This is a genomic window from Reichenbachiella sp., from assembly GCF_039944555.1.
GTDB lineage: Bacteria > Bacteroidota > Bacteroidia > Cytophagales > Cyclobacteriaceae > Reichenbachiella.
In genome coordinates this window covers 230,687-288,357 of sequence record NZ_JBDUYN010000016.1, presented here as the reverse complement: position 1 = coordinate 288,357, position 57,671 = coordinate 230,687, and the positions used below count along the sequence as shown (strand labels likewise).

49 protein-coding genes and 1 tRNA gene (2 of these 50 running past the window's edge) are annotated in these 57,671 nt (G+C 40.7%); 23 read left to right on the top strand and 27 right to left on the bottom strand.

All coding sequences use genetic code 11. The annotated features are described in order from the left end of the window. A protein-coding gene (locus ABJD64_RS23615) for a hypothetical protein (RefSeq protein ID WP_348181324.1) crosses the window boundary here: on the bottom strand, nt 1-1,351 show its 5' portion. Its footprint begins 233 nt before the window's first position; only the first 1,351 of its 1,584 coding nucleotides appear in the window; its start codon is at nt 1,349-1,351; its stop codon lies beyond the left edge, outside the window. Between the two features lie 4 nt (nt 1,352-1,355). Continuing rightward, nucleotides 1,356-2,585, bottom strand: coding sequence for a 3-phosphoshikimate 1-carboxyvinyltransferase (locus ABJD64_RS23610; RefSeq protein ID WP_348181323.1), 1,230 nt, complete (start codon nt 2,583-2,585; stop codon nt 1,356-1,358). A 271-nt stretch (nt 2,586-2,856) separates the two neighbouring features. Here ABJD64_RS23610 and ABJD64_RS23605 point away from each other — a divergent pair, with 271 nt between their 5' ends. Then, a complete protein-coding gene (locus tag ABJD64_RS23605; RefSeq protein WP_348181322.1) occupies nt 2,857-3,033 on the top strand; it encodes a hypothetical protein in 177 nt (58 codons plus the stop codon). Between the two features lie 11 nt (nt 3,034-3,044). Here ABJD64_RS23605 and aroB read toward each other — a convergent pair whose 3' ends face one another. Beyond that, nucleotides 3,045-4,097, bottom strand: a complete 1,053-nt coding sequence (gene aroB / locus ABJD64_RS23600; protein ID WP_348181321.1) for a 3-dehydroquinate synthase — start codon at nt 4,095-4,097, stop codon at nt 3,045-3,047. Between the two features lie 110 nt (nt 4,098-4,207). On the opposite strand from aroB, the gene ABJD64_RS23595 reads away from it, so the two are divergent. After that, nucleotides 4,208-6,145: a YgiQ family radical SAM protein gene (locus ABJD64_RS23595; RefSeq protein ID WP_348181320.1), complete on the top strand. Its 1,938-nt coding sequence runs from the start codon at nt 4,208-4,210 to the stop codon at nt 6,143-6,145. A 92-nt stretch (nt 6,146-6,237) separates the two neighbouring features. Further along, nucleotides 6,238-9,267, top strand: a complete 3,030-nt coding sequence (locus ABJD64_RS23590) for a CHAT domain-containing tetratricopeptide repeat protein (RefSeq protein ID WP_348181319.1) — start codon at nt 6,238-6,240, stop codon at nt 9,265-9,267. Nucleotides 9,268-9,310: 43 nt separating this feature from the next. On the opposite strand, the gene ABJD64_RS23585 is transcribed toward ABJD64_RS23590, so the two are convergent. Beyond that, nucleotides 9,311-10,435, bottom strand: a complete 1,125-nt coding sequence (locus ABJD64_RS23585) for a hypothetical protein (RefSeq protein ID WP_348195323.1) — start codon at nt 10,433-10,435, stop codon at nt 9,311-9,313. Nucleotides 10,436-10,688: 253 nt separating this feature from the next. Between ABJD64_RS23585 and ABJD64_RS23580 the strand changes: the two genes are divergently transcribed. Then, nucleotides 10,689-11,207, top strand: a complete 519-nt coding sequence (locus ABJD64_RS23580) for a sigma-70 family RNA polymerase sigma factor (RefSeq protein WP_348181317.1) — start codon at nt 10,689-10,691, stop codon at nt 11,205-11,207. Then, on the top strand, nt 11,207-11,944 hold the full coding sequence (locus tag ABJD64_RS23575; RefSeq protein WP_348181316.1) for a hypothetical protein: 738 nt from the start codon (nt 11,207-11,209) through the stop codon (nt 11,942-11,944). The genes ABJD64_RS23580 and ABJD64_RS23575 overlap by 1 nt, the downstream gene beginning before the upstream one ends. A 29-nt stretch (nt 11,945-11,973) precedes the next feature. Here ABJD64_RS23575 and metG read toward each other — a convergent pair whose 3' ends face one another. Further along, complete coding sequence (gene metG, locus ABJD64_RS23570; protein WP_348181315.1) at nt 11,974-14,079, bottom strand: methionine--tRNA ligase; 2,106 nt, start codon at nt 14,077-14,079, stop codon at nt 11,974-11,976. An 87-nt stretch (nt 14,080-14,166) separates the two neighbouring features. Between metG and ABJD64_RS23565 the strand changes: the two genes are divergently transcribed. Continuing rightward, nucleotides 14,167-14,709, top strand: a complete 543-nt coding sequence (locus tag ABJD64_RS23565; protein WP_348181314.1) for a hypothetical protein — start codon at nt 14,167-14,169, stop codon at nt 14,707-14,709. Here the strand turns inward: ABJD64_RS23565 and ABJD64_RS23560 are convergent. From ABJD64_RS23560 to ABJD64_RS23535, 6 genes are all read right to left on the bottom strand, one after another. Continuing rightward, a complete protein-coding gene (locus tag ABJD64_RS23560) occupies nt 14,706-16,436 on the bottom strand; it encodes a transglutaminase domain-containing protein (protein WP_348181313.1) in 1,731 nt (576 codons plus the stop codon). The genes ABJD64_RS23565 and ABJD64_RS23560 overlap by 4 nt on opposite strands. Nucleotides 16,437-16,523: 87 nt before the next feature. Then, complete coding sequence (rseP, locus tag ABJD64_RS23555; protein ID WP_348181312.1) at nt 16,524-17,843, bottom strand: RIP metalloprotease RseP; 1,320 nt, start codon at nt 17,841-17,843, stop codon at nt 16,524-16,526. After that, nucleotides 17,843-19,003, bottom strand: a complete 1,161-nt coding sequence (locus ABJD64_RS23550; RefSeq protein WP_348181478.1) for a 1-deoxy-D-xylulose-5-phosphate reductoisomerase — start codon at nt 19,001-19,003, stop codon at nt 17,843-17,845. The genes rseP and ABJD64_RS23550 overlap by 1 nt, the downstream gene beginning before the upstream one ends. Before the next feature lie 71 nt (nt 19,004-19,074). Next, nucleotides 19,075-20,571 (bottom strand): GH3 auxin-responsive promoter family protein, encoded by a 1,497-nt coding sequence (locus ABJD64_RS23545; protein ID WP_348181311.1) that lies wholly within the window; start codon nt 20,569-20,571, stop codon nt 19,075-19,077. 2 nt (nt 20,572-20,573) lie between these two features. Continuing rightward, nucleotides 20,574-21,161 (bottom strand): DUF6624 domain-containing protein, encoded by a 588-nt coding sequence (locus ABJD64_RS23540; RefSeq protein WP_348181310.1) that lies wholly within the window; start codon nt 21,159-21,161, stop codon nt 20,574-20,576. Beyond that, nucleotides 21,158-22,210: a M42 family metallopeptidase gene (locus tag ABJD64_RS23535; protein ID WP_348181309.1), complete on the bottom strand. Its 1,053-nt coding sequence runs from the start codon at nt 22,208-22,210 to the stop codon at nt 21,158-21,160. The genes ABJD64_RS23540 and ABJD64_RS23535 overlap by 4 nt, the downstream gene beginning before the upstream one ends. A 537-nt stretch (nt 22,211-22,747) precedes the next feature. Here ABJD64_RS23535 and ABJD64_RS23530 point away from each other — a divergent pair. Then, the gene (locus tag ABJD64_RS23530) at nt 22,748-26,989 is read left to right on the top strand and encodes a YDG domain-containing protein (RefSeq protein ID WP_348181308.1); all 4,242 of its coding nucleotides are present in this window, start codon (nt 22,748-22,750) and stop codon (nt 26,987-26,989) included. Between the two features lie 359 nt (nt 26,990-27,348). Here the strand turns inward: ABJD64_RS23530 and ABJD64_RS23525 are convergent. The 4 genes from ABJD64_RS23525 to ABJD64_RS23510 form a co-directional block, all read right to left on the bottom strand. Next, nucleotides 27,349-27,432, bottom strand: a tRNA-Leu gene (locus ABJD64_RS23525). A gap of 103 nt (nt 27,433-27,535) precedes the next feature. Beyond that, a complete protein-coding gene (gene egtD / locus ABJD64_RS23520) occupies nt 27,536-28,510 on the bottom strand; it encodes an L-histidine N(alpha)-methyltransferase (RefSeq protein ID WP_348181307.1) in 975 nt (324 codons plus the stop codon). Continuing rightward, on the bottom strand, nt 28,503-29,759 hold the full coding sequence (gene egtB, locus ABJD64_RS23515; RefSeq protein ID WP_348181477.1) for an ergothioneine biosynthesis protein EgtB: 1,257 nt from the start codon (nt 29,757-29,759) through the stop codon (nt 28,503-28,505). Before egtB ends, egtD begins: the two co-directional genes overlap by 8 nt. Before the next feature lie 111 nt (nt 29,760-29,870). Continuing rightward, nucleotides 29,871-30,875: a cytochrome c peroxidase gene (locus ABJD64_RS23510; RefSeq protein WP_348181306.1), complete on the bottom strand. Its 1,005-nt coding sequence runs from the start codon at nt 30,873-30,875 to the stop codon at nt 29,871-29,873. A gap of 66 nt (nt 30,876-30,941) precedes the next feature. Between ABJD64_RS23510 and ABJD64_RS23505 the strand changes: the two genes are divergently transcribed. Both ABJD64_RS23505 and ABJD64_RS23500 read left to right on the top strand, forming a co-directional pair. Next, entirely contained in the window at nt 30,942-32,048 is a 1,107-nt protein-coding gene (locus ABJD64_RS23505) for a cytochrome c peroxidase (protein WP_348181305.1), read from the top strand. Next, nucleotides 32,014-32,748, top strand: coding sequence for an MbnP family protein (locus ABJD64_RS23500; RefSeq protein WP_348181304.1), 735 nt, complete (start codon nt 32,014-32,016; stop codon nt 32,746-32,748). Before ABJD64_RS23505 ends, ABJD64_RS23500 begins: the two co-directional genes overlap by 35 nt. A gap of 180 nt (nt 32,749-32,928) precedes the next feature. Here ABJD64_RS23500 and ABJD64_RS23495 read toward each other — a convergent pair whose 3' ends face one another. The 3 genes from ABJD64_RS23495 to ABJD64_RS23485 form a co-directional block, all read right to left on the bottom strand. Next, a complete protein-coding gene (locus tag ABJD64_RS23495) occupies nt 32,929-33,531 on the bottom strand; it encodes a superoxide dismutase (RefSeq protein ID WP_348181303.1) in 603 nt (200 codons plus the stop codon). A 130-nt stretch (nt 33,532-33,661) separates the two neighbouring features. Further along, nucleotides 33,662-34,120, bottom strand: a complete 459-nt coding sequence (locus ABJD64_RS23490; RefSeq protein ID WP_348181302.1) for a nucleoside deaminase — start codon at nt 34,118-34,120, stop codon at nt 33,662-33,664. Then, nucleotides 34,117-34,671 (bottom strand): hypothetical protein, encoded by a 555-nt coding sequence (locus tag ABJD64_RS23485; RefSeq protein WP_348181301.1) that lies wholly within the window; start codon nt 34,669-34,671, stop codon nt 34,117-34,119. The genes ABJD64_RS23490 and ABJD64_RS23485 overlap by 4 nt, the downstream gene beginning before the upstream one ends. A gap of 114 nt (nt 34,672-34,785) precedes the next feature. Here ABJD64_RS23485 and aspS point away from each other — a divergent pair, with 114 nt between their 5' ends. From aspS to ABJD64_RS23460, 5 genes are all read left to right on the top strand, one after another. Next, a complete protein-coding gene (aspS, locus tag ABJD64_RS23480; protein ID WP_348181300.1) occupies nt 34,786-36,540 on the top strand; it encodes an aspartate--tRNA ligase in 1,755 nt (584 codons plus the stop codon). A 4-nt stretch (nt 36,541-36,544) separates the two neighbouring features. Beyond that, nucleotides 36,545-37,639 carry a BamA/TamA family outer membrane protein gene (locus ABJD64_RS23475; RefSeq protein ID WP_348181299.1) on the top strand — a complete coding sequence of 365 codons (1,095 nt, stop codon included), beginning with the start codon at nt 36,545-36,547 and terminating at the stop codon, nt 37,637-37,639. A gap of 74 nt (nt 37,640-37,713) precedes the next feature. Further along, on the top strand, nt 37,714-38,073 hold the full coding sequence (locus ABJD64_RS23470) for a response regulator (RefSeq protein WP_348181298.1): 360 nt from the start codon (nt 37,714-37,716) through the stop codon (nt 38,071-38,073). A gap of 9 nt (nt 38,074-38,082) precedes the next feature. Beyond that, nucleotides 38,083-38,475 carry a DUF2721 domain-containing protein gene (locus ABJD64_RS23465; RefSeq protein WP_348181297.1) on the top strand — a complete coding sequence of 131 codons (393 nt, stop codon included), beginning with the start codon at nt 38,083-38,085 and terminating at the stop codon, nt 38,473-38,475. Nucleotides 38,476-38,797: 322 nt separating this feature from the next. Further along, on the top strand, nt 38,798-38,989 hold the full coding sequence (locus ABJD64_RS23460; RefSeq protein ID WP_348181296.1) for a cold-shock protein: 192 nt from the start codon (nt 38,798-38,800) through the stop codon (nt 38,987-38,989). A gap of 459 nt (nt 38,990-39,448) precedes the next feature. Here ABJD64_RS23460 and ABJD64_RS23455 read toward each other — a convergent pair whose 3' ends face one another. Next, complete coding sequence (locus ABJD64_RS23455; protein ID WP_348181295.1) at nt 39,449-39,910, bottom strand: hypothetical protein; 462 nt, start codon at nt 39,908-39,910, stop codon at nt 39,449-39,451. Nucleotides 39,911-40,366: 456 nt separating this feature from the next. On the opposite strand from ABJD64_RS23455, the gene ABJD64_RS23450 reads away from it, so the two are divergent. Both ABJD64_RS23450 and ABJD64_RS23445 read left to right on the top strand, forming a co-directional pair. Beyond that, nucleotides 40,367-41,044: a hypothetical protein gene (locus ABJD64_RS23450; protein ID WP_348181294.1), complete on the top strand. Its 678-nt coding sequence runs from the start codon at nt 40,367-40,369 to the stop codon at nt 41,042-41,044. Nucleotides 41,045-41,180: 136 nt separating this feature from the next. Then, a complete protein-coding gene (locus ABJD64_RS23445; RefSeq protein ID WP_348181293.1) occupies nt 41,181-41,567 on the top strand; it encodes a hotdog domain-containing protein in 387 nt (128 codons plus the stop codon). Nucleotides 41,568-41,662: 95 nt separating this feature from the next. Here ABJD64_RS23445 and ABJD64_RS23440 read toward each other — a convergent pair whose 3' ends face one another. Together ABJD64_RS23440 and ABJD64_RS23435 are read right to left on the bottom strand one after the other, a co-directional pair. Then, nucleotides 41,663-42,238, bottom strand: coding sequence for a PhnA domain-containing protein (locus ABJD64_RS23440; protein ID WP_348181292.1), 576 nt, complete (start codon nt 42,236-42,238; stop codon nt 41,663-41,665). Between the two features lie 35 nt (nt 42,239-42,273). After that, nucleotides 42,274-43,341, bottom strand: a complete 1,068-nt coding sequence (locus ABJD64_RS23435) for a VOC family protein (protein WP_348181291.1) — start codon at nt 43,339-43,341, stop codon at nt 42,274-42,276. Nucleotides 43,342-43,522: 181 nt separating this feature from the next. Here ABJD64_RS23435 and ABJD64_RS23430 point away from each other — a divergent pair, with 181 nt between their 5' ends. Together ABJD64_RS23430 and ABJD64_RS23425 are read left to right on the top strand one after the other, a co-directional pair. Beyond that, nucleotides 43,523-43,978, top strand: coding sequence for a hypothetical protein (locus ABJD64_RS23430; protein ID WP_348181290.1), 456 nt, complete (start codon nt 43,523-43,525; stop codon nt 43,976-43,978). Between the two features lie 14 nt (nt 43,979-43,992). After that, the gene (locus tag ABJD64_RS23425; RefSeq protein ID WP_348181289.1) at nt 43,993-44,592 is read left to right on the top strand and encodes a hypothetical protein; all 600 of its coding nucleotides are present in this window, start codon (nt 43,993-43,995) and stop codon (nt 44,590-44,592) included. Between the two features lie 38 nt (nt 44,593-44,630). Here the strand turns inward: ABJD64_RS23425 and ABJD64_RS23420 are convergent, their stop codons facing one another. Both ABJD64_RS23420 and ABJD64_RS23415 read right to left on the bottom strand, forming a co-directional pair. Beyond that, nucleotides 44,631-45,917 carry a hypothetical protein gene (locus ABJD64_RS23420; protein WP_348181288.1) on the bottom strand — a complete coding sequence of 429 codons (1,287 nt, stop codon included), beginning with the start codon at nt 45,915-45,917 and terminating at the stop codon, nt 44,631-44,633. 12 nt (nt 45,918-45,929) lie between these two features. Beyond that, on the bottom strand, nt 45,930-46,466 hold the full coding sequence (locus ABJD64_RS23415) for a YceI family protein (RefSeq protein WP_348181287.1): 537 nt from the start codon (nt 46,464-46,466) through the stop codon (nt 45,930-45,932). 259 nt (nt 46,467-46,725) lie between these two features. On the opposite strand from ABJD64_RS23415, the gene ABJD64_RS23410 reads away from it, so the two are divergent. Next, a complete protein-coding gene (locus ABJD64_RS23410; RefSeq protein ID WP_348181286.1) occupies nt 46,726-48,633 on the top strand; it encodes a peptidase M61 in 1,908 nt (635 codons plus the stop codon). A gap of 31 nt (nt 48,634-48,664) precedes the next feature. Here ABJD64_RS23410 and ABJD64_RS23405 read toward each other — a convergent pair whose 3' ends face one another. Together ABJD64_RS23405 and ABJD64_RS23400 are read right to left on the bottom strand one after the other, a co-directional pair. Next, nucleotides 48,665-50,236 carry an OmpA family protein gene (locus ABJD64_RS23405; RefSeq protein WP_348181285.1) on the bottom strand — a complete coding sequence of 524 codons (1,572 nt, stop codon included), beginning with the start codon at nt 50,234-50,236 and terminating at the stop codon, nt 48,665-48,667. 243 nt (nt 50,237-50,479) lie between these two features. Next, the gene (locus tag ABJD64_RS23400) at nt 50,480-51,820 is read right to left on the bottom strand and encodes a serine hydrolase (protein WP_348181284.1); all 1,341 of its coding nucleotides are present in this window, start codon (nt 51,818-51,820) and stop codon (nt 50,480-50,482) included. A gap of 170 nt (nt 51,821-51,990) precedes the next feature. On the opposite strand from ABJD64_RS23400, the gene rpsT reads away from it, so the two are divergent. The 4 genes from rpsT to ABJD64_RS23380 all read left to right on the top strand — a co-directional run bounded on the left by rpsT (nt 51,991) and on the right by ABJD64_RS23380 (nt 54,614). Beyond that, nucleotides 51,991-52,242 carry a 30S ribosomal protein S20 gene (gene rpsT / locus ABJD64_RS23395; protein ID WP_348181283.1) on the top strand — a complete coding sequence of 84 codons (252 nt, stop codon included), beginning with the start codon at nt 51,991-51,993 and terminating at the stop codon, nt 52,240-52,242. Between the two features lie 97 nt (nt 52,243-52,339). After that, nucleotides 52,340-53,035, top strand: coding sequence for a DNA repair protein RadC (radC, locus tag ABJD64_RS23390; RefSeq protein ID WP_348181282.1), 696 nt, complete (start codon nt 52,340-52,342; stop codon nt 53,033-53,035). Further along, nucleotides 53,035-53,631 carry a DUF1684 domain-containing protein gene (locus ABJD64_RS23385; RefSeq protein ID WP_348181281.1) on the top strand — a complete coding sequence of 199 codons (597 nt, stop codon included), beginning with the start codon at nt 53,035-53,037 and terminating at the stop codon, nt 53,629-53,631. Before radC ends, ABJD64_RS23385 begins: the two co-directional genes overlap by 1 nt. Before the next feature lie 62 nt (nt 53,632-53,693). After that, on the top strand, nt 53,694-54,614 hold the full coding sequence (locus ABJD64_RS23380) for an AraC family transcriptional regulator (RefSeq protein WP_348181280.1): 921 nt from the start codon (nt 53,694-53,696) through the stop codon (nt 54,612-54,614). A gap of 80 nt (nt 54,615-54,694) precedes the next feature. On the opposite strand, the gene hutI is transcribed toward ABJD64_RS23380, so the two are convergent. Together hutI and ABJD64_RS23370 are read right to left on the bottom strand one after the other, a co-directional pair. After that, nucleotides 54,695-55,918: an imidazolonepropionase gene (gene hutI, locus ABJD64_RS23375; RefSeq protein ID WP_348181279.1), complete on the bottom strand. Its 1,224-nt coding sequence runs from the start codon at nt 55,916-55,918 to the stop codon at nt 54,695-54,697. A gap of 16 nt (nt 55,919-55,934) precedes the next feature. Then, nucleotides 55,935-57,671: the 3' portion of a hypothetical protein gene (locus ABJD64_RS23370; protein ID WP_348181278.1), read on the bottom strand. 954 nt of this gene lie beyond the right edge of the window; only the last 1,737 of its 2,691 coding nucleotides appear in the window; the start codon falls outside the window, past its right edge; its stop codon occupies nt 55,935-55,937.

The window sequence follows — 57,671 nt, the reverse complement described above, 5'->3', positions numbered from 1 at the left end:
TTTTTTTATCTGTTTCTTCGCTAATTCCCTGAAGGATCTCAATTTCAATTAACTTACCTTCGCCATCTACAAGAAGCCTTACATAAGCAGTACCTTGCTCTTCGGCCAAAATCATTTCGTCGTCATATCTTAATATGGATTTAAAATGATTCCACATACTTTCGCTCATTTTGATGTACTTCAAGTTCCTTTTGGTCATTTGAGTATATGTTAATGCTTCTGATTTGTGGTAGACCTTACTTTCAATAAGTAAACCCCTTTTATAGTGGCGAGTAATTTGTCTTGACCTGACACTGTCGTAAAATGATTCTTGTGCCTTAGCCATATTTAAATTTGCAACCTCTTTACCCGTCGGGTCAAACACTTTTTCATAAACCAGGCCATCATATGGAGAATTTTTTTGGATATAATGTAATTGTCCGTTTGAATAGAAGTTTTCACTTCTTGCAGATTCATTATCCTCGTAGCTTGCTATTTTTCTTATGTTTCCATTTGGGTGATACCACTCAAATTGGCCATGTCTAATTCGAGGCTTTAGTGATTTATATTGGCCGGTTGCTAGCTTTTGTCCATTTGTGTCAAAGTAGCTTAGGGTAAAATTAAGGTCTTTCACATCTGTAATCATGGCAAAATAGGAAGCTTCTGCACGACTGCATTCTTGGTATTGTTGGTTTAGATAGATACTGTCTTTATTCTGAAAGATTTGATAATTTTTAAGTGCATCGAGCAACTGATCGATATTATGCTGTCCTATTTTTGTCTGGTCAATGTATTCTGTTATGAATTCATTATGACCAAATAAGCTGAGCAGACGATTTCTAAAATTTTTTGAATGATGTAAAGGAACGCTATAGAACTTATTCTGGTATTTTAAAAAACGATCAACAGAGGTCTTTTTATCATGTTTATAAATTACGATGGAGTCGTTGTAAGATTCGACCAAAACGAACTTTGGGTATTTTATGTGTGGATAACTGAAATTGACCGTCTGTAAGTTTTGCATGACCACAAAAGAATCAAGTCCTACCTTGTAGGCTTTCACTGCTGAGGCCTTCACTTTGACAGGCTCATCACTAGTTGTTTTTTTGAATTCAAATTCTTTGGAACCTAAGAGTTTTTTGATGTAGCCTTCAGTTTTTTCCCCGTCCTTATCAATGAAATATCCAAGAATGAAATTTTGCATGCCATTGGCTGTGATATTGATAGCATTCCCCTTTGCAGGATCAAACGCAATCATATTGTCTATAGGCTCAAAGGTATTAGTCAGAAAATAGCCAACTTCTAAATTTTGCTGTGCTGAAACGCGCGAGATATAAAAGAATAGTAAGAGGACACAAACAATTTTCTTCATCTACCTACCTTATTAGTTGGACTCCAGCCATCTCCAAATGATCCCAGTATTCAGGGTACGATTTTACCACCACCTCAGGTTCGTTGATGACGCAATCAAATTTCATGCAAAGCGGTGCCAGCGCCATGGCCATGCGATGATCATCGTAGGTATCGAAAGTGATTGTTTCAGAAACCTCCAAACTTTTAGGTGAAGTCAAAATCCACCTTCCGTTCTCATGCTCTTCCAGCGTGGCGCCAATTTTTGACAGTTCGGAGGCCATAGCTGCTGTTCGGTCAGATTCTTTGATACGTAGACTTTCCAATCCGGTCATGTCCAAATTTACACCCAAAGCGGCAGCACAAGCCATCACCGTTTGTGCAAGATCTGGACAGGATTTGAAATTGATGGTCAATTCTTTTTTTATGTCCGTTCTGCTGAGTGTAACCGTTTCTCCGGAAAAGGTCGATTTCACACCCAGACCCTCCATAATAGAAGCAATGGCATGGTCGCCTTGATTGGATTCTGATCTCAAGCCTTTCAGCGTAATTTGCGCTTTACCAGCAAGTGCATATAAACTGTACCAATAACTAGCGCCCGACCAGTCGGATTCAATGGTATAGCTATTTGATGAATATTCCTGAGGTTCTATTTTTATTTGATTGCCTTCAAATTGACCTTCAGCACCAAAATGCGCCATCAAATTCAAAGTCATTTCGATATATGGTCGACTATAGATTTCTCCTTCCAAAGTAATAGTCAGCCCGTCTGGAAGAGTAGGAGCTATCATCAAAAGCGCAGAAATGTATTGACTGCTGATATTGCCCGGTATAGTAAGTTGGTTGACCTTTTGTTGACTAAATGCTTTGAATAACAGTGGCGGGAACCCTTCTTCATTTTCATAGGAGATATTGGCTCCTAGGTTGTTAAGTGCATCTACCAATAGCTTGATCGGTCTTTTGCACATTCTTGGTGTTCCGGTAATCCTGCGCTCAGTTTTTCTTATCGCAAGAAAGGCGGTCATAAAGCGCATGACTGTACCTGCGTCTAGAACATCGAGCGTATATTCTTTTGAAGAAAGCAGTGCTTTCATGGTCACCGTATCTCTTGCCGTAGACAGATTTTTGAGCGATGATTGACCTCCGCCCAACTGATTCAAGAGCAATACTCTATTGCTCTCACTTTTTGAAGAAGTCAGAGGCACATCGAGGGATAATGTTGTTGCGGGTTTACTTAATTGTATGGATCCACTCATGCTCTCTTATTGAAATTTTAAAGGTGCAATATTAAAGTCTAGGCAGGAAAATGAAGTCATTCGACAGGATTTTAATTTGCAGATGTCATTACTTGCAATAGACTTAATTGATAAGGGTCGGACGTTCCCCTAAACCAACACCGAATAAAAACCCGACTCGTTTTCAATTTGGTATATCTATTACTTAACATTTTCGTTTAAACAATTCAGGCTTGGGCTTGAGGGACAAAACAATAAAAGTTGTTTTATACATAGGTCAGAGAATAATATAATGAAGCGTACAAACAAAAGAAGAAGAGGAATTTTGAGCAAACTGGTTGCAGGGGCAACTGCAGGGGCTACCGTTGGGTTGGCTACCTATTTGTACTTCAAAAGCGAGAAAGTAACTACCAAGAAAGTAGATGACGTAATCGTGTCTGAAGATGCAAAGGCAGACTTATTTGTCTAGTAACCTGTTGATCAGTTTGTTTCCAAACACTTGTTGAGGTAAAACATTGCGTCCAACATGTCAGGTGCCGATATAGGCACATTTACCTGGCATGCGCCAATGGTTTTGAGCAAACTAAACTGAACAGAACCTCCTTCGTTCTTTTTATCCTGAAGTGTCAATCCAATGATTTCGTCAAAAAGTGATTTATCGACAGCCACTGGCTCATAGATTTCTATCAAGTAGGACACAATTTCTTCCAATTCATCTGTACTCAATCCGGTAAACTTTTGTGAAAGATAGGCCTCACAGATCATGCCTGCGGCTATGGCCTCGCCATGCAAGAGTCGCTGCTCTCCTTTGTCAAGAAAATGAGATTCTATCGCATGTCCCAGCGTGTGGCCAAAATTTAGAATTTTTCTTAATCCGGATTCAAATGGATCTTCCGATACTACTTCTTTTTTAATTTCAATGGACCTGGTAACTAAGTTTGTCCAATCAGCGGTTTTCAGATCTACTAATTTCACCTTTTCCCAATAGGATTTGTCGTAGATCAAGCCGTGCTTAATGACTTCCGCAAATCCGGAGCGCACTTCCCTTTCTGGTAAAGTGCCATAGAAAGATGTATCAATCAGCACATTCTGGGGCTCAGCAAACAACCCGATATGGTTTTTGAATCCATGAAAGTCAACACCCAATTTCCCGCCAACGCTCGCATCCACTTGTGAAAGCAAGGTAGTCGGAATATTAAGGAAGTCCATCCCGCGCTTATAGGTACTAGCTACAAAACCACCCATATCTCCAATCACTCCACCGCCTAAGTTGATCACAAGTCCCTTACGGTCAAATCCCGCCTCAGTCAAGGCCATCCAAAGCTTTTCACATGTGCCTAGGTGTTTGTTTTCTTCGCCGCTATCTGTTCGAAACAGAAAGTGTTCTGGTAAGGCATCAAGGATTTTTGGTAGGCAATGCTCTTCTGAATTTTCATCGCAGATGACAGCGATTTTGCTATATTTTTTCCCGCTGAGAAAATTACGGATACTTTGGGTAATGTCATTCGTGATTTCTGTACGGTGATTTTCCATGATTATGCTTTATCAGCGGCAAATGTAATCTTGTCCATTTTAATTTCCTTTCAATTGGTGATCAAAAGCTGAAAATGCCCGATTCACTTCTTTTTATCTAGCTTTGCAAGATGGCAGTGGAGCATGAATTGAAGGATTGGCTTCCAATTACAAAAAAAGAATTGGAGGCACATGGTTGGGAGGAACTGGATGTAGTTATTATATCCGGAGATGCTTATGTAGATCATCCGGCCTTTGGAGGGGCGGTCATCGGGAGAATTATACATTCTGCCGGGTATAAGGTGGGTATCATTCCACAACCGAATTGGCAAGATGACTTGCGTGATTTTAAGAAATTTGGAAAGCCCAGGTTGTTTTTTGGCGTCACCTCTGGTTGTATGGACTCTATGGTGAATCACTACACTGCCAATAAAAGAAAGCGATCAAACGACGCCTACACGCCAGGAGGTGCTGCGGGGTTTCGACCGGACTATGCGACCATTACCTATACCAAAATTCTAAAGGAACTCTATCCTGATGTCCCTGTTGTGGTAGGAGGAGTGGAGGCCAGTCTAAGGAGAGTAACTCATTATGACTATTGGTCGGACAAGCTGATGCCTTCTATTTTGGTAGACAGTGGTGCGGACCTGTTGGTATATGGCATGGGCGAGCAGCCGCTTCGTGAAATTATGAACTTGCTTGGCAAGGGCGTGCCATTTCATCAACTGACTAGCATTCCTCAGACGAGCTATAAAACACCTCGAAGTGAAGAGGTCCCAAAGAATAAAAACTGGAAAGACATTACGCTCAGTGCTCATGAAAAGTGCTTAAGGGATAGCAAATCCTATGCTGCCAACTTTAAGCATGTGGAGCAGGAATCCAATAAGCTCCGTGCGGACAGAATTATTCAAGCGGCCGGAGATTACCAGGTGGTAATCAACCCACCCTACTACACCATGACGGAGCAAGAAATTGATCAATCTTTTGACCTGCCATACACCCGATTGCCGCATCCGAAGTACAATAAGCGTGGCCCAATACCGGCTTACGAAATGATTAAGTTTTCGATCAATATGCATCGCGGATGTTTTGGCGGTTGCAGTTTTTGTACCATATCGGCACATCAGGGTAAATTCATAGCCAGTCGGAGTCAAGAATCAATCATGAAGGAGGTAGACGAAGTGGTGAATATGCCTGATTTCAAAGGATACATTTCGGACCTTGGTGGTCCTTCGGCCAATATGTACGGACTGAAGGGGAAAGTCCAGGAGATTTGTGACAGATGTGTGAGCCCATCCTGTATTCATCCTGTGATTTGCAGCAACCTGGATACAGATCATAGTTCAATGACCGAAATCTACCGAAAGGTGGACAAGCACCCTAAAGTAAAAAAAGCATTCGTAGGTAGTGGCATTCGCTATGACTTGCTGACCAAGAGTTACAATAAGGAGGCGAATGACAGTATCGATGAATATATGGAGCAGTTGATTACCCGCCATGTCTCAGGAAGGTTGAAGGTAGCACCTGAGCATACGGCAGATGATACACTCAAAATCATGCGAAAGCCCTCGTTCAAACACTTTCATGAGTTTAAAAAGAAATACGACAAGATCAACGAAAAGCATCAACTGAATCAGCAGTTGATTCCATACTTTATTTCGAGCCATCCTGGCTGCAAGGAGGAGGATATGGCTAATCTTGCGGCGGAAACCAAAGACATGGGATTTAAGCTGGAGCAGGTTCAGGATTTTACACCGACTCCAATGACCGTAGCTACTGTGATTTACTATTCGGGTTATCATCCTTACACGATGCAACGTTTGTTCACCCCCAAATCTGAAAAGGAAAAGCGCAACCAGCATATGTTCTTCTTTTGGCATAAAAGTGAATACCGTCAAAGAATCAAGGATAAATTGAAAAGCAAAGGTCGCGAGGACTTGATCGAGCGTTTGTTGAACAGCAGACCGCCTCAAAAGAAATTTGCTCAGAAAGATACTAGTAAGACCACCGTTTTTGATAAGAAAAGACCATTCTCAGGAAAAAGAAAGGGTAAAAGCAGGAAAAGGTAGACTGCTTTTTTCGAACTCTTGCAGGGTTCCAAATTTTATTTGATTTTGAGGAAATTATGTATGTTGCGGTACTGAAGCAACGCAACCAACCCATGATTTACCTAAAAAGAAGCCTTATTACGGGGATACTTTGTCTTTTCGTTTTAATTTCAGTCCAATCACAGAATACACCTACTCTCAATGAGGCCCAAAGAATAAAGCACCAGGCTGAAGTTCTGTATAACAATTCCAAATTGGATAGTGCCATTTTAAAATGGCAAGCTGCCGCTGAGTTGTTTCTCAGCTCAAAAAAATACAGTCAATATGTTCATTGTATTAATGAAGTAGGATCGACTCAGTCAGAATTAGGACGTTTTGAGTCGGCTGAATCAACCTTAGAAAACATTCTTATGATTGGGAAAAATCACCTAGGCGATACGGCGCGTGAAGTTGGCAAGAGTTATTATTATCTGGCCTCTTGTCAGGGATTTAAGGGAAACTATGAGCCAGCACTTGTCAACCTGAAATCTGCTCTTGTCATTGCCAGAGAGAATAAAAAGGACCGCACGGACGAGGCTGTAGTATTGAACGGGTTAGGTAGAATCAATTTCTTTTTATCCAATTATAATGAGGCCCTTGATTATTTTGGCCAAAGTCTGGATATTCTTCGGGCTCATGATGGGGATTATAACCAAATAGCCGGAGGCTATATCAATATGGGTAGTATTAATCTCATGAAAGGCCATTACGGCAATGCTGTGGCCTATTATGAAAAGGCACTTCAATACATTCCGGAAGATCTTGAGAACCAGCACAAAGCCGGTGTCTATAATAATCTTGGGTATGCTTACTTTGAACAAGGTGAATTAGAAAGCGCACTCCTTTATTACCTAAAATCCCTGACTATGAGAAGGTCGTTGCTTGACGCTAATCATCCGGCGATTGCCTCCAGCCTTGTAAATGTTGGCAACATACATTATAGGCAAGGAGCTCCAGATTTGGCACTTCAATATTATCAACAAGCCCTGGATATTCGGAAAGAAACCTTAAAGGCCGATCATCCGGAGATCGGACAAAACCTCATGAATATTGGTATGATGCATGATCTGCTTGCAGATTATCCAAAAGCTGAGATGTATCTGAAGGAGGCAATATCCAATTTGATCATAGGTGCCGGAGCCGGACATCAGTTTGTTGGTGATGCATATTTAAATCTGGGTAGCACTTACAGAAAACAAAATAAAAGTGTGTTGGCTGATAGCGTATTCCAATTGGCTTTGGAAATATTCGTGAGCAAGCAGAGCACTAAAGATATTATTTCTATTCATCTGGAGAGAGCAAGATTGATGGAAAAGGACCCGCAAATGGCTTTGAATTATACTGAGATAGCTCTTGCCGCGCTTTTTCCCGAATGGGAAACCATGAAGGGCGGTGAAATTTTGACTCAGATTTCCCCATCAAATTGCCATGATCTGCTGAAAATATACAAAGAAATGGCTGGTGCTTATGAAAACATTTACGTCTTGAATAACGGCATAGAGCAACTGGAAAATGCCCTGGCAATTCGAAAACTTTCAGTGCGATTGTTAGACATGATGCGACTGAACTATCGATCAGATATATCCAAAATGTATAATGATGAGTTGAATAGAATTATTTATGAAAAAGGCGTTTCGGATGCACTTCAATTGGGAATAATTAAGAAAGAAGCCACTTATAACGAGGAGGCATTTTGGTTTATTGAGAAGGGAAAGGCAAGTGTTTTGCATACCAATTTGGTTGAGTCAAAAGCAAATAAAATCGGGGGAGTCGATCCGGGTTTACTTGAAAGACTACACAGCAATAAGAAGCAGCTGACATATTTGGAAAACGAACTTATATCTGTGGATTCAATGCATCAAACTCCCATTCGAGAGAAAATCTTTGAATTGGTAAGGGGTTTTGATGCTTTGAAGGACTCGGTTCGGATGGCCTTTCCAGATTATCATCAACTGACTCAGCAAATCGACGTTCCTACTGTGCGCGACATTCAAAATACATTGGCTCCGGACGAGGCTGTACTTGAATATTTTATAGGAGAGTCCGAACTAACAATTGCCCTTGTCACTCAAAACCGATTTGAATTAGAACTTATCCCGGATGTCGAATCCATCAAATCGAACGTAAAAAGTATCTACAGGGCCATCAATAAAAGAGACAAGGGACGTTTCCGGGAGTTGTCCATGGCATTGTATTCTAACTTGTTAGAACCTGTCAGAGGGCACTTGGCGGACATAAACGAACTAAAGATTATTCCACACGCAGATCTTTGGTATTTACCTTTTGAATCGCTGATCACCAATGATACGAATGACGATAAGTTGGCGGATGCCTCGTACCTCATTGCGGATTTTGTGATTAGCTATCATTATTCTTCTACGCTTTTGACGGGACATCAGAGAGTGATAGATTCAGATAATCAATCGTTGTTGGCATTTGCACCAGTGTTTAAATCTAGTGCGATTAATAGAATTGAAGATTCTCTTCGTTATTCGAGCTTTTATGAAAAGTCCAATAGCCATGATTATCTTGACGTCTTGCCGGAAAGCGAACTCGAAGTTGCCAAAATAGCGCGTGTATTTGAATCCAATGGTCAACGCGCATCAGTATTCTTGCACAAACTATCTACTGAAGAGAAATTTAAGCTGAATGCCAGAAACTACTCTTTTGTGCATTTGGCTACACATAGTTTTATTGATGAGGAAAAACCTAATTATTCAGGAATCTACTTCTCAAAGCCAGATTCTTTGGCCATTCATAATGAAGATGGGATCCTTTTCGCCGGCGAGTTGTACAATCTAAATTTAAATAGTGATTTGGTCGTGTTGAGTAGTTGCGAAAGTGGAATTGGCAAATTGAATCGAGGCGAAGGCATGCTGTCTCTAAGTAGAGGATTCTATTATTCAGGAGCCAAACAGGTGCTGTACTCGCTATGGAAAGTATATGACAAGTCTACGAGCGAATTGATGGTGAGTTTTTACGACCACTTGTTAAACGGTAGTCCTACGGCTAGTGCGCTACGTAAAGCAAAACTGGAAATGCTAAAAAGCAAAACCAGCTCCTTTCCAAAGAACTGGGCTGGTTTTGTGCTTTTAGGAAATTAGGATGGGCTTCAGAGATTGGAAGTCTGTCCTGTCGTTTAAATTATTAAAATTCTAATTCACCACCACCTCCACCGGCAATTGCCTGTATGGTTTTGAATTTTGGAACGGTAGAATTGTCATCTGTCACTCTCAATTCTATCGTGAAGTAATAGTTCGTATTATTGTAGCTAAATTCCTTTTCATAGGTCTTACCCGTGTACTTGTGATATCCGTTTTCATACCATTTGTAAGTTTTGTTTCCTGACCCTCCGGATGAGTAACCGGTCCAGCGATACTTGAGTTTTGCTGGATTCTTTTTTGTCGGTAGACTGATGCTTGATGGTCCGGAAATGGAAGCTGTCAGAGGAGAAGCTGTACTCACGGAAAAGCTTCTTGAGGCTGAGTAAGCACTTGGCCCACTAGCGGAATTTGTACGCACCTTCCAGGTATGACTGCCATTACTTAGGCCGCTCTTGGTGTAGGAGGTGCTTGCAGTAGTATAAGTTCCGCCATCAATATTGAGGGTATAACTCGTAGCCCCAGTCACGCTACTCCATGAAAAAGTCGCACTCGAACTGGAGAGGGACGCTCCATTGGCAGGGGAAATCAAAGTAGGTGGCTGAACTGTCACGGGGTTGTAGTGCTTGTAAATCACTTCCAATGATTCGGGATTGTTCCCACCTGAAAATTGAAACCCAACACTGCTCGGTTTGTAGGCAATTCTTACATCGGGCGCATTCGAACTATGAAAGTATAATTCTAAGGCATTTTTAAAACTCGCATTTCCCAAATTGTCCAATGTATACACACGATATTCTCCTTGATCATCTGATCCTAAATTGAAATAGTAAGAATGACCACTAGCATCATTTATATCTCCGCTCCAATTAAACTTGTTGCCTTGCCCATCTTTGTAAAATTCTGTGCTCCTTGGATGCGTAAGAGTTATTGCACCTGTCTCGAGGTTTTCTACATAAACGTCTCTGTTGCTATTCAGCTGATTGCCGTGATCAAATTGAATAAGGATTTCATATGGAACTTTTTTTAATACGGGGCCTCCTCCCTCTTCATCTACAAAATCTTCCCGGTAGGCTGCGCCTTTTTCCGCCTCTGGTTCTAGCTGCCTGTCCATTTCCAGGCTTTCTTCGATACAGGATTGAGCGAAGATTAGTGCTAAAAATGTAGTCATGTTTAGCGATACTTTTTTAATTGATTGAATCATAATTTACTTGGTTAGTTTAAAATAGTTTTTGGGTCAATTGTCCCGGTATACTTGTTATAGTAGGAGATGTGAAAAAAGTGTGACAGTATTTTCTGATTTTTTTCAAAAAAATAATCAACCATAGAATTTTGATTGATTTTTAATCACAATTGCTTAATATTGAATGACTTAACCAATAGGGAGACAACTAATTATTTGTAATTTCTTGCTTTCCGGCAGCATGAAGACACTAACCACCGATCCGCATATTCAGATCAAGGAGGCCTGTGAGAGGGTTTTTTTAAAGCGCTACCGAATTCGTGACGAAGATGTGATATACAATGCGATGACCAGTATCATAGAGAGCTATGAGCGGGTGAATGATACTATCAAAAATTTTGAAGCATGGCTTATCGGTGCGATTCATCATACCTACTGTGACTATATTTTTCAAAAAAACAGAAGTAAAATGTTCGTGAATTATGATCAGGTGGATGATCAATGGGTTCGCAGAGAACTGGTGGAAAGTGAATATGATATGAACCTAATCACGTCGGAAATAAACAAACTGAAGCCTCCGTATGTGGAAATTGTTAAGAAAAAATTGCTTGAAGGAAAATCGCACAGGGAGATCGCCGGAGAAATGCAAATGAACGAAGCTACTATCAGAAAATACTACTCTCGATCTCTACCGAGATTGAAAGAACGACTGAGGCTTATTACTTTGATTGTTTTGATGGCTCCATTTCTAATATGCTGATGGAAGAGAATAGGCACATATCATCAGAGGAAATCAATGGTCTGGTTCAGCACGAGGCAGGAAATGAAGAGTTCATTCAGTTGGATGAAGAGCGAATAGAAAAAATCCAGAACCATCTGTTTCAATGTGAGGATTGCAATAAACAGTATGTACTGTCCAAAAAGGCCTATGTAGAGATTGCATCTGAATTTGAAAAGAAGGAATCGAATAAGGCCTGGTACTGGGTGGCTGCGGCCGCTGTTTTGGTTTTGTCTTTTTATTGGTTGAAACCGTCAAATGCATATCAAGATGAAATGCTACAGGAAACGGCTTCAGTGAAAAAGGATACCGTGCGGGAAAGGAATAAGACTTCAGAGCTGGCCGAAATAGTAAATGATGAACCGGATGAAGTTGAGCTACCTAAGCCTAACCATCAATTGTTGGCTGCTAACTTCGAACCCAATGAGGAGCTGGAAGCACTGATCAATAACCCGCTGAGAAGTGAAAGCCTGAAAATAATCAAGCCGATGGATAGGGAAAAGCTGAAAGACAATATTCAATTTGAATGGTCTAGTCAGGAGGACGTGCGGTTGACACTGAAAGTCATGGGCAATCAGGAAAACGTGGTTCATCAAGAGCAAGTCAAAAACGGAACTTATAAGCTAAATAGGCCCCTATCTCCAGGGCGTTATTATTGGAGTCTGGAAAATGAAAAAGAAGTCCTGTTTTATGGTGCTTTTCTCTATAAGTATGAATAGTAAAAACACAGCTCTGGCCTATGTTGCTTTTAGCTTATCCCCATTCCGTTCTGAGTCACTTCATTGGGTTGAATTAGCCTAAGTTTACCATCGTGATCTTCGGCCATCAAAATCATACCCTGGGATTCTATACCCATAATTTTTCGTGGGGCCAAATTCATCAGGATGGTCACCTGCTTACCGACCATCTCCTCTGGAGAATAGTGTTTGGCAATGCCACTTAGGATAGTGCGGGTGTCAATACCCGTGTCCACTTTAAATTTTAGCAGTTTATTGGACTTGGGTACAGCTTCGGCTTCCAGAATGGTGCCTGTTCGCATATCCATTTTCATGAAGTCATCAAATGTCACTTCTGATTTTTGAGGTGCTACTTCCACGTCTTCTGCTTTTTGATTGTCGGAATTAGATTTTTGCAATTTTTCTACTTGTTCTTCCACAAGTTTGTCTTCTATCTTTTCAAATAATAAGGTTGGCTTCTCTATGTTCTGTCCGGCCAGTAGAATGTCTGCTTTTCCAGCATTATCCCAATTTTCGTCGTCCATGTTGAGCATGGTGGCTATTTTCTCCGAAGTTCTAGGTAAGAATGGTTTGCATAGTACGGACAAATTAGCAGCGATCTGTAGGGCTACGTTCAATATGGTTGCCGTTCTTTTTTCATCTGTTTTTATAAGCTTCCAGGGCTCAGTATCCGCCAGATATTTATTCCCCAATCTGGCTAAATCCATTAGATGGGCAAGAGCTTCTCTGAACCTGTATTTTTCAATACTTTCTGAGATTTTTGAAGGATAGGTTTCTAATTCTTTGATAACCTGGTTATCGACTCCCTCCCACGACGCTGCCGGAAGTTGCCCATCAAAATACTTGTGCGTAAGTACCACGGCACGGTTCACAAAGTTGCCGAAAATAGCAACCAATTCGTTGTTTACACGAGCCTGGTAATCCTTCCAGGTAAACTCACTGTCTTTGGTCTCTGGTGCAATTGAAGTAAGTACATACCTCAATTCATCTTCCTTCCCAGGAAACTCGTCCAAATATTCATGAAGCCAAACGGCCCAATTTCTGGAGGTTGAAATCTTCTCTCCTTCCAGGTTTAGGAACTCATTTGCGGGGACATTTTCCGGTAAAATATATTCACCATGTGCGTGGAGGATCGCTGGAAAGATGATGCAGTGAAATACAATATTGTCTTTGCCAATAAAGTGGATCAAGCAAGATTCGTCGTCCTCATTGGCTTGTTTTTTCCAAAAGTCTTCCCAGTTTTTATTGTTGGCTTTCGCCCAATCTTTAGTGGCAGAAATATACCCAATTGGAGCATCCAACCAAACATATAATTTCTTTCCTTCGGCCTTTGGTAACGGTACATCCACACCCCAATCCAGATCTCTGGTCATGGCTCGTGGTTGAAGACCTTCTTTAAGCCAAGAGCTACACTGTCCGTAAACATTGGTTTTCCACTGTTCTTTTTTGCCTTCTATGAGCCACTTTTCTAACCATGGCTGATATTTATCCAATGGAAGATACCAGTGCTTTGTCGTTCTGAGTACTGGTGTTTTACCGCTTAGTGTGGATACAGGATTGATTAATTCAGTCGCGTTGAGAGATGAACCGCACTTTTCACACTGATCGCCATAAGCAGCTGGATGACTGCATTTTGGGCAAGTGCCTGTTACATATCGGTCCGCAAGAAATTGTTTGTATTCTTCGTCATAAAACTGCTCCGACTCCTTTTCGGTGAATTCTCCTTTTTCGTACAGATTCAAGAAAAATTCCTGGGAGGTTTTATGGTGAATTTGTTCGGACGTACGATGATACATATCAAAGGAAATACCAAACCTTTCAAAAGTGTCTTTATTTATTTGGTGATACTTGTCGATGATTTGCTGAGGAGTGGTTCCTTCTTTCTTTGCCCGTAAGGTAATTGCAGCTCCGTGCTCGTCGCTACCGCATACATATGCTACCTCCTTGCCTCTGGTTCTCAGGTATCGTACGTAGGTGTCCGCTGGCAGATAAGCACCTGCAATATGACCAATATGAAGGGGGCCGTTCGCATAGGGAAGTGCGGAAGTAACTGTATATCTTTTGAATTCTTTTTGCACGAATTTTTTTTCGGCAAAGATAGAAATATTCGAAAGCACCGGTACGGATTTCAGACTTATTTAAAAAGGCATGTTCAACTCAAAAGATTTCTTGGTATCTTATACTAAAGCATCAATGGATGACAAATGCGCACAAGCTTAATTTCTTTGTTGAATAAAAATGGATACATGGTTTATCAATCCGATGAATACTTTATTGTCCGTAAGAAGGTCTTTACTTCATGGGGTTTTTTGATGCTTTTTGTTTCGCTTGGATTGTTTTGTTTAATTATGAGTATTCTGATTATTGATATAGAAATTATAGACGGGATCGTAGTTGCCTCAATAGGTGTGGTTTTGATAATTGCACCATTTTTCAATTATTTAACCGCCACATATAGAAGTTTGGTAATTGATCGACACAACAAAACTATGTTGTTTAGGTCCGGCTATTCCAGAGCCTATCTATTTACTGAAGTAAAAGACGTAAAGCTGGAGGTACAGGCGAAACACTCGGATACCAATGCTTTTTCAGATTCGAATAAGGAATTTCACTATACAATCACTGCCTATATGGTTCGGGGAGACAAGGAGGAATTGTTATCGTTGAAATTTAGAAATGAAGATAATGAACATCAAATGTTTGACCTGAAAGATTATTTTCAGACGCTGTTGACATATTACAGCTAATACTTGAGGTGAATGTTTTTTCTGGTAAGTGCATTGATTATAAAATCAGGGTTCTGATGATCGATAGAGATAAAAATCAAGCTACTACCCTGCAAAATAGCAATGGCTCCAAAATGTCCGGAATATCCATGCCAAAGATTCAGTTTCTTCTCGTAAACCAATTCTGTGTCTGAATCATTTACGTGTTTGGCAATTCTTTTTTTTGCTTCAATTTCGGCCTTATCAACGGACTCTACCAGGATTTGGGAAAAGATAACTTTCTCATCGTGGATATTTTTTAAAGATAGAAAATGGATAGTGGGCTTCTTTGTGCCGTCTTGCACTAATTCAAAGCCATCCGGTATGTTGAAGCGAATACCAAGTCCTTCATTTTCATAAACAGGTTTTTCCAAATAATAAGGAAGTACTTGGTTTGAAACGGAATGTGTTTGACCCATAAGCCCAAAAGATTCTACCTGGATAGCAGTCAGTTTGGGAAGGTCTGCTAAGTAAATATGATTTAATGCACGACCAGGCCTGTACTTGTATAGTGCAATTTTAAGTGCTGAGTTAGATTGAATAATTGATGACATATCCACCGTAGTCCACTTTCTTTTTTTGGCAATCTCCACCCAATACCGAGGATGCCAAAACCACTGATCATAAGCGTATCCATACACCAATCTCGAAGGAATGCCAGCGGCGATGGTCAGCTGATTTAAGGCGAGTGCGGCATATTTATCTTTCGTTTTGCAATAACCGATAAGAATGCTCAAAGCTAGTTCTTGACTCTGAGTGCCTTGTAAAAGAGAATCTGCTAACGCTACTGCTTTTGCTTGAGTCCAGAAATGCTCTTGAGGAGTGAGGTAAAGCGATTCAGGAAGACTAATTGATGGGGAAACGTCGGTGACATTTACAGTCTGGTACCCGCTGTCAAGTAATATGATCTCTTGATTCTCCTGATCTAGGGATAGAGGGTTTTGGTTATCGATTACATGAATTTTCACTTTAACCGAGTTGATTTGTAGTGGATCTGAAAATCGTATATTCGATTTCAGGTTGTTTTTATTAAAATGATTGGACTCAAAAAATTGGGAATTTTTGGGTCTCTGAACTTTCGACAAACTGATTTTACCAAAAGCTGAATTTAGTTCTTTAAAGATCAAATTGAATTCGCTATCATAAAAGCCAATGGTAGAGTTGGTAGAATCCAACGATTCTCTTACTAGTCTAAGCTTTTGAGCATCCTTAATAGTGAAGGCTACCAGTTCACGACGTACCTGCATTGGTTTATTGAATTCGGCGACAAAGGTCCAATACTCGAATGCCGAACCAACGGTATCTAATATTTGGGAGGACATTCTTCTTATTTTTTCGGGCCCAATCATTGGGGGATGACTTATTTGTGCAGCCGACCTACTGATTCCATTGATTCTAATAATTGAATCTTCTTTTATCAAAATTTGATATCGAAGGGTGTCTGCAAGTACATTGAACCACCTTACTGAATTGAGCTCACCTGAATCTGATTCAACAAAATGTACCTCCTGGCTAAATTTAATAGCACCTTGAACCGTTTTGATTTGAAGATTTAGCGAGGAAAAAGTATGTGTGTTCTGATCAAATTCTATGGACTGATGAAAACTGCCAATTCTATGTTCATCTAATTTGACCTGATACGCATGATTCTGTGCAATCGAAAAGCTTCCAACACAAGATAGACACAGTAAAAGCAGTTGTATTTTCATTCAGACCATTGATAACCATCAACAGAACAATATAAATAAAAAAAAAGCACTGATACCTCAGTGCTTTTCATTTTGATCTTTTATTGCTTAAGTAAAGCTTTGAATAATATCATTGAAGAAGGCGAATACCATCAGGCTTAACAATATCACCATCCCGACTTTTTGTGCATTTTCCAAGAACTTGTCTGAAGGCTTTTGACCTGATACAATTTCATAGGTCAGAAAAACCACGTGGCCGCCATCTAGTGCAGGAATAGGAAGGAAATTCATAAAAGCAAGCACCATGGAGAGTAGGCCCGTCATATTCCAAAACTTGTTCCAATCCCAGGTACCACCAAACATCTGTGCGATACGGATTGGACCACTAAGTGACTTGGATACGGCTACATCTCCAGAAAAGATTTTCCCCAAGCCTTTAATGTTGGCCCAAACTACGTTGAACGCCTGCGCTGTTCCGATAGGTATTGATTCTCCAAACGAGAATTCATCATGCATATAGTTAATTAACGGATTTGGGTAGAAGCCAATTGTCCCATCAGGAGTTACATGAAATGTGAGTGTTTCCATATTGTTATCAGCTCTTTTTACCGTAGCTACCACATCTTTATCTGTATTAGCCGTCAGGATTTCCTTGAGTTGATCAAAATAAATTGTAGGTTGATTATTGACTGAGATAATTTTGTCACCTGCCAATAGGCCACCTTTGTCGGCCTCGCTGCCAGTACTGACCTCACCAACTTCATAGAAATACCTGAACGCAATGAACTGATCTTTGTATTTTTTATCTGTGAGCTTGTTTAAAAATCCTTCGGGAAACTGAATGTCAAAAATTGAGTCTTCTCTTTGAACGCGGTAACTGGGCTGATCTGAAAAGAGCACTTCCATACTTCTCAGGTCTGAGAACCGCTCATAGTCTTTGCCATTTACCTTGAGTATGACATCCCCTGTTTTTAAACCTATTTCCTGCCCTAGTTGGTAAGCTACGATGCCATGTTTGTTTAGCTCCTCCTTAGGAATGTATGAGCTGCCGTTTGTATACACGAGAAAAACAAAGATAATAATGCCTGTGATCACATTTACGATGATACCTCCCATCATTACAATGAGACGTTGCCAGGCAGGCTTGGCTCTAAATTCCCATTCTTCCGGTTCTTGAGAGAGGCTTTCAGTGTCCAATGACTCATCGATCATTCCGGATATTTTCACGAACCCTCCTAAAGGTATAGCACCAAAAGAGTATTCGGTTTCGCCATATTGAAATCCCCAAATTTTAGGGGGAAACCCGATGGAGTATTTTTCTACCCGCATGCCAAAGGCCTTTGCTGCAATCAAATGCCCAAATTCATGTACACCCACTAAAATGGATAATCCCAACAAAAGCTGGGCTGTCATTATTAATCCTTCCATCAATTAATCAATTCTGTTGCTAATATTCGAGTTTCTTTATCAGTCTCTACGTAATCGTCAAAATTAGGGGTAGAGATATACGAAATTTTATTTAGACAGGATTCCACCACGTCGGACATTTCTAAAAATCCGATTTGGTCTTCCAAAAATTTTGATACCGCAATTTCGTTAGCAGCATTCAATATACAAGGTTGATTTCCACCTTTTTTTAAGGCTTCAAACGACAAAGCCAGGTTTTTAAAGGTTTCGAGGTCGGGTTTTTCAAAGGTCAGGGACGGGTAATCCATAAAATCAAACCTTGGGAAATTAGTTTTTAGCCGCTCCGGATAGGTGAGTGCATATTGAATAGGTAACTTCATGTCCGGTAAACCCATCTGAGCCTTTATGGATCCATCTTCAAACTGCACCATAGAATGAATAATAGATTGTGGATGAACAACGACCTCGATCTGCTCATCTCTGAGTCCAAACAACCATTTGGCTTCGATGACCTCTAATCCTTTATTCATCAGACTTGCAGAGTCAATAGTGATTTTAGCACCCATATCCCAATTCGGATGTTTGAGCGCCTGCTCTTTCTTTACACGGGTTAAAAAACCTCTTCCTTTCCCACGAAAAGGGCCTCCTGACGCGGTCAGGATTATTTTTTCTATCGGATTATCAAATTCGCCTGTCAGGCATTGAAATATAGCGGAGTGCTCTGAGTCGACTGGTAGAATAGGGACTCTTTTCTTTTTGGCCAGGGTTGTCACCAATTCCCCGGCTACTACCAGTGTTTCTTTGTTGGCAAGAGCAATTGCTTTACCCGCTTCAATAGCTCTAAGGGTAGGCTTTAATCCGGCATAACCTACAAGGGCTGTCAATACCACATCTACCTCTTCCAGCTCTGCTGCATGGCAAAGCGCAGACTCTCCTGCATAGACCTTAATGTCCAAACGATCTAAAGCCTCAAAAACCTGTTGATATTTATCTTCATTGGCAATTACTACCAGATTGGGTTTGAATCTTATAGCCTGCTTGATTAGCAAATCAGCGTTTTCGTTTGCAGTGATAGCTTCTAATTCAAAATGATCCGGATTGGCCTCAATGACTTCTAAGGCCTGTGTGCCAATGGATCCAGTAGAACCAAGAATGGTTATTTTCTTTTTCAATTTTTCAATTTTGGGTTTGCACCTGACGATTTGAAATAATAAAAGTAAAACGCAGGCGCAAAACTATAAAGATTAGATGGTTATATGCGACTTTTTATCAATTCGGTCGCTATTTTTCGATCATTAGATAATCGTGGGACTTTATTTTGCCCACCAAGTTTACCCTGGGACCTCATGTAGTCGATAAAGGCATTTTTCTTCAACGGGATTATTTCTAATCTTTCTAGAATGTTGCCGGTGATGAGATCATCATAATAGGAATTCAATTCTCTTAATTTGTGATCAATAGCAGTTGCGAATCTTTCTAAATCTTCGGGCTGTTCACCAAATTCAATAAACCATTGATGGCGAGGAAGTCCGGATTCCGGTGTCACTTGAGGGGCTACTGTAAACTCCGTTATTTCGGTTCTATTTTGCTCTTTTGCAGCATAATTGATTGCTTTTTCTACTTCCTGCCCAATGACATGTTCGCCAAAGGCAGAAATGAAATGTTTGATACGGCCAGTGACAATAACACGATAAGGATCGGTGGATACAAACTGAATCGTGTCTCCTATCGAATAGCCCCAAAGACCAGCGTTGCTATTTATGATGAGTGCGTAGTTAACCCCTTTCTTTACTTCTCCAATGCTGAGCCTTGTTGGGTTTTCGTCAAAGTACTCGTCAGCGGGTATAAATTCATAGAAGATGCCAGTGTTCAGCAATAGGAGCAATCCTTCTTGGTCCAAAGTGTCCTGGTAGGCAATAAAACCTTCAGACGCCGGGTAGGTTTCGACTGAGTCGATGGTTTTACCGATGCTTTCGAATAGTTTAGCTTTATAAGGCTCAAAGTTGACACCACCGTACACAAACAAAGAAAAATCTGGAAAAATGTCTTTAATAGGCTTACCTGTTTTCTCGGTGAGTTTGTCAAAATACATTTGCACCCATGGCGGAATGCCTGAAATGAGGGTCATGTTTTTTTGGTAAGTCTCATTCACAATACGATCCACCTTGTCTTCCCAGTCCTCTATGCAATTGGTGTCGAAAGAGGGCATCTGATTCGACCTCAGGTAGGCAGGAACATGATGGTTCACGATCCCAGACAGACGCCCGGTATGGATGCCGCTGGTTTGCGTCATAATTGGGCTCCCAGATAGAAAAATTAAGTTGCCGTCAAGAAATTTACTGTTACCTGAATTGTGCACATAGTTCAAAAGGGCATTTCTAGCACTATTGATATGGTTGGGAACTGATTCCTTAGTGATTGGAATATACTTGGTGCCTGAAGTAGTGCCTGATGTCTTGGCGAAGTACGCTGGCAAGCCTGGCCAAAGCACATCTTCCTCTCCTGTTTTTATTCGATCTACGTAGTGCCGAATCACCTCATAGTCTCCGATCGGAACCGCCTCTTTGAAAGTCTGATAATCTCCTATATCAGTAAAGTGATGATCTTTTCCGAATGCAGTATTTTTTGCCTTTTTGGTAATCTCTGAAAGAATGCTATTCTGTGCGTCTATCGGATTGGATGCCCATTTGGTTTGCTGATTGACGATGTATTTGGCGAATGGCTTACTGAGTACCGATCGGATGCCCATGCTTATTGGTATTTGCTTTGTACGGTTTGAAGTTCTTCATCAGTGAGTGGTTTTAATCCCACCTTGACTCTGTTTTCGTTTACCGAATTTACATCTTCCAATGGAAATAATACGGCTTGATCACCTATATAATTCCATTGAGTGCCATATCGCTGCGGTAATTTTTTTTGAACCAAAATTCGATCTTTCATGGTTGCCATTTGGGCCAAGCCGGATTCTCCGTTTTGGGCCGAAACCTCAAGTAATGGATAGTACCTATCGCGGATCTGATCCTTACTTGAGTGCTGAATCGCCAGAAATAATGAGATGTTAGCTTTTTTGCCAATCTGAGAAATGCCCAGCCAGCCATGTTCTTCGAGCACTAATGTGACATATTGCAAATGCAATGAATCTCGAAAGCTGATCAATTGATTAAGCGAATCCATCTGGTAAGATTCAAAGCCAAACTGATTGGCTGTAGGCATGACGGCTTCTCTTGCTTCAATGCTTTGATCTACGAAATACTCCAGTTTTACACGGAGGCTCAAAAAGTCTTGCGCGATGCCTGCCGTAGAAGCAAGAATGAATAGGGGTAATATTAAATTTTTCAAGTCCAACTCCAGTTGTAGGTGTGAATGTTTTCGATGGCAGCCACAGTCAAATCAATAGAGGCTTGAATATCGTCTTTATCTGCCATTTCGATTACCTGGTGCAAGTGCCTTGTAGGAATCGATATCGCACCGGATATCGCACCATTCTTACCTTTTTGTTGAATGCCGGAAGTGTCGGTGCCTCCAGCTACCAAAATTTCATTTTGCCATTTAATCTTGTGATCATTGGCGGTCTTTCTTAGAAAGTTGACCATACGCGTATCACAGATTGCCATGGCATCTAAGATTTTAATGGCCGTTCCATTTCCCAATTCAGTCACATACTCATGCGGCTGAGCACCTGGTAAGTCATAGGCAATGGTGGTGTCCAAGGCAATTCCAAAATCGGGATTGATGCTATGTGCGGCCACATTTGCCCCTCGGATTCCTACTTCTTCCTGCACAGAGAAGACCGCGTATACGTCATGCGCATTATTCTTTAATTGCTTAAGTGCTTCGATCAGTATGAAAACAGAAACTCTATTGTCGATCGACTTGCAGTTTACACAGTTTCCCATTTCTATCAGATCACGTTCTCGGGTTACGGGATCACCCACTGCTACAATTTTTTCTACCTCTTTTTTGGGCATCCCCAAATCAATGAAGTAATCCTCCTTGTTGGCCGGCTTTTCTCTTTCTGCCGGGGTCATTACGTGTATTGGCTTGCTGCTCATCACCCCGATAATGTCCTTTTTGCCATGAACGACCACTCGCTGTGCAGTAAAAGTTTTAGGGTCAAATCCTCCTAGGGTCTGAAACCTTAAAAACCCGTTGTCGTCTATGTAGCTCACGATAAATCCGATTTCATCCATATGAGCAGCCAGCATAACCTTTTTGGGGTCGTCAGAGGAGCCCTTCTTAATCGTGATCAAATTGCCCATGTTGTCAATATGATATTCATCCACATGGGATTTAACTTCATCAAGGACCAAATTTCTGATTCGAGATTCGAAACCGGGTGCGCCCGCTATTTCACAGATATTTTTTAGTAAGGGTATATTCAATGACATGTAGTAGTAATTCTAAAGCAGTAATGATTTGTACCAATAGTGTCAGCAAATCTATCCAAATCCGTTGCAATGCACCAGTTTCTGTGTTGAGTAAACTTTTTTTTTCTTTTTGATTTCATACCGAAAAAAAAAGCAGATGTTCAAAAGAAATCCAGATAAATCAAAAAAATGAATTTTTCTTAGAGTTAGAGAAGAGCAAAAGAGAACATAAGAAAAAATATGAATTGTACTATTTGAATTTTTTCGACTTCATTTTCATCGAAAAGGCAATCACATTGATCGAAAACGGGAAGAACATCAATTTAGGTATGCCCGCTTTCAGCTCCCAGTTTATTCATTGGATTCACAAAAGCACTTTTTGAGATACTTAATTGTGAGTTCATTGGTGAAGAGTTGATCCTAATGAAAAATAAAATTCTAAGATCACCCGAATTCGGCCATTCGTCACCCGGATTCTAGCATTCACCCACTTTATTTTGACAGCCCCCAACCGTCCTGTTTTTTTGTCTCAATCTTACTTTTCTAGAACATATTAATATGAAAAATTTAGCACTCAAACACTACCTGCTTCTTTTTACCTGCTTTCTAATGCAGACTGCCATACAAGCGCAAACCCCACAGTGGCACTACAGCCGAAGCCTGGGAGATGGCAATCCCCTTCCGGAGATCGGTGCAAATCTTGGCAGCGCCACTTTTGGTAATGCAAGCTTCATGGCTGTAACTACAGATGCCAATGGTAACGTATATGCAGCTGGCCGTTACCTAGCTTATGGTTATCTATATGTGACCAAATTCGATCCCAATGGCAACCTGATATGGAGTCATGCGGGCGACCCTGATGACTATGTGCACGCAGATGACAGCAGAGGGAGTGGCCCTTTTTCAGATGAACTGAAACAAGTCCGCGTACGAGACATGATCGTCGCCGACAATGGCGGTATGGACTACCTCTATGTCTATGGGCATGGTCAGGCGGACGGTACAGGCAATGACAACCTTTTTGTGGTTTGTTATAACCTCGCCACGGGGGCTGTTGTGTGGGCCTACGAGTATGACGATGGTAGCAATTCATATGAGGCCGGCCAAATCACTTTATCTAACAATGGAGAGCTGATATTGGTATCCGACAAGGTTTTAGTGTTTATCAACAAGGACGGTATCGAACAAAGCCAATGGCCAGCCGGTACGGCGACGCTAACGGCGACAGGTATTAAAGATCATATCGCATCGGCAACAGATCCGGCACCAGATTATTTTGGCTCGTTTGATGGATTAAGCGTGACTAATCCGGTGGAGAGCTTTTCACCACTGGCTAACACGCAAACTTACGCGGCTCCCTATGATACCACAGGCATTAATTTGGTACCATCAGCACCTGCCGGAGGAGCTATACCTGGTACGTATGATGTGACTGAGCGGATTTTTGCTACAGAGTCCCTGACAGCTAACAGTAATTTGCACCAGGCCAATCATGAACCCTTACAGGGGACTTCTTTTTCATTGACCAGTGGAGTTATCATTAGCCCAGATCCGGCTAATCCAGGTTTCAATTATAATGTGTCAAATACCAAGTACCAAGGGGTGGTCATGGCTCCCGACGGATCATTATATATTTCAGGTGTTACTAATGTAAATGGCAATAACCAAGCATGGATTGCCAAGCTCAATAAAAACGACTACACTACTTCGGATTGGGCGTATTATTGGAGGAGCAATAGTACGGATCCTACAAATATTGCCCTGGACGAAAACGAAAACGTGTATATGACGTCCTGGGACAGTGGTGTTTTGAACATTTTCGCGACTGGTGGTTGGGTACAAAACGTGCTCACCAAATGGAATTCTAGTGGTGTTTTACAGTGGGCCAAGGTCTATGGAGGTAATAAGCACGACATTACCTATGCGCATGGAGCCTTGGAAATTGATACTGACAATGATCGAATAGTATTAGGAATTCTTTCCCAGTCATTCAGTAGTAATCCTGAAAGTATCATTACAGGAGGAATACAAGTGATGAATTACAATGGGGAGATTCAATCTGTTTCGTACATAGATTCTCCTGTAACTGCTTACGGTACACAAGCCACATTTGATGGTAATGGTAACCTTTACGGTGTGGCAGGACACGATGACAATACTGGCTCAGAACATCTCTTTAAAGTGAAAAGGGCCATCTTATACAACAATCCGACTATCGAGAGCACGGTATTGACCGCAGACAATAGTTACATCGACGTTACCTTTAACCAAGCGGTCTACAATACAAATGGAGGTAGCGGTGCTTTGGAAGCTGCGGATTTTAGTCTGGGCATTACAGGCGGTTCGGCTACAACTCCAATCATCTCGAGTGTAAAGAAAAATGATAATGCTGTTGAAGGATCGGCCTCTGCTTTGGCAGGTGGGGAAACAGTAATCAGGGTGTTTTTTAGCACTACCGGTGCGGCTGATGGTTCGGAGGTTTTGACAGTTTCTCCAGTCAGCAATCAAATCTTTAGTGCCAGTGGAAATGCTGCTTTGACGACTCAAAGTAACAATACGGCTACGCTAAATGATAAATTGGGGCCAACAGTGACTAGTGTATCATCACCTTTGTCAGATGGGACATATATAAAGGATAATTGCATTTATATTACAGTCACTTTCAGTGAGGCGGTGACTGCTGTGGGCTTTCCCTCCTTAAAACTGGAAACAGGTACTACTGATCAAACGATCAATCCCGAAGGAGGGTCATTTGGAAGTGGAACTACAACGCTTTCGTTTCTGTATTGTATTGGATCGGGAGAGTCGAGCTCAGATCTCGAATACTTCGATACCTCCTCATTAACGGCTGGAACCAGCATTAAAGACGCCGCCGGTAATGACGCCACATTGACCTTGCCTACGATAGGAGGAGGCAATTCATTAAGTGATAACAAAGCATTGGTTGTGGATGGGGTTGTCCCAACGGTGACCAGCGTAAGTTCCACTGTATCATCAGGAAGTTACAAGGCAGGTGATGTAATTCCTTTAACGATGACTTTTAGCGAAGCCGTTACAGTGACAGGCACTCCTCAGATAGAATTAGAGACGGGTGATATAGACAGGACTGTCGACTATACCTCAGGTTCAACAACGACCACGTTAACTTTTAACTACACGGTGCAGGCTGGAGATACCAACGGAGGCGGTCTTGAGTATACTTCTACTACGGCCCTGACTTTGAATAGCGGAACGATCAAAGATGCAGCAGGTAATACTGCGACATTGACCCTGGCTACTCCCGGAGCATCGGGTTCTATAAGCCATACCCAATCGATTTCCATTGATACGACTGATCCTATCGTTCTTGAGGTGACATCTCCCGAAACAGATGGCACCTATAGTGTAGGGGATCAGTTGGATATTTCAGTACAATATGATGAAGAAGTATTTGTGACGGGCACACCTCAACTGATACTAGAAACCGGGGATGTGGGTCGAACGATTGATTATGTTGATCGAAGTAGTTCTACCTTACGCTTTGTATATACTGTGCAGTCCGGAGATATGAGTTCGAATTTGGATGTGATTAGCTCTTCTGCCTTATCGTTAAATGGAGGGACAATCAAAGATGCGGCAGGAAATAATGCGAGTTTGACCGTACAACAAGGGGCAACAGGCGGTTCATTGAGCCAGAACAAAGCGATTGTAATTGATACTTCCTTTCCCTCTGTAACGACAACGGATGCCTCATCTATAGCACAATTGTCAGCGACCCTGGCGGGGGAAGTTACATACGAGGGAACTACCTCAGTAACCGAGAGAGGTATTGTATATGCAATAACATCTACTAATAACGATCCTGAAATAGATGGCACCGGAGTGACGAAAGATACCAACGGAACAGGCGCCGGAGCATTTAGTGAGTCAATTAGTGGATTAACTGCTAATACGCAGTATTCTTTTAAGGCCTATGCAATAAATAGTTCAGGGACGGTTTATGGAACGGTAAAAACATTTACCACGCCTGCGCTGATTGTACCAACGATTACTTTTGCAGATATCGACAAAGTGTATGATGATACAGACTTTGCCTTAGGAGCTACGTCAAATTCTGCAGGAGCAATTACCTACTCGATAGAAGGCGCTGCAAACGAAACAAGTTTATCCGGGACGAATAATGCAACCGTTACCCTTGGGAATATAGGAACAGTAACGATCAGAGCAACACAGGCAACCAATGATATTTATGCCGAAGGAACCAAGGATATTACCCTTACTCTTACTGCCAAAGAGCTGACTGTGACCGGTTTGACTGGGGACGATAAAGCACATGACGGTACTACTGATGCTACTGCCAGTGGTGAAGCGGCCTTATCGGGTGTAATAGCTGGTGATGATGTAAATTTATCGGGTACTCCAGTATTTACCTTTGCTAGTGCAGATGTTGGAACCGAGGTAGCAATAACCACAACGGGCTATACACTATCCGGAGATGAAGCTGGAAATTATTCGCTGATTCAACCTACACTTTCTGCAGATATAACTGCCGTGTTATCGGCGCATGATTTGACGGTGTCTGATTTATTGGTTTACCCGAACCCTTCTGAGCATTTTTTAAATATGAAACTTAAGGAAGGTGCAAGAGTAAAAAACACCGACATTAAAGTATACGATTCGAGAGGAAGACACATTCTACTTCCTACGAAGTTGGAGGGTAATGTCGCTCAGATACAAATTGATCAATTGCTTGTGGGCCGATACCTTATTCGTGTAACCCAAATAGACAAATCCGAGGTGCTGTCGTTCATTAAGAAATAACTTAAAAATCCAATATCATCTGCCAGGCAAGATTTATGGCCAGGCAGGTGATACATTCCTAACAAAGTTTAAAAGATAATGGATGTCAGGAGTGTGGATTATCCTCAACAACGGAATCCCTTGGTAAAATCAGCCAGGGGATTTTTTATTTTAATATGGGAGGAGTAAAAATTGCGTGCACCAGAAGATTGGAATGGCCTGACTTTCGGAGAGCGACCTTCTTCTATGGAATTGTTTCCATGACTTGAATGTGCAAAATCTGAAAATTTGTGCGCACGAGAAGATTCGATGGGAGCGACCTTCGCCTTCCACGCGCATTTGCTCTGAAAGATTCTTAAGTGTGCAATTTGAAAAATTTGTGCGCACGAGAAGATTCGAACTTCCACGGGCGTAAGCCCACCAGCCCCTCAAGCTGGCGTGTCTACCAATTTCACCACGTGCGCATTTCATTTGTGATGTGCCAATAGAATTGGGTTTGCAAAAATAGAAGGATTGTTGAAAAATCAACCTAATCCTATGCCAAAGTTTACCACTTTTGAAAACTATTTACGGGGAGATCTCCCAGATCGAATCAACGAAATATTGATTCGTATCGAACAAGTCGGCTTTGATTGAAAATCCTGATTTTCTGGCCAACTTGTGAAGTTGTTTAACCGAATATTTTCTTGAAATTTCGGTGTGAATAGCTTCCCATTGTGCAAAATGGAAGGTTTCATCATCGATCACCACCTCTTGTTCAATATTGCTAAGTAATGCACTCTTACATTCTCCGGTCACCGGATCATATGTAGGGTGATGTTCGAATGTGTCAATATTAAAATTGCCCCCTAATTCTCTGTTAATTCTTCGCAAAAGATTGTAGTTGAATTCAGCAGTAATGCCTTTTGGATCATTGTACGCCAACAATATTTTGCGAGGGTCCTTTTTAAGATCCACACCAATAAGTAATAAGTCTCCCGCGTTGAGTTTAGTGCCAATATCTGAGGTAAAGGCTAATGCTTCTTCATTGGTGAAATTGCCGATGTTTGAACCTAAAAATAAGATCACATTTCTTTTGCCATTCGATTCCTTGAGTCTACTTAGGACCTCAAAATAATCTCCTTGTATACCCTGAAATGAGAGGTTCGGCATTTCCTCCTTAAGGGAGCTATTTAATTGATCTAGTGCGTTTTGAGAGATATCGACAGGGACATAGTCAAAGGGAATTTCATGATTTAAAAGTTCTTTGAGTAGAATCTTGGTTTTCAATCCATCCCCAGCACCAAACTCTATTAGATTAAAAGCTTCTTTGTCAGGTGAGAATATCTTTGCGATTTCACATTTGTTGCTTTTGAAAATATCTAATTCTGCGTTCGTTAGATAATACTCATCCATATGCATAATCTGCTGAAATATCTCATCTCCCTTCTTGTCATAAAAGTATTTGGATGAGATGTGCTTGGTTTCGGCAGAAAGACCTTTCAGGACGTCAGACAGAAATTGCTTATTCTTTACTACTTCTTTTTCTATGGTTTCAAACATGTTTTGCGAGGCGAATTCCTGTGAAATGCCATTTTAAATTTGGATGAAAAAAGTTTCTATATGTGGGTCTAATGTGGTCTTTTGGTGTAGCGAGTGAACCGCCTCTGAGTACCATTTGGTTGATCATAAATTTGCCATTGTATTCACCTACTGCCCCTGTTTCTGTTTTGAAATAAGGATAGGGTAGATAGGCCGAATTAGTCCATTCCCAAGTGTCACCATAAAACTGGAAATGATTCTTTTCGGCAGCTTGTGTGCATAGATTTTCTTCTTCCACAAAGTTGGCATTTGCACGAATACTTGATTCATAAATTCGACAGGCTGTTTCCCATTCAAATTCAGTAGGTAAACGCATTCCTCTCCATTGAGCAAAGGCAGCGGCCTCGAATTGACTAATATGCGTTACCGGTTCATAAAGATTCAACTTTTGTAATCCGAAGAAAGTATACTGATGCCATTCTCCATCAATTTGATGCCAATGCATCGGAGCTGTCTCTTTATTTTCCTGCACCCAAGCCCAGGCTTCCATGTACCAAAATCTAAAATCTTGATAACCACCGGCCTCAATGAATTCAAGGTATTCACCATTAGTTATCAATCGGTCACCGATTTCAAAATCTTGTAAATAGACCTGGTGAACTCCTAGTTCATTGTCAAAACAAAACTCATCTCCGTGATGACCAATTGAGTAGTTTCCAGCTTCTATCGGAAGGAAGGCTAAATTTCTACTCTCTATGGTATTTGCAGGCTTTTCTTTTATGTAGGCTGGAAATAACGGGTTATTGCCAAGGATATATTTTATGTCATACAGCAGTAATTCCTGATGCTGCTGCTCATGTTGCAGTCCTAATTCCAGAAGGCTAGCTAGGTCCGAACTTAGCTCATTAGTGGCATTGAGAAATCCAATCAGCTGCTCATCCACGTAGGCACGATAGTTATAAACTTCTTCAGTTGTAGGTCTGGTTAGGTTACCTCTGTCGGTGCGTAAGACACGTTTACCAATAGATTCATAATAACTGTTGAAGACGTAATTGTAATCTTTATGAAATACCTGATAACCTGATGAATGTTCTTCGAGAATCATTTTCTCAAAAAACCAGGTGGTGTGACCAAGGTGCCATTTTGGTGGACTTACATCCACGATCGGCTGAACGACAAAGTCTTCTTTCTCTAGCGGTTCACAAAGTTTCAATGATTGATTTCGAACCCGTTGATATTTTTCCTTGAAGTAGGAAAGCGAATTGGTAATGGATTTTGATTCGGTAAGCGTTGAGATAATCCTACGGGTTTTGGTTTATTAAAATTAATGCTTCTTACGCATATATGGTATGAAAGTTAAACTATTTTGAAATTCATTCTATCAAAAAGATGGGTCATTGAGTGTTCTCAAAAAGGACTCTAATGCCATTTTTTCGTCGTCAGAAAATTCAATGTTCCTAACAAGAAAATCTTGATTTTCGTTCAACGAATCAATATTTTGATAGTGATTTAAAACCTCTTCTAAAGATTCAAATCTACCATCATGCATATAAGGTGCGGTCCGCGAAATACTTCTTAATGTGGGTGTTTTGTATTTTCCCAAGTCAGAGGAATCTCTTGTAATTCTAAATCTGCCTGTACTTAAATAAAGATCCTTTATAGAAAAATATTGGTTCAAACCATTATGATGGAAATCATTGTCCATGAATAATGGTGGTTTATGACATGCCGTGCAGTTATTGTTGAAGACGCTTAAACCTTTTTTTTCTGTTGCCGAAAACGAGGTTAGCGCCAACTGAACACTGTCGTATTTAGAGCTTGAAGAAATTAAAGTTCTCAGGTATTGTGCTAGCGCGCGACTCACGTAGGCCGAAGAAATGGAATCAATGTTAAAGGCATTTTTGAATTTTGAAAGATAGTCAGGATGCTCATTAAGTTTCTTGCAAAGCGAGGACAAGTCGACCCCCATTTCATCTGGATTCATAAGGGCTGCAAAAGACAATGATTCGAGATTTTTGACCCCACCGTCCCAGAAAAAACTTTGAGACCATGCCAGATTGATCAAAGCTGGCGTATTCCTCTTGAGTTCGAGTCCACTGTGACCGATACTAAATTTTTCCCCATCGGAAAAAGCCAATTGAGGTTCATGGCATGTTGCACAGGAAATTTTTTCATTGGCAGATAAAGAAGTGTCAAAAAATAATTCCTTACCAAGGGCAACACCTTCTTTTGTTAACTTATTTCTTACGGGCGAAGGGATGGGTTCAGGAAAATGAACAGGATAATCAAGCTCTAATTTATTTGGAGAATTTGAGTTAGTATTACAACCATGTATCAAGCAGCTCGTGATGATACAGGATAATATTGATGTAAAGATTTTAAACACTTGTTTACTGATTAGGATCAGTTAGTCAAGTTAGTGGAAATACCGTTTCAACCTGTTGGATAATTAATGAAATTAAGGTTAAGCACATATTTTGTATTTGCATTATTGATTTGGTCTTGTTCGGACGACACTAAAATCAATACACCTACTCCTTATCAATTCATTCCGCCAGTTCACTTTGGCGACAATTACGAAATTCCAGAAAACAACTCTTTTACTGTTGAAGGCATCGATTTAGGGCGCAATCTTTTTTATGAAAAACAACTTTCACGCAATAGTCAGATATCTTGTGGCTCTTGTCATCAGCAAGCCAAGGGCTTTACGGACGGTGCCAAATTTAGCGAAGGGCTAGATGGAGAACTAACCAGTAGGAGTTCGATGTCTGTGGTAAATCTTTTGTGGAATTCAAAGTTCTTTTGGGATGGCAGAGTGGGTACATTGGAAGAGCAAGCATTGCAGCCAATTGTGGACCATATCGAAATGGACTTATCTTTAGATGAGGCCGTGAAACGATTGAGTGATTCGGAGAATTACCGGCAACAATTTTTTGCTGCTTTTGAAACGGATGTAATCACTTCCGATTTGATTGCAAAAGCCTTGGGGCAATTTATGCGGACACTTGTGTCTTCTGATTCCCGATATGATCAATATCTGCTGGGACAGACCGAACTTACAGATCAGGAAAAACTCGGTATGGACCTGTTTTTCACTCATCCGGAACCTAAAACAGGACTACGAGGAGGTAATTGTGGAGATTGCCATCTAAACATTTTAACTTCAGGAGATCGTGAGGGGTTTCAGGGATTTCATAACAATGGAATAGATTCTGATGCCAACCTCGAAGTTGGATTGATGGAAATTACTGGCAAAGCAGAGGACAGGGGTAAATTTAAAGCCCCTAGTTTACGTAATATTGCTCTCTCAGCACCATATATGCACGACGGCAGATTGGCGACCCTTGAAGATGTGTTAGATCACTATAATGACAACATTCAAAATAGCTCCACGTTGGATGTGTTGATTACTGATGCAACAAACAACAGCATCAAAGGTGAGCATATTCAATTGGGATTAACCGATGGAGAAAAAGAGGCAATTATTGCTTTTTTGCATACCTTGACAGATGATAAATTTATAAATGATGAAGCGTTTTCAGATCCTTTCAAACCTTAGTATGTGCTTGCTAGTTGCACTATTGCTAAGTACTTGTTCTGACGAGGACTCAACGGTGCGAACATTGACTTTAAACTTTAAGGCTCAGATTGATGGAGAACTGGTTGAGTTCGAAGCCAGAAAATACCAATCTCCAGCCCATCAATCCGTTAGCTTTGACCGGCTCAAAGTTTACATCAGTAATATTGAGCTGGTGGATGTAGAGGCTGGTGAAGTCTTTACTGAAGTAGATAGTTATCATTTGTTAAGCTTTGATGCTGATACGGACTCGGCCTTTTTTGAGATAAGAAACATACCACAAACCTTCAATGTGGATGAAATCAGATTTGGCGTAGGAGTTGATGAAGAGGCCAATGCCTCCATCGATCATGTAGGTGATTTAGATCCTACCAACAGCATGGCCTGGGATTGGAATACGGGGTACAAGTTTTTGTTATTGGAAGGCAGGTATTATCCTTCAGGAGATGATCTGGGTGAAGAAATCAAGATGCATATCGGCACAAATGCCAATTACGCTAACAATCTAATAGGTTTTCAGGAGTCAATCAGCGTAGAAGAAAACCCAACCCATACGTTGTATGTAAATGCCTTGGTTCCTTTCGGAACGATTGACTTATCAGAAGGCACAGTATTTATGAATGATGAAAGGGGGAACGAAGTGGCTCGAAACTATATGGATGGATTTATAAGCACCTTTTAATTATTCTATTTCCATTCCATTGCTCGAAGAGATAAAATCTATTCTTAAGAAGGGCCATCTTTATGATGGATGAAAGGGAGGTCAGGTGACACAGAATTATCGAGAGAGACTACTTAGTCCAAAATAAAAACGCCACAACTGGGATTCAGTTATGGCGCTCAACTTCTATTATATTTTTAATTACTTGGCCTCAGCAAGTCTTTTGTTCACCTCATCCCAGTTGATCACGTTGAAAAATGCCTGAATGTAGTCAGGTCGTCTGTTTTGATAATTCAGGTAGTAAGCATGCTCCCAAACGTCAAGGCCTAATATGGGTGTGCCCCCGCATCCTACGCCTGGCATCAAAGGGTTGTCCTGATTAGCAGAAGAGCAAACTTCTAATTTACCATCCTTTACACAAAGCCAAGCCCAGCCTGATCCGAACCTTGTAGCTCCCGCTTTAGCGAAAGCCTCCTTAAAAGCGTCGAATGATCCAAACGCATCATCGATAGCTCCAGCAACATCACCTGTTGGGTTGCCACCACCATCAGGACTCATGACTGTCCAGAATAGTGAGTGATTGAAATGTCCGCCGCCGTTGTTTCTTACCGCAGGGACGTCAGAATGGTTGGCGCAAAGCTCTTCGATTGATTTGCCTTCCATTTCAGTGCCGGCTATGGCACCATTAAGATTTGTTACATACGCGTTATGGTGTTTTCCGTGATGGATTTCCATGGTACGTGTGTCTATATTTGGTTCTAATGCATCGTGTGCATAGGGTAAAGATGGTAATTCGAAAGCCATGATAACTCTATATTTATGTTGAAAATTCTTTTAAGTAAAATTAGATGTAAATCTATAATAAAGTTAATCATTTGATCACTCTATTCTATGTGCAGATAGAGATTTGAAATTTGAAATAAAGAATTTGAAATTATTTTCGTTTATTTCTCATCTGCTCAAAGAAAGATGTAACAAGGTAACTACATTCATCTGCCAAAATACCATGTTTTACTTTGGCTTTCGGGTGCAAAGCGTTGGGAGCCATTACACTGAATCCACGCTTTTCATCAGCCGCTCCAAAAACAATTTCGTCCAACTGTGACCAGTAGGTAGCGCCAGCGCACATGGTACAGGGTTCGAGGGTGACATAGAGTTTGCAACCAGCCAAATATTTGCTTCCTAAATAATTTTCGGCCGAGGTAATGGCTAATATTTCTGCATGTGCAGTAACATCGTTGAGTTTTTCTACTTGATTGTAGGCACGTGAGATAATCTTGTTTTCACATACTACGACCGCACCCACAGGGACTTCATTTTCTTCGAAGGCATATTGTGCTTGCTTGAGCGCTTCTTTCATGAAAGCCTCATCGCTGTGCAAACCCTGGATCATCTTTTATTTTTTTGAAATATGATACTATTCATGATATCTGATAATCTGGGCTGCCATTCGTTTTGCAACTGAACGGGACTGGAAAAATTGAATACCCAGGAATTTTCTCCAACGATCATATATTGAATGTAAGTGTATTTTTTAACTGAGCTTTGAGACCTAAAAGATTGTTTTTCCGGTTTGACCGTCGAAACAAATTCGAAATAGGCTGCCTTTCGTCCATTGATCTCCTTAATGCCCTCGCTAATCATTTCAATTTCGTCATAAAAATTGTAAATATTTGATTTCTGAAAGCTCACCATAATTTCCAAATCTTCTGCACTCCAGGTGGTTACACTTTTATTGATACCGAGGTCAACGATGATTCCCTGGTCTGTGTAAATGGCTAGCGGCCGCTTTGTAGTAAAGTATCTGCTCGCCACCTCATCATCGGTCATCAGGCGAAAATCATCGGGCATCATCATGGTGATCTCATCGGTCACATTGACTTTTGTCAAATTATCCCCGGGGATATTAGAAAATATTAAACTGAGAAATAGAATGATACCCATGTTTTACGAATTTCTTAAAGCTAGTGAAAAATCAAAATTAAACTACCTCGCGATGAAGCCCAAAACAACACAATGATTAAATTTGCGCCTTCATTTTTTTATAATACGATTATTATGCTGAGAACACAGACATGTGGCGAATTGAGATTGGCGGACGCCGGTAAGGAAGTGACACTTTGTGGATGGGTACAGAAAGTACGTGACAAGGGGGGAATGGTTTGGATTGACCTACGTGATCGCTATGGAATTACTCAGCTCATATTTGAAGAAGGAAAAACGGCTACGGCGTTGGTAGAAAAGGCCAAAACAGTTGGTCGGGAGTTTGTGCTCAAAGCGACCGGCGAAGTGGTCGAACGCTATGCTAAAAATGATAAAATCCCAACCGGAGAAATAGAATTACAAGTAAGCGAATTGAATGTGCTCAATCCCTCCAAGGTGCCGCCTTTTATCATCGACAATGACACGGATGGCGGAGAAGAACTCCGAATGAAATATCGCTATCTTGACTTGAGAAGAGACGAGGTGCGCGATAAGCTCATGCTTCGTCACAAAATGCTGCAGGCGACACGGTCTTATTTATCTGATCAATCCTTTATGGAGGTAGAGACACCGGTTTTGATCAAATCTACTCCTGAAGGGGCGCGGGATTTTGTTGTGCCATCGAGGGTGAATAAGGGTGAGTTTTACGCATTGCCGCAGTCACCGCAGACTTTTAAACAGCTGCTGATGGTTTCGGGATTTGATAGATATTTCCAAATCGTAAAATGCTTTAGAGATGAAGATCTCAGAGCAGATCGCCAGCCAGAGTTTACACAAATTGATTGCGAAATGTCATTCGTGACTCAGGAAGATATTTTGAATACATTCGAAGGATTAACGCGCCATTTGTTCAAAGAAGCACTAGGTGTTGAAGTCGGTGAGTTTGTTCATATGCAATATGACGATGCTATGCGATTGTATGGATCGGACAAGCCAGATGTACGTTTTGATATGCAGTTCGTGGAGCTCAATGAGGTCGCTCAAAATAAGGGATTTAATGTATTTGATCAGGCGGAGTTGGTTGTAGGTATCTGTGCTGAAGGATGCGCTGAGTATACCAGAAAGCAACTAGACGCACTGACTGACTTTGTGAAAAGACCACAGGTCGGAGCCAAGGGTCTGGTTTATGTAAAATGCAACCAGGACGGCACGTTCAAATCTTCGGTAGATAAATTCTACTCACAGGAAGATCTGAAGGCTTGGGCCGAGAAAGCAAATGCAAACCCTGGTGATTTGATTCTGGTATTATCGGGTGACATTAATGCAACAAGAAAGCAAATGTGTGAACTGAGACTTCACATGGGAGAGCTACTTGAGCTCAAGGACCCAATGAATTTCAAACCACTTTGGGTGTTGGATTTCCCTTTATTGGAATGGGATGAGGAGACCGAACGATACCATGCGATGCATCATCCGTTTACTTCTCCTAAACCTGATGAAATTCCATTGTTGGATACGGATCCTGGGAAAGTACATGCCAATGCGTATGATTTGGTGATTAATGGTGTAGAGATAGGCGGTGGATCGATCAGAATTCATGATAGAGATACTCAGGCCATGATGTTCAAACACCTGGGCTTTTCAGATCAGGAAGCCAAAGAACAATTTGGGTTTTTAATGGATGCATTCGAGTATGGAGCCCCACCTCATGGCGGTATCGCCTTTGGATTTGATAGATTATGCTCTATGTTTGGGGGCTCTGACTCTATCAGAGATTTTATAGCCTTCCCTAAAAATACTTCTGCGCGTGATGTAATGATAGAGTCACCCTCTCCAATTGCTAAGGAGCAATTGGGTGAATTAGGATTGGGTCTGTTGCCCGCAGAATAATCATATGAAGGAAGTTGGAATTTGCTATATTTTGTTTATGTGCCTTTTCTTGACTGGATTTGCACAGCAAAAGGACTCTATTGATGAAAAAAGAGTAAAGTTTGCTATCTATCCAGCCATAGGTTATACACCTGAAACTAAGGTTAATATAGGAACCATAGCCTTTTTCGTGTTCAACATGACCTCACCTTCTCAATCATTTCACAGACCCTCATCGGTTACACCGTATTTGGTTTTCACTACCAATAAACAGGCGTTGGTCAAAACTGATTTGGATTTGTTTTTTAAAAATGGAATGAATCTGAATATGGAACTTCGACTTTTCGACTTTCCGGATAATTACTATGGTATTGGAAACGACCGGCTACCCTCTGTTACCGAGAAATATTCAGATAAGTATACTGAGATAGCGGGGAATTTGTATAAGCCAATTACTGAGAAGCTGTTTGCAAGTGTGGTTTTTGATTGGCAGTATAATAAAATTGGTCCTGAGGCAGAGGGTCTGCTTGCAGCTGATGCTCCTGTTGGATTAAATGGAGGCTGGGTTATGGGGCTGGGTCCAGGATTGAGATATGACAGCCGCAATAGTACGCTGTATCCTACAAAAGGAAAGCTGGCTAGTGTAAGCTATACCGCATTTGGAAAGGTCTTTGGCAGTGAATATTCCTATTCCAAATTTCTATTCGATTATCGTCAGTATTTTGATTTCATAGGGCCCAAAACTGTGGTGGCTTTTCAAGTGAAAATGGATATGACTTCTGGTAGAGATATCCCATTTTATAAATTGTCGAAAATAGGAGGGAGCAGTAGACTGAGGGGACTGGAACATCGTAATTTGTATCGTGACCGACAAGCGGTGTACTTTCAGGTGGAAGCACGTCAGGAGTTGTTTTGGCGTCTGGGAGGCGTTCTTTTTGTCGGGGCAGGAGAAGTATTTGATTCATTCAAAGATTTTGATGCTGGCGAAGCGCACTTAATTTATGGGCTTGGAGGTAGATTTCGAGCATTGAAAGACGAAAAACTCAATTTTCGGCTTGATTTAGGATTTACTGATAATGGTCAGCATGCATTTTACCTTTCGGTAAGGGAGGCGTTTTGATAGATGACTCAAATTGTTGGAATAATTTTGTATTTTGCATAACTAGTTAGGGAAAAAGAGAAAGAAAGAGAATTATGGCAGATAAGATCAAATTGCTATACGTCGATGATGAGCCAGCTAACCTGAATGTTTTCAGAATTGCATTCAAGCGAAGATATGATGTAACCACCGCTGAAAGTGCTGACGAAGGCCTGAAGTTATTGGCTGATAAAAAATTTGATGTCATCATATCGGATCACAGAATGCCGGGCATGACGGGCGTGGAGCTACTTGAGCAAGTGGGTAATCTATACCCTGGTATGACTCGGATTATTATATCCGAATATGTGAACGACGAGATTATTCGAAACGCCATCAAAAACTTCGGATTTAATGGAAGTGTGGGTAAGCCTTGGGATGCGGACCAGCTGACCGCATTGATCGAGAATAAATAAGACAAAACATTGCAACTAGAGATTTCTACTCCGGCCCTTTTGTTTCCGGCCATTACCTTGTTGTTGTTGGCTTATACCAATCGGTTTTTGGCTTTGGCTACTCTAATTCGAAATCTCCATGCCAAGTATCAACAAACAGAGCCACATCATATGCTGGTAGGGCAAATCAAAAATCTTAGAATACGACTAAATATGGTTCGCCGTATGCAGGCATTTGGCGTGTTGAGTTTTCTGCTCACCGTTGCTTGTATGTTTGCTCTGTTTCAAGAAACCTTTGTTTTGGCTAATTATCTTTTTGGCGGTAGTCTTATTTCTTTGATCACTTCACTGATCTTTTCTCTTGTCGAAATCCAAATGTCGACTAAAGCGCTCAACCTGGAATTGAGTGATATGGAGAGGTAATCCTGTATTTAATGCCTTGACTCTTTCAGTTTCATGCAGCTCTTTCAAATACGACATTGTGAGCGAAGCTCAACAATCTGCATGATTAACGGCGTGGCAATCTGCTATCGTGTAAATAGTAAAAACCAATCAAATTTTTAAGCTGAACCTCAATGGCATCGGATATTTCTTAGAGTGAATACATGACCTGAATCCTCTGTAGGTATACTATTAATTTGGGTTTGACCAAACATACTTAACAGATCACGCACTCATTTTAAGTAGGAAATTGTGTAAAGAACAATAAACGTCTACATTTGTGGTTCATATAATATTTTTAATCATGAGTAACGGAACAGTAAAGTTTTTTAATGATGCCAAAGGATTTGGGTTTATTACACCAGATGACGGAGGTAAAGATGTATTTGTCCATGTAAATGGGTTAACCGACGAAATTAGAGAAGGAGACAAAGTGAGCTTTGATGTAGAAGAAGGTCAAAAAGGACTAAACGCAGTTAATGTTAAAATTGCTTAATCTATTTTTCTTTGATTAACCGCATCAAAAGAACCTATCGTAATTGACAGGTTTTTTTTTGCCCAAACCAGTTCTATAGCTGTTTTTTTCAGCCAGCGGCTAATAAGTATAAAACGTGCTTATTTGTTTTTTCCTCCCTGTGGCGTGAATAACCCCGAGAAATTTTTTTGAGTTTACAAGTGCTGATTACCCATCACAAGATGCAGTAGTTTGCCAATTCTAAATTGTCTTGAAGGGATTGGTATATCGATACTTTAACATTCTCGGCATATCTGCGAAATTGAGACTAGTATTAAAGTTTACTGAAGCGAGATTGATGAATTGCTGATCGAGCGACTAATATTTTCTGTTTCATTTTTTGTATCAACTGGGAGCTGACCGCAGAGGGTTCACCTTGTATTATGCAAAAAAAGGCCATTCCAATTCAGAACGGCCTTTATATTTTGAAAAATAGGATTATTACATATCCAACTTAATGTCCTTGCCATAGAATGCTAAAAGCATTTCAGTGTCTTTTATTTTACCTAATTTTTCCTCCAGCGCTTCAGTATTCTGATATCTGATGTTTAGCGCTTTGACCAAGATATCTCCAAGCTCTTTTTTAGCATCTTCTACATCCATATGCCCTTTTTTCACAGCTTTTACCAAGTGCTTGTTGGTCTTCTTTACCGAATAATAGATAGAAGGCTTCTCAACAATTGGTGTAGTAGTTTGCGAGATGGTATTTCTCTCCTCGGATGTATAGAATTCTCTAAGCAATTGCATCATCTCTGTGAACTCCGTGCCAAATGGGTGTTGACTGGATGCCAAATTCGATTCTGTTTCCTCCATCTCCATTTCATTATAATCAAAGACGAATTCCTGTGCCTGAACCGAGACAGTGACGAACATAAAGAGTGCTACAAATAAAAATTTACTCATTGGTTTCATGTGTTTAACTTTTTTAAAAAATTGAAATCAATTGAGTTTTTGACCAATAACCATAGATTATTATGCAAATCTACGTAATTAGATAAATTATTGCACTGATTTTTTGCAATCGTATATCTGTTTCTTTCCCATGTAATTGCTAAAAGTTGGAATTTTGACAATTAGCTACCCTCAGCTCATAGGCTAGAACTTATTATTACTAACAACTTTATTTTGTCTATAGTTCACGTAATTTTTTTAAAATTTAGGGTCAGACCGATCTCAGGGTTGGTGTTATGATTGCTAGGTTAATGCAGAAAAAGTGAGGTCAATTATCTAATGGGATCCCATATCGGCAATTCGTCTTATGTTATGGCCAAGTCGCTATCTGCAATTGATTAATTGGGAAAACTGAAAGCCCTATTGCAACTACGTAGGTCATGAAGTCGTTATACACAGAAATAAAAAATGGCTTCACCAACTTTACTTATACACATTAGTGCAGGGGCAATTGGGTTACTCTCGGGGGCAGCTGCATTGGTTTTTCATAAGGGTTCTCGTCTTCATGGTAAGGCTGGAAACGTGTTTTTCTTATCCATGTTGGTTATGTCGGCAAGCGGAGCCTATATCGCATATGACTTACCTAAAGCCCTTAGTGTCTTAAATGGTCTTTTGACATTCTACTTGGTTGCAACTTCCTGGGTAACTATTAGACGCAAAGAGAGAGAAACAGGGCTTTTCGAAATTGGTGGATTTCTTGTTGCATTATCACTCAGCGTTGGTTTATTTACTTTTGGGTTAGAAGCAGCCAATAGCGGGACAGGGTTAAAGCATGGGTTTTCAGCCGGGGCCTACTATTTCTTTGGTTTGGTAGCAGCGCTTTCTGCTGTATTAGATATGAGTGTAATCATTCGTGGAGGTGTTTCTGGTTCGCATCGTATAGTGAGACATCTTTGGCGCATGTGCTTTGCCATGTGGATTGCTACCACCTCTTTATTCCTGGGACAACCTCAGCTATTTCCTACGTCAGTTCGTGAATCACAAATTCTTTTTGTACCGGTACTTGCAGTAGTATTATCCATGTTTTTCTGGCTGTTTCGTGCTCTGTTTACTAAGAAGTATAAAAAGCGTGAACGCTATCGGTAAAATGAACATGTTTATTCCTTGAAGGGCTTGTTTTAAGTATTATAGAAATATTTATGATGTAGATCATGCATGGAATTCAGTAAGATTAGAAACTCTGCCTTAAACTTTGTGATTATTTTAGTGCAAACAAATAGTTATGCGATTTCATACCAGAAAATGGGTCAAGCCCGAAGATCTTAATCCCAATCAAACGCTGTTCGGAGGCAAGCTTCTCGCTTGGATAGATGAAGAAGCGGCGCTTTATGGTGCGATCCAACTCGAAAACAAGAAAGTAGTCACCAAGTTTATGTCGGAGATCAATTTTCGCAGCTCGGCTAAACAGGGGGATATTGTCGAAATTGGGATAGAACCAACGAAGTTTGGCAGCACATCTTTGGTGCTGAATTGTGAGGTTCGTAATAAAATGACCCATGAGACAATTATTACGGTAGATCGGATTGTATTGGTGAATATCGGAGAGGATGGAAGGCCAATGCCACATGGTAAGACTCAAATCGAGTTTGTAAAGGATCGTTTGGGATAAGGCAATTTTGAAACGATACGGATGGGGTGAGTTTGGGGCTGACACCAACCATTGTTATAGTTTGGTTTTGAATTCGATTAAATGAGCTCTTGAGTTTATTTCTTTACAAACTTTGTTAGGATTACGATTTGCTGGCCGTTTACCTTACCCTCAATTTGTTCTGGATTGTCATGCACCAGTGAAATGTTTCGTACGGCAGTTCCGCGTTTGGCCGTGAAATTGGCTCCTTTCACATTGAGATCCTTAATGAGCACTACGCTGTCGCCTACCTTAAGAATGACTCCATTGCTGTCCTTATGGATGATTTTGTTACTTTCTTCTCCATCTTCTCTGGTGGCTTTGGCCCAAATCAGGGTGTCGTCCTCCAAATAAAGCATATCCAGTAGATCCTGTGGCCATCCTTCTGTACGCAGATGTGTGAGCATGCGCCAGGCCAATACCTGAACAGCCGGGTTGGTATTCCACATGCTGTCGTTGAGACAACGCCAATGGTTAGTATCTGCTTGTTCAGGGTTTTCTATCTGTGTCCTGCATGTGTTGCATAGGTAAGCGCATTCTTCAGCCGTATCGCCATTTTTAGGTGCCACCGGGAATACGGATACTGTATCAGTAGTCCCGCAGAGCTCACATTTGGATTCGCTGCGGTGTTGGAGGTCTTTTTCTATGCTCATTGTATGCAGGAGGTATTTGTCCTTAGGAGTGCTAATTAATCGAACTTCACTCGTTTTGTAATGGCCATGGCTTTAAGAATGAACCCTGGTAATGGCTTGTGAGGATCCCGGTTTTTGAGTTTAATGCTCCAATTGATTTTTTTAATCAGAGGCACTTTATGTGTTTCCACAAACTCTACCAGTGTCCCATCATTATCTTCGATATATCCCCAATGGCCATTGGCGTCGCCCATGTCGAAGTGCTCGGAGCTGAGTACTTGAAAGGGGTAATTTTTTTCTTTACATTCCTCTACCAGGGCCTTCATATTTCTAATGTCAAAACAGAGGTGGATAAAACCTACGTCTCCCCAAAAACGGCCTTCAAAGAGCTTCTTAGGAGTTCGGTCAAGTGTTTGTATCAACTCGATCTGACCATCTCCCAATAGCGGATAAAAACCACCAGTCCTATCCTTTTTGTGAGTAAGTAAAATTCTTCTGAATTTGCCCTCTCCATTATTCAAACCTTTCAAATCTTCGAAAGTACCGGTCTGATCATATACCACCTGATCATAACCCAATATATCTGAGTATAGCTTCCGCGATTGCTCGATATCCGAAACACCCAACGTAGCTCCGCAAATGCCACCTACATCAAACTTTGATTTTTTTAACCAGGAGTCAAATTCCTTAATTTGGAGGATATTGTCCCATGGGTCTTTGATATAAAAGCCTTTAGAGCCATCAAGCTCTTCGTTTATATCTGTGCAGATTGTTACTCCTTTGGCTTTGAGCCGTTCAAAACTTCGCTGAATATCCTGAGATTTTATTTTTGCGATGTTGATCCCGAGATCACCCAATTGTACAGGCTCTTCGATGGTCAGGGGCATACGTCCGGTATGTTGCCATATCTCATAACCACTTCCGCCTTGTGCATTCATTGCCAGAATGGCCCTTTTAGCTCTGGCTTTACCTCCCATATACTTGGCCATAAAAGTAGCTTCGTTATTGTCATCGAAGATACATAAATCAGCGCCGAGCGTTTTAGCGTACCACTCGAACCCCTTCTGAGCATCGTCTACGCCAACTCCTACCTGCTGAATCCCATAAATAAGTTTTTCACCCATGCTTCCTGCATTAATTAAGCTACAAAAAAACGACTTGCAAATTAGACAAAATAATTGGTTAGACCGGTTCCTGTTTTGTCAATCTACGATGTCTGGGCTTCTTTATTTGCATTCAAATGAGTCTTCCTTTAGATTAGCTTGTCTAATCCAACACTTTTTTCACTTTATTAAACTTTTCAATATGAAATCTATTTGGATTAGTCTGTTTTTATTATCCGTTGTATTTGCTTGTCAGTCCTCTAAAGAAGGGTATTCTGACAGTTCACCTTCTCTGCTCGGAACCTGGGAACTGATTGATGTTTTTAACACTGAAGAAGGTGAGACCTTCAATACCTTCGTGAAAGGTCGACGGATGATTAAAATTATTACACCCACTCATTTCTCATTTGTGAATCATGACTTAAAGAAGGGTGGGGACTCTCTGGCTTTTTTTGCAGCTGGCGCAGGGAAATACACCCTTCAGGGAAATAACTACAGTGAGCATTTGGAGTTTTGCACCGCTCGAGGATGGGAGGGACATATTTTTGACTTTGAAGTTGAGATCAGAGGAGACACATTGATTCAGCAGGGTGTTGAAAAATCTGAGGATATGGGTGTTGATCGATACATTTATGAGACATATGTTCGTGTGAAATAATAATTATCACCTCTATGAGAACTGTGCTTTGCTTGTTTATAGCAGTCATGTTTTTTTTTAGTGCTTTAGGGCAAGAAAGTGCTGAGGAATACTATGTTTTACGCAAGGAACAAATTACCATCAGAGGACGGACGAACATCAATAAATTTGAATGTAGACTTGATTTGGCAGGTTATGTGATGGACACACTGCAAATTGAACTGACCAGAGTCAACGGTGATTTTAACTTTTCGGGTCTGACTCTCAATATCCCGGTACGGGCATTTAATTGTAGGTACCGTTTGATGACTCAAGAGTTTCGGGATTTGCTTCGTGCCGGAGAATTTCCATTTCTCAATTTGAACATAACACATGTGGATCATGAAGTTCCCAATAAAATGCACATGCACGCGAGTTTGGCAGTTGCAGAAAAGAGAAAAGAAGAGCTGATCCAAGACTGCTATGTTGAAAATCTAGGTGAGGAATTGTTGTTGGGAGGTAATCACACGATTTATCTAAGATCATATGATTTAGAGCCACCTCGTAAGTTTTTTGGAGCGGTGGTGGTAAAAAATGAATTGGATATTTCTTTTGAAGTAATCTTAACTAAGAAAATAAAAAACGAGCCTCATTGAGGCTCGCCTTTTATTGCAGGTAACTAAATATTATTTCATCAGAAGCTAATCGCAGCTTCAATCACCACACCGTTGAACTCTGCTCCTTGGAATTGGGCGTCTCCGGCGTAGCCGTCGCCGTCATAAGTTTGCTTCACGTACTCCAATTTGGTTATTACATTTTTGGTCAGAAACCATCCACCACCGAAATTGAATCTTTTGATCTCCAAGTCAGGTGCACTCTCAGCCGTGTTGCCTTTCACCATATTGTAGCGTCCACCCAAATAGAACTGATCGTTTTGGCCTAGTCTGTAGAGTGCCTCACCTGCCATTTGAGTTACAGACCCTTCGCCATCGGCACTACCACTCGCAATTTCATAAATACCAAAGAATTCTAGTCCCTTATACTTAACGAATGGGTTGATCTGAATGGCAGTTAGTTCTGTTAGCCTTGCTCTGTACCTACCGGAAAAGTCGCTAGAAGAGACGCTTAGGTTTCCGCTGCCATCGTCCATAAAATAATCTGTGACTTTGTAATATCTACTTCCAGCTCTGTCTCCGTTGTAGAGCCAAGTACCTGTGGTCGTTCCTTTATTGATGTACCATGAACCGGTCAATCTCAATCTCAAGTCATCATTGATTTGTTTGTCATAGCCTAGTTTGCCAAAGAAAGACACTTTGTTGTCAGAATTATCATTCACTGTTACATTCTGATTCAGTTTACCATTAGTAACCCCCAATACTCCAAGCATACCATTGTTTTGTAATGTGACTTCCAAAAAGCCTTCGGTAGAAAAGGCGTCCATGATGTAGTTGCCCACGAATGGGTTGTAAATGGCTCTGGCGTTGTCAGACCTTCTGAAGTGCGCATCGCCATAGTTGAACTCGTCCATTCCCACTCTAATAGTGGTTACTTCCATTAATCCGGACAGAAATCCATCATTGATAAAATTCAGATTGTCCATTTGCAGATATCCGCCTTTCACCCATGCTTCTTCATGGTGTCTTGAAGACAAATAGGTTCTTAAGTGCATTCTCAAACCGTCTTCCAACTGTACGTCAAGATTAAGGTTAGCGGTAGGTAAGTTCAGATTAGAACCAAGCTCCACTAAATTGTTTGCATCATTAGACTGATTGATGCTCTGAAACTGCATGGCAAAGTCGCCGCCTATTTTCACCTTCAGGCCGTCATATTCTACGTCTGTTTGTTTTGGCGTTTCGAATACATTCAAACCATCCTGATTATCAGATCGATAATTTTGTAGTGGCGCTTGTGCAAAACTTTGTAAAGCACACAGCATTGTTATGGTAAAAACAATGGATTTTAAAATTTGTAAGGATTTCATGATTGAAAAAGTTTAGCTTTTTATTAAAGTAAAATCGAATTGAATTGTGATGTCGTCCCCCGTTTTTATCGTGCCGAATACAGCAGTAGGCGGGGTTATTCCGTAATCGGTCATTTTGATCTTGATGCTTCCACTGACCGAAAGTTTGGAAGTATTGTTTATAGTTAGTCTTACAGGGATTTCGTTTGATTTTCCGGCAATTAATAATTCACCTTTTCCTAATAGCTCTTTTCCTTGGATCGTTAATTGATCAGTCGTGAATTGGATCTCGGGATACTTGTTTTCCTCAAGCGCCTTATAAGTGTTGTTATCCATTCCGGATTTTCCGCTCTTAATGGATCTAACTATTGCAGTAAAATGAATGCCTCTGATCTGATTATCAGCCAGAGCGGCTTTCACTACAAACTCTTCCACATTAGACTCCCAGTCGTGAAGCGAAGACGTACCAAGAATCTCCATGGTGCTCTCTGCCTTTTCCAGTTTTAAGGTCTGAGCTTTGGTAAATATGCTGAAGCACATAACCGACATTATGATGAATGTGTTTTTCATAATTTATCACTTTATTGAGCTTTATTTAGCCTGTTATTCACAGGTAAAACAAGTTCAAGAACACCGAATACCCACGGCAGCGGGTCAGTTGTGTGAGTGATTGTTGTCAGTACGAAGCATGATGCAAGTCTTCCGAAAGAGGGCATGAATTTACCAGCCGTGTAATAAATGCGCCTATTGAGATACTTATGGTAGGTGATTATCCTGCACGAGGGTTATATTAACATCGACAATTAAAAAAAACTCAAAATAAACTCAAATGAAAAAACTAGCCATCTATTTGCTGGCCATGGTTGTTCACCTGGCCGCTTACGCACTTCCCGAAGACCAATATGTTTACACTCTAGATCTTACAGTTGTTAAAGATGATCAGGTTCAGGTGATTCTGATTCCACCGAAAATTAAAGAACCGGAGACAACATTCTACATGCCTAAGATCATCCCTGGTACGTATAGCGTAGCTGATTATGGGAGGTTCGTTCAGGATTTTAAAGCTTTTGACAAGAAAGGCAGAGAATTGCCTGTTGAGAAGACTTCCTTAAATTCATGGAAAATATCCAAAAGTAATAAGCTTGTCAAGGTGACCTATTGGGTGAAGGATTCTTATGACAATGATGTGGATGGTGAGGCCATATTCGAACCGGCTGGTACCAATATAGAGGAAGGAAAAAATTTCGTTATCAACTCGGCAGGCTTTTTCGGTTATTTTGAAAATATGACTCGATCGCCCTTCAAATTCAATGTAATCCGAGATCCTAAAATGTACGGATCTACTGGACTAATCGCCTTGAGCACTGGTCAATCATTGGATCAGGGATTAGGATTGGAAGAGATAAAACCGACTACCACCGATTCTCGAGTGGATACCTACCTGACTGAAAATTATGATCACCTGATTGATAATCCACTCATGTATTGTGAACCGGATACCAGTATTATTAAAGTAGCGGGTGCAGAGGTTTTGATATCTACCTATTCACCAGGTGAGGTGGTGAAATCCGAGGAGGTCAAGGGAGCTATCGAACAACTTCTTATGGCGCAGAAGGAATATTTAGGAGGCAAGTTGCCCGTGGACAAATATGCCTTCATTTGTTATTTTACTGAGCGACCTGTTACTTCAGTTGGAGCCTTAGAACATTCTTATTCCTCATTGTATTCTATGAGAAATCAGCCTATTAATACCATGATTGGAATGTTCAATCGGTTTGCAGCCCATGAATTTTTTCATATAGTTACACCTTTGAATATTCATTCCCAAGAAATTCATCATTTCGATTTCAATGAACCAAAGATGTCAAAGCATTTGTGGCTTTATGAAGGTATCACGGAATTTTTTGCAGGAAATGTGCAGGCGAAATATGGCATCATGTCACATGAACAATATCTTGGTACACTTCAGAATAAAATGATCGCTGCGTCTACCAGATTTAATGATACATTGGCATTTACAGATCTAAGTAAATACACATTAGACAAATATCCGGACCAATATGGGAATGTATATGAAAAAGGTGCTTTAATAGGGGTGTGCCTGGACTTGAAGCTGAGAAGCCTTTCAGATGGTAAATATGGTGTTCAGGACATGATGGCTGATCTGGCAGCTAAATTCGGTAAAGATCAAGCCTTTGATGATGAAGACCTGTTTGATATCATTACAGAGATGACTTACCCTGAGATCAGAACCTTTTTTAGCACTTATGTGGAAGGAAATACGCCGCTGCCTTACGCTGAGATGCTGGATCTTGCCGGTGTTGATTACAAACCATCAGAAAAAAGAATGGAGATAAGTATGGGAATGCCACAGGGTACTTTTGGATATAACCCTGAACTGAGAAGGCTGTTTATAGCCAATGCTGAGCGATTAAACGATTTTGGAAAGGCCTTTGGATTAAAAAATGGTGATGTATTGGTGGGTATTAACGGAAAAGAAATACCTTTGAGTGGTATCGGTGCATTCTTTCAGGGAATTAGAGCAGAGATGAAAGTGGGAGAAGAATTTACTTATACCGTGATGAGGCAAGGAGAAGACGGATCAGAAGTGAAGCTAGATCTTACTGCTGGGATTTTTGAAGTAGAAGTAGAATATTTGCATATTCTGTCTTTGAATGAAGAGCCTGACGAATCACAATTAGCTGTCCGCAATGGCTGGTTAACTAAAAATGAATAACCTCAATTTACCAATATAAAAGCACCGGACTTTATTGATCGGTGCTTTTTTGTTTTTTGATTTTGTGTACGGTAAACTCAACTCTTCGATTGAGTTTTCTTGTTTCTGCACTGGCGTTGCTGGCAATGGGTTTAGTGCCGCCAAATCCTTTACCAGAGATTCGTTTTTTGCTCACCCCGTGAGAGATCAAGTATTGGGTGACAGTTTGTACACGATCTTCACTTAGTGATACGTTTAGAGATGCCTTACCCTGATTATCGGTGTGGCCGGCTAAAAAGATGGAAACATCAGGATTGTACTTCATCATTTCTACAACCAAATCCAGCTCTTTTTGGGATCCTTCTATCAATACTGCTTGTCCTTGTTCGAAAAGCACATGATCTAGGGTAACCGTATTGCCTTCGATTACCGGTTCAAGTTTGTAAGTTGATTTCTCCCCACCTACCACGTTGGCATCAGTTAGCACACTTTCGGAAGACATGTATTGGTAAGCCCTTATTTTAACCACATAGCTGTTACCCTCCGTAATGCTCAAATTAAATTCACCGTCAGAGTTGGTCAAGGTTTTATATTCTTGGTTGGTTGGCTCTGTAGTCACGAATATTTGGGCTCCTATAATTTTTCGTTCGGTTTTTTTGTCGACAACGCTTCCACTAAGAGCTACTATGTTTTTTTCTTCTACGATATCAGTTACACGAGTAGTATCTACTTCTATTTCAACCGGGGTGATGTCTGGAGAGATTTTTACTTTTTTCAAATCACCATAGCCGTCACTGTTTTGGGTACTCGATAAATAGGCGAATTCTGCATCAGGCAAAAATGTAAACGATTGTTCTCTTCCTTTTGTGTTCACTTTTGGCCCTAGGTTTTGAACAGGACTCCAGTTTTGCCAGGTGTCGTCTAACCTTGTTGACATAAATATGTCAAAACTGCCTTCTCCACCATGTCCGTTGGAAGCAAAGAACAGTGTTTTGTTGTCCGCCGCCAAAAAAGGAGTAATTTCCTGGTTCGGCGTATTGATGGTTGAGCCTAAATTTTTTGGACTGGTCCATTTGCCGTTGGAATTCAGCCTTGAGATATAGATATCTTCAACGCCATAGGAGCCAAAGGATTCCATGCCAAACAAAATGTTTCTGCCATCACTTGAAACGCATGCAGTTAGTTCTTTAGACTTAGAATTAAAATATGGGATTTCAAATGAGGTGAGCTTCGACCACTGCCCTTTTTTTTGATAAGATAGCTTAAAGCCATCCGCATCATGGAGCACCATAGTTCCTCCGACATTCATAAATCCAATGATTGTGTTACTTTTTGGGCTGTTTATTGCTTTTAAGTTGTAGGATGGAGACCAGTTCCCATTTGGGCTTTTCTCGCTTACCCAAACGTCTCCTTTATCATTTGTGCCCCCAATATTCTCTGGATGGTTCTTCCTGGTGAAATAGATGAGTTGGCCATCATGGCTAACAACCACATTGAGCTCATCTGATGCGCTGTTTACAATTGAGTCGAGAGTTATGTGCTGGCTAAAAATTTCAATTTGGCAATGAGAAAATGACGAATTGAGAACAATAAATAAGAATAAGAAAGACTTTTTGATATTCATCTGCAGATTAATTGAGGGGGCAAATTTGCTATGGTTAGGGGTGAATTGCAACTCCTGAGTTTCTAGTTTGATTTTGATAAATATTAACTAAATGATAAAAAATTGTATTAATCTTAGTGATGAATATAAAAATATGATTATATTTATATTTTATTGAATGAATTCACCACAAGACGCAACCAGGTGTATATGGAATGAAAATAATCTCGGGTGCCTGCCCCGGGGTTGTTTCATTCATTCACCTTAAGGTCTACCCTCTTTTCCTTCTTCAATTAGGCGATATACTAAATCATGAATTTTTGGTCTAATGTTTAATTGATATATTTTTCTGTTTGCACGAGTAGGATGTACACGATTGGCCAGGAATACAAATAATAGTTGATTTTTTGGGTCAGCCCATACTAAGGTACCGGTATATCCTGAATGGCCATAACTTTCCGGACTCGCGAGTTTGGCCACACTTGTTTTGATGCTGTCATATTCGATCAATGGTTTGTCGAATCCCAATCCTCTGCGGTTGTCCAAATCACAATATTGACAACTTGTAAATTCATTAATCGTTTCGCGACTTAAATATTTTTGTTCTCCATAGGTGCCACCGTTTAGTAGCATTTGAAATACTTTGGCAAGATCGTAGGCATTGCTGAAAAGACCGGCATTGCCGGAAACACCCAGCATCATGGCCGCACCTTCGTCATGAACGACACCATGAAGTTTGCTCATTCGGAAAAAAGTATCTACTTCTGTAGGGATAATTTGACTTCGCGGGAATCTCTTCATCGGCTCAAAGCCTAGAGTTTGTGCACCCAAAGGCATATAGAATTTTTGGTTGAGATGATCGTCAAAGGATTCGCCCGATAATCTTTCAACCAATTGTGGCAAGAGATAGAAAACCAGTCCTGAATACACATACTCTTCCTGAGGGTATAGCTTAGATTTTTTGATCATTCTATAAATGCTTTTCTCTCTAAACTCCTTGTAGAGGAAGAAATCAGATCCAGGTATACGGTATGGGTAGCTGGAAGTAGAATCGTTCGAGATTGTTTTGCGCTTGTATCGACCATTTTTTCTTTGAGATTCTGAATAGTAGGGAATCCAACTTTTTAGTCTGGACTGATGTGCCAATACCTTGCGTATGGACAAATTCGCTTTGTTCGACTTGGCAAGAAAGGGAAAGTAATAGCCCAATGTTCGATCCAAATCAAATTTTCCTTCATCATACAATTTCATCAAAGCCAAAGTAGCGGCAGTAACTTTTGTAATGGAAGCGAGGTCGTAAAGGTCTGAGTTATTGACCATGCGGAGACTGTCATAGGTATGATAACCAAACGATTCGTAATAAAAGACCTGGCCTTGTTTGGCCAAAAGAACTTGGCAACCAGGAAAAGCTGCGGAGTCTAGGGCTTGATTGATAATGGCTTGTATACCGCTATATAATTGAACAGAGTCTATTTCCAGAAGCACGCTGCTGGTAAATTTCAAAGTATCTGAATCGTCTATTCTGACTGCAGATTTTTGCCCAAATCCGGGATGCAGCAACAGAAGAACAGAAAAAAAGATAAGTAAGTATCTTAGTGCTTTCATAGAGGATCGAAAATAATAGATTGATCTTTGTGTTTCAGAAGCATATTTACGCCAAAAACAGCTTTTTCACCTATCATTCATCATTAAATTTATTTAGTCATTAGTGTTTGGATTTATCTATAATAGCTCTAAATTTGCAGTCCTAAAAATAGAATATAACATTTTAGAGAATGGCGAATCATAAATCGGCTTTAAAGAGAATAAGATCAAACGAAGCTAAAAGGCTTAGAAACAGGTATCAGCATAAGACTACCAGAACTTTTGTAAAAAGGTTGAAAGAGTCTACCAATAAGACTGAAGCTGAAGAGCTGTTGAAGAAAGTAGTGGGTATGATTGACAAGTTGGCTAAGAACAACATCATTCATAAAAACAAAGCGGCTAACCAAAAGTCGAAATTGACTAAGCTAGTAGCTTCTCTTTAAGCTAGAGTCAGTATTATAAAGAATTGAACGCTCCCACGTATTGGGAGCTTTTTTTGTTTTATCTGCATTGGCCCAATTTGCAAAAACAAAAAAAGCAATGAACAGTATAGATAATTTATCTATCAAGCAATGGGCTGAAGAAGACAGGCCAAGAGAAAAATTAATCCTAAAAGGAAGAGCAGCTCTATCAGAGGCTGAGCTCATCGCGATTCTTATCGGATCAGGTACACCTCGTATATCTGCAGTTGATTTGGCCAAAAGCATCCTGGCAGCAACGAACAACGATCTCAATCAGCTGGCGCGGCTCTCTCTTACAGACTTAAAGAAATTTAATGGAATTGGCGAGGCTAAAGCGGTTTCAATAATTAGTGCTTTAGAGCTGGGAAGAAGGCGTAAGAATATGGATTCTGACGAAAAACCGAAGATTAGTTCCTCTATAGATGCTTATAATTATTTAAAACCAAACTTGCTTGACCTGGACCATGAACAATTCTGGGTACTCTTTTTGAACAGAGCTAACAAAATTCTGAAACCTGAAATGATCAGCGCCGGAGGCGTATCGGGAACAGTCGTAGACGCAAAACTTATTTTCAAAAAGGCACTGGAAGTCCTGGCTTCGAGTATTGTTTTGGCACATAATCACCCTTCCGGCAATCGCCAGCCCAGTGAGCAGGACATCAAACTCACAAAAAAACTGAAAGCTGCAGGCTTGACCTTAGATATTCCTGTTTTGGATCACATTATTTTCACAGATGAAGGCTATTTTAGCTTTTCTGATGAATCGATGCTGTGATGAATAGAAAGTACAAGATTTTGTTTTTTATGTCTTCCTGGATGGTATTGGCCTGTGCTTGTGAGCCAAAGCAGCAGTCCCTTTCCTATCAGGAGCAAATAGAGAACCAGCGTAAGGAAACTGATGATTTTATGAATGAATCAGATGAATCGCCTTTTGTCGGAGCCGATTCACTCATAAGTCTCAATTATTTCCTGGTCAGTGAAAATTTCAAGGCTATTGCCTTTATTGAAAGAATAGATAATGGTAGCGAAATGACCTTGGGGACATCCAGCGGTGTGCCGAGAGTTTTTGTTAAACATGCCATACTAAAATTTCAGTTGGAGCAACAACCTCAGCAACTGCTGGTACTCAAAGGTGTTGAAGATGGTACTTTATTTTTGGCGTTTGCCGACCAGACCAACGACCAGACCACTTATGGCGGGGGTAGGTATATTAACCTGAACTTCTCAGATCAAGCTGAAAAAATTACTTTGGATTTCAATAAGGCTTACAATCCATATTGCGAATACAATTCTACCTATTCTTGTCCTTTGCCTCCAATTGAAAACTATTTGAAGATAGCAATTGAAGCAGGGGAGAAGCTTTATCAGTAACAAGGGTTTGTGAAAGATTCAAGCTTATTTTTTAGCTTTTCTAAGTGAACAATAGCTACGGAATGACAATATCAGAAAAAGAAATACAAGCAGATTATAAGAATCGAATTAATCGCGTTTTTGAATTTATCGACGAAAACCTGGATGCTGATTTATCATTGGATACGATATCTGAAATCGCATATTTCTCACCATTTCACTTCCATCGGGTTTTTAAATTTGTTACGGGAGAAACCTTGAATGAATATGTGACAAGGCGAAGAATAGAAAAATCAGCTTTAGATCTGTTGCATAAAAATATAACCGTAGCAGAAATAGCTCACAAATATGGATTTAGTGAAAACTCCTCTTATTCACGGGCATTTAAAAAGTACTTCGGAGTAAGTCCAACAACGTTTAAAAAGCAAAACCCTAATCGACATAGCAAGATTCGTCAATTGGAAAGCAAGAATGGTCAAGAGCATCCTGATTATGAAAAATACATTTGCATGATTAATAATCTTAAAAACTGGATAAAGATGAATGCAAATATTGAAATTAAAGAAGCACCCGAATTGAATGTTGCAGGCGTAACGCACATTGGAATAAATGGTGTAGAAGACTCTTTTGAAAAGGTAATAAAATGGGCAAACTCTAAAGGCTTGATGAAAAACCCAGAAGCTAAATTGGGCAGGGTTTTCTACGATAGCATTAAAGTTACGAAACCAGAAAGAGTTCGTATGAGCGTGTTTTTAACTACTAATGAATCTTTTGAAACCGAAGGGGAAATTTATAAATCGACTATTAAGAAAGGGAAATGTATCGTTGGTCGTTTTGAAATCACGCCAGACGAATTTCCGAAATCATGGACAGGTCTTTTCATTTGGATGAATGAAAACGGATACAAAAAAAGCGCAGAAAACCCATTTGAAATTTATCACAATGATTTTAGGGAGCATCCGGAAAACAAATTCATGGTGGATTTGTGTATCCCAATTGAATAAGAACGCGGTAGGTCAAAATGTAGGTTGCTTAGAGACTTTTTAATAGGGGTAGGGTGCACCTACGTATCATACCCTAAACATTAGCCAACCACTGAAACTCCTTTTTTCCACACTTTGTTAGGCTTAATTTTTCCTTGCTGATAAAATATCTCGCGATGATCGCCTACAGGAAAGGCAATCAAATCTGCTAGTTGACCTGCTTTAATTCTTCCGCGATCAGATAAATTCAAGGCCTTGGCGGCGCGATAGGTGATGCCAGCTACACACTCCGTGATAGAAAGTTTCTCTGCGGCGCCCAAAAGTGCTGTCTGAACAAGAAGGTCACCCATAGGTGCTGAGCCAGGATTCCAATCCGTGGCTATGGCTAGACAGCATCCTGCGTCTAACAACTTACGGGCGGGGGAGTAGTGCATGCCCAGCCCCATCGAAGCTCCGGGCAGTACTGTAGCTACCGTCTCAGATCCGGCAAGTATTCTTACGTCTTCGTCAGAAGTAGCTTCTAGATGGTCAGCACTGAGTGCTCCTGCTTCCACAGCCACTCTGGTGCCTCCGGACGTAAACTGATCTGCGTGTACAGTGATTTCAAATCCAGCTTCTTTCGCTTGCGCTAAATATTTGGCCGAAAGCTTAGTGTCAAATGCTCCATCTTCAGTAAATATGTCGATGCGGTTGGTCAGTTCCTGTTTTTTTAGTTCGGGGAATAAATGCTCAACGACATGATTAAGGTAGTCTTCATGACTATCGAATTCCTTAGGACAAACGTGGGCCGCCAGGCAGGTTGTAATTAAATCTGCCGGAATCTTTTGGTTAGCCGATTTGATGGCCTGAAGCATCTTGATTTCTTCTTGGACAGATAACCCATACCCGCTTTTGACTTCGATGGTGGTTACACCTTCAAGTAAATGGCGTTTTGCTCTGGCTTTTACTAAGTCAGTGAGTTCTTCCTGAGAGGCTGCCCTGGTTTTATTAACAGAGTCGTGGATGCCGCCCCCATTTTTTAGTATTTCCTGATAAGTCTTACCAGCAACGCGCTGGGCATAATCTCCAGCACGGGATCCACCAAAGCAGATGTGTGTGTGACTGTCAATCAAACCTGGTAAAAGCACTTGGTCTTCTTTTATCCGGTCGATAATGTCTGCTTGTTTTTTTAAGTTTTCGAACTCACCAACTTCCACAATGACCTCATCCTCAATCAAGACTCCGCCTTGTTCAATTAATCCAAGGGCATCTTCGGTCAATGGTCCTTTATGTACTGCCTCTGAAAGGGTAATAATCTCTTTGAATGGGCCGATTAATCTTTTCATGGGATGTTGTTTATTGCTACCAATTTTTGTCTAGATCGGTTTGTGCAGATTCTTTTTTGGATTCAAACGCGACTTTATAAGCGGTGTATTCATTTTCAGATAAGATATCAGCTAGTCTAGCTAGTGCATCATCTGCAAAATCAATTAGTCCTGTGTTCAAACAATGATCTATGTATGCTTTGATCAATAGGTCAGAAAACTCATTGATTGTAATAGCTTGATGGAGTATTCTATAGGCCGTTTCCTCGTCTTTATCCTCTTGCTGAAAATAACGTGCCGCTGCAATCACGCCTTCTTGAAAATATGGATTGCCGAGGCCTAACTGCTCAAATAGAATGTGCTTATTGCTTTCGGCCTTTTTTGCATTTTCTAAAAGTGCTTTCTCCCTTTCAAACGAATAAATTTCCCAACTTACTTGATGATTTTGCATGGCATCGAACAATTGAACCCATGCGGTTTGATTTGAGTTTAGCGTGTCATTGGTGTCACTTTCTTTGCTTAGCATAAATAGAGCTAAAGACTGATCACCCAAACGATAATAGGCCTGTGCCAAATCCGCAGAGACATTGGGGTAATAGGACTCTCTGGCCTTCTCAAAATACTTCGAAGCTTGAAGTGGGGCATTCAACTCCAGGCACCATTTACCTAATAAGCTATTCCATTGTCCGGATTCGTCTTCATCAGCTTCTTTGAGTTGGTAGATAATTTCAATAGCTGAAGCTATTCTTCCTGCCTGATATAGGTTCAACGCTTTCACCAGGATCAAGTCCCTTCTAAAAGAAATGTTTTCGGGAGCGTCCAAATAGGAGTCAATAATTCTTAAGTATTCAGGCTGGTTGTTTTGATAACAATAGATTCCAAGGTTTTTGAGATAGCTAAATGTAAAAAGGTTGAGTGCTCTCGTCTGTGGTTCTGTAATGAACTTAAGGCGAGATGTATCTTGTATGATGGTCTTGTTAGCTATTGTATTGCTTTGAAGGTCGAATCTGTCAGGTTCTTCATCTGATTCATTGTCGCCCCTCATACCATGCATGGCCAAAACTGCTTTCAGATTGGATTGAACGACTGATTTTTTCCAGGAACCTGGTGAATTGTTTTTTAGATAATAAACCGCTGAATCCACCACGTTGGTTTTGTTGTATAGTAGAGCAAGATTGTTCTGAAGTGCCCAGTTCTTAGGAAATACTTCCAGACCCTCTTGATAGGTGAAAAGAGCATCAAAAAACTGACTCGCGTTTTCATATTCCTTGCCCAAAGATGCGTAGGCGTAGGGTGTTGGTTTTTTTTCGAGCGTATTCTTAAGATATGTCAACCTATAACTAGGTTTCTTTTCTGATTGGGCTAGCTGGAAATTTGCGTGATGATTATGCATGCTCTGGCCCGTGCTTTCTTTATAATAATAATAAGCCGTTTCGCTTTTGTCCAAACTTATGTTCAGATCGGCCAGGCCATTGTAATAGCCCGCTACAGCTAAATTAAAACTGGCATAATGTGCACGAAAAAATAGCGCTGCAACAACAATCAATCCGGCGATTCGTGCTGAAATGTATGGAAAATTGTCTTCCACATAAGCGAATTGATGTACCGGAAGGTTTTGTCTGAGTTGGGTGATGAAGTTGCCAATGATATATAAGAAAAACATGCTTCCAAATCCAATATGACTATAGAGGATCAAGTTCTGCATAGACTCCAAAAAAGGGTCGTTGGCATGCCAGGCCTGGTAGGAGAAGGTGGCAAATGAAATTATAGCCAG

Bases quoted from the DNA above. Each gene is read 5' to 3' on its own strand.
- ABJD64_RS23610 (WP_348181323.1), bottom strand. From the start codon at position 2,585: ATGAGTGGATCCATACAATTAAGTAAACCCGCAACAACATTATCCCTC.
- ABJD64_RS23605 (WP_348181322.1), top strand. From the start codon at position 2,857: ATGAAGCGTACAAACAAAAGAAGAAGAGGAATTTTGAGCAAACTGGTT.
- aroB (WP_348181321.1), bottom strand. From the start codon at position 4,097: ATGGAAAATCACCGTACAGAAATCACGAATGACATTACCCAAAGTATC.
- ABJD64_RS23595 (WP_348181320.1), top strand. From the start codon at position 4,208: ATGGCAGTGGAGCATGAATTGAAGGATTGGCTTCCAATTACAAAAAAA.
- ABJD64_RS23590 (WP_348181319.1), top strand. From the start codon at position 6,238: ATGATTTACCTAAAAAGAAGCCTTATTACGGGGATACTTTGTCTTTTC.
- ABJD64_RS23585 (WP_348195323.1), bottom strand. From the start codon at position 10,435: ATGACTACATTTTTAGCACTAATCTTCGCTCAATCCTGTATCGAAGAA.
- ABJD64_RS23580 (WP_348181317.1), top strand. From the start codon at position 10,689: ATGAAGACACTAACCACCGATCCGCATATTCAGATCAAGGAGGCCTGT.
- ABJD64_RS23575 (WP_348181316.1), top strand. From the start codon at position 11,207: ATGGAAGAGAATAGGCACATATCATCAGAGGAAATCAATGGTCTGGTT.
- ABJD64_RS23565 (WP_348181314.1), top strand. From the start codon at position 14,167: ATGCGCACAAGCTTAATTTCTTTGTTGAATAAAAATGGATACATGGTT.
- ABJD64_RS23560 (WP_348181313.1), bottom strand. From the start codon at position 16,436: ATGAAAATACAACTGCTTTTACTGTGTCTATCTTGTGTTGGAAGCTTT.
- rseP (WP_348181312.1), bottom strand. From the start codon at position 17,843: ATGGAAGGATTAATAATGACAGCCCAGCTTTTGTTGGGATTATCCATT.
- ABJD64_RS23545 (WP_348181311.1), bottom strand. From the start codon at position 20,571: ATGGGCATCCGATCGGTACTCAGTAAGCCATTCGCCAAATACATCGTC.
- ABJD64_RS23535 (WP_348181309.1), bottom strand. From the start codon at position 22,210: ATGTCATTGAATATACCCTTACTAAAAAATATCTGTGAAATAGCGGGC.
- ABJD64_RS23530 (WP_348181308.1), top strand. From the start codon at position 22,748: ATGAAAAATTTAGCACTCAAACACTACCTGCTTCTTTTTACCTGCTTT.
- egtD (WP_348181307.1), bottom strand. From the start codon at position 28,510: ATGTTTGAAACCATAGAAAAAGAAGTAGTAAAGAATAAGCAATTTCTG.
- ABJD64_RS23505 (WP_348181305.1), top strand. From the start codon at position 30,942: ATGAAATTAAGGTTAAGCACATATTTTGTATTTGCATTATTGATTTGG.
- ABJD64_RS23500 (WP_348181304.1), top strand. From the start codon at position 32,014: ATGATGAAGCGTTTTCAGATCCTTTCAAACCTTAGTATGTGCTTGCTA.
- ABJD64_RS23495 (WP_348181303.1), bottom strand. From the start codon at position 33,531: ATGGCTTTCGAATTACCATCTTTACCCTATGCACACGATGCATTAGAA.
- ABJD64_RS23490 (WP_348181302.1), bottom strand. From the start codon at position 34,120: ATGATCCAGGGTTTGCACAGCGATGAGGCTTTCATGAAAGAAGCGCTC.
- ABJD64_RS23485 (WP_348181301.1), bottom strand. From the start codon at position 34,671: ATGGGTATCATTCTATTTCTCAGTTTAATATTTTCTAATATCCCCGGG.
- aspS (WP_348181300.1), top strand. From the start codon at position 34,786: ATGCTGAGAACACAGACATGTGGCGAATTGAGATTGGCGGACGCCGGT.
- ABJD64_RS23475 (WP_348181299.1), top strand. From the start codon at position 36,545: ATGAAGGAAGTTGGAATTTGCTATATTTTGTTTATGTGCCTTTTCTTG.
- ABJD64_RS23470 (WP_348181298.1), top strand. From the start codon at position 37,714: ATGGCAGATAAGATCAAATTGCTATACGTCGATGATGAGCCAGCTAAC.
- ABJD64_RS23460 (WP_348181296.1), top strand. From the start codon at position 38,798: ATGAGTAACGGAACAGTAAAGTTTTTTAATGATGCCAAAGGATTTGGG.
- ABJD64_RS23455 (WP_348181295.1), bottom strand. From the start codon at position 39,910: ATGAGTAAATTTTTATTTGTAGCACTCTTTATGTTCGTCACTGTCTCG.
- ABJD64_RS23450 (WP_348181294.1), top strand. From the start codon at position 40,367: ATGGCTTCACCAACTTTACTTATACACATTAGTGCAGGGGCAATTGGG.
- ABJD64_RS23445 (WP_348181293.1), top strand. From the start codon at position 41,181: ATGCGATTTCATACCAGAAAATGGGTCAAGCCCGAAGATCTTAATCCC.
- ABJD64_RS23440 (WP_348181292.1), bottom strand. From the start codon at position 42,238: ATGAGCATAGAAAAAGACCTCCAACACCGCAGCGAATCCAAATGTGAG.
- ABJD64_RS23435 (WP_348181291.1), bottom strand. From the start codon at position 43,341: ATGGGTGAAAAACTTATTTATGGGATTCAGCAGGTAGGAGTTGGCGTA.
- ABJD64_RS23430 (WP_348181290.1), top strand. From the start codon at position 43,523: ATGAAATCTATTTGGATTAGTCTGTTTTTATTATCCGTTGTATTTGCT.
- ABJD64_RS23425 (WP_348181289.1), top strand. From the start codon at position 43,993: ATGAGAACTGTGCTTTGCTTGTTTATAGCAGTCATGTTTTTTTTTAGT.
- ABJD64_RS23420 (WP_348181288.1), bottom strand. From the start codon at position 45,917: ATGAAATCCTTACAAATTTTAAAATCCATTGTTTTTACCATAACAATG.
- ABJD64_RS23415 (WP_348181287.1), bottom strand. From the start codon at position 46,466: ATGAAAAACACATTCATCATAATGTCGGTTATGTGCTTCAGCATATTT.
- ABJD64_RS23410 (WP_348181286.1), top strand. From the start codon at position 46,726: ATGAAAAAACTAGCCATCTATTTGCTGGCCATGGTTGTTCACCTGGCC.
- ABJD64_RS23405 (WP_348181285.1), bottom strand. From the start codon at position 50,236: ATGAATATCAAAAAGTCTTTCTTATTCTTATTTATTGTTCTCAATTCG.
- ABJD64_RS23400 (WP_348181284.1), bottom strand. From the start codon at position 51,820: ATGAAAGCACTAAGATACTTACTTATCTTTTTTTCTGTTCTTCTGTTG.
- rpsT (WP_348181283.1), top strand. From the start codon at position 51,991: ATGGCGAATCATAAATCGGCTTTAAAGAGAATAAGATCAAACGAAGCT.
- radC (WP_348181282.1), top strand. From the start codon at position 52,340: ATGAACAGTATAGATAATTTATCTATCAAGCAATGGGCTGAAGAAGAC.
- ABJD64_RS23385 (WP_348181281.1), top strand. From the start codon at position 53,035: ATGAATAGAAAGTACAAGATTTTGTTTTTTATGTCTTCCTGGATGGTA.
- ABJD64_RS23380 (WP_348181280.1), top strand. From the start codon at position 53,694: ATGACAATATCAGAAAAAGAAATACAAGCAGATTATAAGAATCGAATT.
- hutI (WP_348181279.1), bottom strand. From the start codon at position 55,918: ATGAAAAGATTAATCGGCCCATTCAAAGAGATTATTACCCTTTCAGAG.